Annotated in this window: 5 protein-coding genes (1 of these 5 running past the window's edge); 3 read left to right on the top strand and 2 right to left on the bottom strand. The window is 68.7% G+C overall.

Features of this window, described 5'->3' with window-relative positions:
* On the top strand, nucleotides 1–49,488 hold the 3' portion of the coding sequence (locus NF4_RS11675) for a LuxR C-terminal-related transcriptional regulator (protein WP_063127270.1). Its footprint begins 1,002 nt before the window's first position; only the last 49,488 of its 50,490 coding nucleotides appear in the window; its start codon lies off the left edge, out of view; it ends in the stop codon at nucleotides 49,486–49,488.
* A 95-nt stretch (nucleotides 49,489–49,583) separates the two neighbouring features.
* On the opposite strand, the gene NF4_RS11670 is transcribed toward NF4_RS11675, so the two are convergent.
* Nucleotides 49,584–49,868: a hypothetical protein gene (locus NF4_RS11670; protein ID WP_063127269.1), complete on the bottom strand. Its 285-nt coding sequence runs from the start codon at nucleotides 49,866–49,868 to the stop codon at nucleotides 49,584–49,586.
* A 64-nt stretch (nucleotides 49,869–49,932) separates the two neighbouring features.
* Nucleotides 49,933–54,561, bottom strand: coding sequence for a cation-translocating P-type ATPase (locus NF4_RS11665; protein ID WP_157120187.1), 4,629 nt, complete (start codon nucleotides 54,559–54,561; stop codon nucleotides 49,933–49,935).
* 305 nt (nucleotides 54,562–54,866) lie between these two features.
* Here NF4_RS11665 and NF4_RS11660 point away from each other — a divergent pair, with 305 nt between their 5' ends.
* Both NF4_RS11660 and NF4_RS11655 read left to right on the top strand, forming a co-directional pair.
* Entirely contained in the window at nucleotides 54,867–56,375 is a 1,509-nt protein-coding gene (locus tag NF4_RS11660; protein ID WP_063127267.1) for an SDR family oxidoreductase, read from the top strand.
* Nucleotides 56,376–56,460: 85 nt separating this feature from the next.
* Complete coding sequence (locus tag NF4_RS11655; protein WP_063814560.1) at nucleotides 56,461–57,531, top strand: DNA glycosylase AlkZ-like family protein; 1,071 nt, start codon at nucleotides 56,461–56,463, stop codon at nucleotides 57,529–57,531.
* The last annotated feature ends 140 nt before the right edge of the window (nucleotides 57,532–57,671 follow it).

Raw genomic sequence — 57,671 nt, 5'->3', positions numbered from 1 at the left:
GGCGTGGATCCGGACGCGGTGCCCAAGTCTCATCGGCAGAAGCTCAACGAGTTGTTGTCGGGGTTGTTGCGGGATGTCGATACCGATGTCCGGCAGGTCAATTCGGTGGATTGGCGGCCGGGTGGTATCTCGCTGCCGGAGAACGTGAGTCCGGTGAAGGTGGATTCGCTGGCGCCGCGTGCGGGCTCCTCCCCGGCGGCCGAGGGCCGTGACGCGGGCGCGGGAATCGAACCGGGACAGTCGGTACGTCCGGGTGCGGATCCCGAGCCTGCTCGCGTCGACAGCGGCGGGGGTCCGGTCGCGCAGCCGGCGGGAGAACTGCATGCTCGTCTGCTGCAGCGGCTGGCCCGGGAGGAATCGGTCGGCGAGTTGTCGGCGGTCGCACCGGGCGAGCCGGCGGTGTTGCCCGGTGGGCGTGGTGATATCGCCGAGGGATCGGTCGCGAAGCCGGAGAAGCCGACCGGTGTGGTGGCCGCTGAGGTGAACACCTCGGGTGGGCGTGATGTTCGCGCTGGGTCGCTGCAGCCCGAGGCTGGCGGCCGGCCTGTATCGGCGGGCGGGGACGACGCGGGGGTCGTGGCCGGTAGGTCTGCGGGCTCGCCGGAGAATCCGGTCACCGCAGGGAAACCCGAGGCCGGTTCCGTGCGTCCTGCCGCCGCCGGGGACGAAGCGGTTGTCGCTGCCGGTAGGTCTGCGGAGTCGCCGGAGGCTACGGCAACGCCGCGGCAGCCCGGGGTGGACGGTGTGGTGGCCAGGGAGCCTGCCGCGGGGGCGGTGAAGGCGCCCGGTGGGACCGATTCACCGGCGTCCGTGCGCTCCACTCCCGAAGCAACGCCGGCCAAGGCATCCGGGGAGACGAAGCCGCCGGTGAACAGGGCGGATGCGGTCGGTAAACCGCTGGGATATCCGGATAGAGCGGTTTCGGCCGATGCGTCCGGCGCGGCGTTCAAACCGCCGGTGGTGAAACCGGAACCGCAGGGAGGCGATATCGCGGGAGATGCCGCGGTGAAGCCGTCCGGGGAGACGCCGGCGAAATCGTCTGTATCTGCCGAGGAGTCCGCACGGGCCGCCGAAGACGGTGGTTCCGCGAGGTTGGACGCCGAGTCCGTCGATGATCCCGGTGTGGGGACGGGAGACCGGGATTCGTGGTCTGGTGAGGGGCAGGACGGGCCGGCGGCCGAGGAGGGCTCGATGGGGGCCGATCTCGCGGCGAAGTACTTGCGGGAGGCGCACGAGGTTCTTGCCCGGCATGCGGCGACGGATTGGAGTTTGGTGTCGCCGGAGGGTTTCGACTGGATGATCCGGCAGAGCAGGGATGGGCACGAGTCGGCGGCGGCGATGGTGGAGATCATCCGTCGGGGTGACCCGAAGCATCGGGTGTTGCGGTGGACCCAGGTGATGGCGGTGTTGGTCGCCCGGGACGGCGGCGTGGGGAATATGCAGGCGGGGGAGGGCAAGACTTTGGTGTTCCTGGCGGCGGCGGCGTTGAAGTCGGCTCAGGGGGGCCCGGTGAAGGTGATCACGACCCGGGATGTGCTGGCCAATGAGGCGTTCGCGGAGTACAACGCTATTTTGGGTGAGTACGGGTTCGATATCGTGCGGATGAATCCCGATTCCCCGTATCGCGATCCGGTGGAGGGCCGGCCGACGATTTATATCGGGACGATGAACGATGCGGGGTTCGGTGAGCTTCGAGGGAATGTGGCCCCGGCGCGCCGGAACGGAATCGATGAGATCGATGAGGCGTTGGTGTTCGCCGATACGACGTTCGTGTTGTCGGAAGGTTCGGGAAACCCGGCCGCGGTAGAGGTGGAGGCGGCGGTGGCGGATGCGCATGCTTTTCTCACCGATGCCCGGAAAGCGGGGTTGTTGACCGAGTTCGATTTCGGGCGTGAGCCGGGCAGGGTCGGTGGTGGCACCGAGTTGAGCGACGCCGGCCAGGCGAAGATCGAGGAGATACTCGGCCGGCCCCTCACCGACGAGGAAACGAATCGGTTGACAATGGCCGCGGCGGCGGAGTTCGAGTATGTCGAGAACGATCATTACGTCGTGTGGCACCATCCGGAGCTGGGGCCGGAGCATGTGGTCGGTGCGGACGGTGTGCGGATCGTGAATCCGGATTCGCACAAGATCTATATCATCGATCAGACGTCGCACAAGGTGATGTTCGATGCCGAGACCTCCACCGAGAGCCGTTGGAACGGTGGGCTGGCACAGGCGGTGGAGGCCAAGCACGGTATCCAGATCCGCGACGATCCGGCCAGTTCGGCCTCGATCACCGCGGGGGAGATGTTCTCGGCGGACAAGAGTGATGAGATGTTCGGCTTCTCCGGTACGGCCGACACTGTCGCGGGCGAGTTGTCGAGTAAATACGGTGCGCAGGTAGTCGATATTCCGCGGTTCAAGGAATTGCAGTTGAAGATCGCCGATGATTATGTCGCTGTCGGTCGAGAAGGCGTGATCAGCCACCAGGATGCGAAATTGTCGGCGATGGCGTCCAGTATCGCCGAGCGGCAACCTTCGGGTATTCCGCAGTTGGCGGTCTGTAACCGGAACAGTGAGGTGGCCCGGCTGTCGGCGTTACTGGACGAGGCGGGGGTGGAGCACATCGCGGTCGACGCGAAATTCTTTCTGCGTCACGGGGTGGACGCCGAAGCGAAGTTGCAGCAGATCTTCGAGGAGGCCGGTCAGCGGGGCAAGGTACTGGTGATCAACCGGCAGGGGGGCCGGGGGGTGGATATCCCGGTGGCTGCGGATGTAAACGCCGACGGAGGTCTGCACGTGTTGATCTCGGGGCGTTCGGCGGAGTCGCGGGCGGTGGATATCCAGGTCGAGAACCGTACTGCGCGTAGTGGCGGGAATGGAAGCGCGCAGTATTTCACCGCTGTCGATGACGCACTCTACGCCGATGCGCCCGAGGCGCAGATCTCGATCATCCGGTACGCCCAGCATCAGGATGCGCTGGCCGAGCATCGTGCCGCCCTGGCCGAGCACGCGACCGCGCCCAGCCGGGAGACACAGGAGAAACTCGCGCAGACCCTGAACAAGGTCGAGGTCACCGAACGCCATCTGGCGGCGGCCAACGCCGATATCCGGGCACTGGCCGAGAAATTGCAACCCGTCGGTGTCCGCACGGCCGACACCCACGACCCCGCGACCGCGCACCTGCCCAACGCGCCACCGGCCACCACCGACACCTTCGGCCCGGTGTCCCCCGCAACTGCCCAAACCGCGCAGCCCCCACCGGCCCCCACCACCGGCAACCAACCGGCCACCGGAGAGGCGGTCGGCACACCCCCCACCGACCCGAGCGTCACGCCTGCGTCCACACCGGGCGCGACGAACACGGTCGCGCCGCAAAACGCCGTCCCGCTCGTGCAAACCCCACCGGTCACCGTCCCCGGAACCTCCACGGAGACAACCGGACCAACGGACACGACGACCGCCACGGGTACGGCTGCTCCCACGGACACGTCCACTCCGACGGGTACAACCGCCGCCGCGGATACGCCTGCTGCCGTGGATACGACTACCGAGGACAGGGTCGCCGAGGATTCGACCACGCCGCCTGTGACGGGTCCACAGCGATCAGTTCACGAGTCCGCCGAGTACCCCGCCGAACTATCGGCGGCACGGCGCGGTGACCAGGCAGCCGCCAGATCGCTGGTCGACAACCACTGGTCCGAGACCCTCGACCACGCCATCACCACGCTCGGGTTGGACTCGACCACCGCCCCGTCGGGGGTGATGCGGCAACTGGCGCACGCTCTGACCTTCGCCGGGTTCCGGGCCGCGATACAGGACGGCTGGTCGGTTCCGCCCGAGCAGAGCCTCCAGGACTGGTTGCGGGAGAAGACCGATAACGCGTTGCTCGACGGGCTCGGACAGTTCGACGCGGCCGGACGCCGACTCGCGGCGAGCGCGCTCCAGGCTCCGCCCCAGCAACAGCTGACCGGTGAACAGCTCGACGCGCTGGAACAGCTCATCCGAGCGGTCCACGCCGGATATCGCGCGAACGCAGCCGAGGAAACCGGCGAGCCGACCGCAGACGTGCCGGAGCCGGCGCCGGCACCTGTCGCAGAAGCTGCTGCCACCCGCGCCCCTGCCGAAACCAGCGACCCGACCGGGATCAGCGCATCCGCCCGTTCGACGCCGGTCGATTCGGCCGCGCCCGGTGTCGTGGGGTCTGCAGCTGCCGCCGACAACCCGGTGCCCGGTGGAGCCGAGAATATCCCGGTGCCGGTGGGTACCGTCGCGGCGTCTCCCGATTCGGCCGCGCCGCCGAAGATGGATCCGAATACCGCACGGGATCTGCGGGCGTTGCAGCGGGGCGTTGTATCCGCCTACAAGAAGCTCGAAGGCGTCACCGACGCCGATCCTGTGGTCGCGGCGCTCGCCGCGGCCCCGGTGGAGCTTTTCGGGCGGTTCGTCGACGGCCTGTATCCGAGCCAGGCAACGGCACTCACACTCCGGCTCCGGCAGGGACTCAGCGAGGCGCAAACCGCCTACGTGCACAACGCTCGCACTCCCGGCGACCAGCACTGGACCGCCGCGACCGTCGCTGCCCTCGCCGCCGGTGGACTACGTCGCCTGGCCCGCTCGATCGCCACCGACCACGGCGTCCCCGGAATCGGCGCACCACTGACCGCCACCGAACTCGCGGTCCTCGATTCCACGGCTCAGGGTTTGTCCCGTGCGGCGATCGCCGAGCGCTCGAGTATGCCGCGGCGGACAGTGGCGGCGATCGACAGGCGGACAGCGCGGAAACTCGGCGTGGCCAACCGGGCCGCCGCTGTCGCCGAAGCGACTCGCCGCGGGGAACTCGATCCCGCCGCGTTTCCGATGCCGGAAAACCCTGCGACAGCCCAGTTGTCCGAGCGCGAGACCGCAGTGCTGGCACTCACCGCGAAAGGCTGCACACCCGCGGCCATCGCCGCGATCCTGTCGCTGGAGACGGCAGAGGTGCACACGCACCTCCGTGAAATCGGCCGCGTTCTCGGGACCTACATACCCGCCGCCATGGTCGCGGTGGGAATCCGGGCGGGGATGCTGCAGGTCGATGGAACCCAGTGGTCGAAGTGGGACCGGGCCGCCGGTGAGACCACAGCGGACGGTGTGGATTCGGATCCCCGCGCGGTGGTCACCGCGGACGGTGCCAGTGGTAGGGCGGCACCGGTCGACCCGGCCGCGCTCGGGCGGACCGCCGGCGACGATTCGACACTGTCCCGCGCCCGAGCAGGTGACAAGGCAGCGGAACAGGCACTGAACACGCGGTACGGGCGTGAGAACATCCAGCGCACGGTGGCCATGCTGGGGTGGGAGCCGGGACGGGGGACCCCGCCGGTCCAACTGACCCGGTTGGCGCATGCGATCCATTTCCGTGTCATGACATTCGCCGCCGGCAATCGGTGGCCGGTGCCGGCGGGGCGAGACGTGGCGGACTGGTTGTTCGAGGTAGCCCAGAACACATTGTTCGAATGCCTCGATCGCGCGAAGGTTCACGACCGCCGGCTGATCGGCGCCACGATCACCGAGTTACACCGCGGTGGCGGACCGACCCATGAGCAGCTCGCCGCGATCCAGCGGCTCACGGCGGTGGCGACGCAGGATGCCCACGCCACCGCAACCGACGCGCCGGATACCGCTGTCATATCCCCCGTGACGGCGGCGCCGGTTCGGCCGAGTCGATACTCGAGAGGGGACGGGGCATACCAAGAGCCTGGGGTCGGCGCGATGGTCGGCGGCTTCGACCCGGCGTTGGTCACCGCGATCAACCCCGACGACCCTATCGGCTCGCACACCGTCATCGGCCGCGGGAAGGTGGCACCGGAACGTGGCCCGGTCGAGGTGACCCTACCCAGACCCGTCGAGTTCGCCACCGTCAACGAATGGCTCGCGGAGTATCGCGATGCCGTGGGGCTGAGTCAGAGTGACTTCGGCGGAGAGGCGGTCAGCAAATCCGTCGTATCGCTCATCGAGAGCGGCCGGCGGAATCCGACCCGGAATACTCTACTGAAACTCATCGAAGCCAACCGTATTCCGGACCGGCTCGCTCGTGAGGCGCTGATACATTTCTACGATGGCGAGGGGCTCGCGCAGTTCGATCCCGGATACGAGTTCCGACCGCACCCGCGTGACTACGATCCGGCCGATCCGCATGCTGCGAACAAATGGCTGGCAGATCTACGGCATTATCTCGGTCGTGGCCGATCGGAGTTCGGCGGCGAGGTGGATCCGACGACGATCGGGAGGATCGAACTCGAGACGAGGAATGTGACACCCGGCGTTATTCGTGAGGTCTGTATCGCGAATGGGATACCGGCGTCACTCGCACGCGCGGCCCTGCTGCGGTTCTTCGACGGTGCAGGGCTCGCCTGGTTCGATCCCCAGGGAACACGCAGACCTCATCCCGGGGAATTCGATATCGAAGATCCGTACGCGGTGAACAAGTGGCTGGCGGCGCTCCGGCGCTATCTGGGCAAGACCTTGGAAGACTTCGCCGGACCGATCACTCCGAGCCTGGTCAAGCATTTCGAGCGCGAGCGGCGCAACCCGAGGGCTGTGACGCTGCGCGATCTGTGCGCGGCCAACGATATCCCGGACGAGTTCGTCCGATCGGCACTGCGTTCGTTCTACGACGGTGAGGGGCTCGCCCACTACGACCCCGGCGGGGAATACCTGCCCCGGCCGACGGCGATCGATCCCGCGGAACCCTTCGCGGTGAACAGGTGGCTGGCCGCGTTGCGCCGCTATCTCGGTGTCACCCAGGAGGAATTCGCGGGGCCGTTCAGCAATGTGACAATCCGTGCGTCGGAGTCTTTCCGGAGCAACCCGACGGCCGCCACTGTCCGGGATCTTTGCGCCGTTAACGGTATCGCCGACGATATCGCCCGTGAGGCGAACGTCTGGTTCTTCGACCGTAAGGGAATGGCGTGGTACGACCCCGATCGCGTCCATCCACCGAGTCCCACCTCGTACTCGGACGTCAATGCGTGGCTTCTGAGTTGGCGCCGCTACCTCGGGCGCAGCCAGGAGGAGTACTCCGGCCGTCTCAGCGTGGGGGCGGTCAAGCACTCCGAACGCGGCCGCACCGTGCGGCCGCGATTGACGTCGTTGCGGAAGCTGCGGGAAGCCAACGGTATTCCGCAACATTTCCTCGTCGCCGCTGTCGAACGCTTCTACCGGCGTGAAGGGGTGGAGGAGGCCGAACCCGAAGAGCAGGAACTGTTCTGGCGGTTCCACGCCACGCGTGTCGGATCAGCCGAAGAGAAGGCGCTGCGGGACCAGATCTTCGCCCGCTACGCCTGGGTCGCCGATGCGGTGGGCCGCAAGATGGCAAGGCGCACCGACGATGCGCATGCACGAGACGAGCTGGCCCAGGTGTGCCGGATCTCGATCATGTCGGCAATCGCCGAACACATACCCACCGGTGTATTCGCACCGCATGCCTGGGCAGCTGCTGTGCAGGGTGCCCTCTCCGCCCGGTACCTTGCCGCTTATCCGGGATTGAATCGTTCGGAGCGCGAACTCGTCGTCAGCGTACGTCGTGAGCTCGGTATCCAAGCATCGCGCCTGCAGATGGACGAGGACCGTCTGCCGAGTTCCGTTCTCGCCGAGGCCCTCGACGTTCCCGTTTCCGAGGTCGATTGGGCGCGGCAGATAATAAAGGGAACTGCCTCGATCGATCGGGAACTCGTCGACGGCGGCAGCACTCTGGCGGATCTCGTCGGCGACGACAATGCGCAGAGCGCCTTCGAAATCTTCGAACTTCGCGAGGATCTGAAGAACGCACTGGCCGGCGTAGCCGACAACACCACCGTGTGGAATCTGGTCCAGCTACATCTCGTCGATCGAGATCCGCTGGAGGAGGCCGCGGCGCATGTAGGTCTGTCCACAGCCGCTGCCGGTGAGATCCTCGCCCGCATCACTGCGGCTCTGCCGGATCTGCTCCCCGCAACGCCCGATGAGCGCCGCTCCGGAACGGCCGAGCCGGTGCTGCACGCGCCGGACGAGCGGTTGCTCCAGCGTACGTGGCTGAGCCGGTACTTCGATCGCACGCAACAAGAGCTGGCGGCATTGGCGGCGGCCCATGCGCCTCTCCGCGAAGCTGTGGTCATCCCGCTCGACGAGACACCTGCCGCGGCGATGCGTCGGTTCGAGTCGGCGTGGACGACCGCTCGCGACAGTGGCATCTCCGCCGCGCGTCTCGAGAACTTCCGGCGGGCGATGGAGAACTATGCAGCGACCTTCCGGCAGATCGACCGAGGTGATGTCACGGCAACCCGGGAGATGCGACGCGCACTCCACCGCGCGACCCGGCGGGATCACGACGCAGACACCGTGGCCCGCACTGCTCTATCCCGGCGAACCGATTGCGTAGGCCGGGTAGCCTTGCTGGTGAACGCCTACTACCGGGCCACCTCGGATGTCGCGCAGGCAATGGCGGTGCCCGAGGACACGCTCGAAGACGGCGCCCCCGGCCCGGCGCTCTCCTGGCTCGCGCGAGGACACTTCGAGGACTTCGGTGACGGCCGAGACGGGTTACAAGCTGTCGCTGCCCGGCTCGTGGAGCGCGGCTGGGGCGCGGGGATGATCGTCGAAGAGGTGTATGCGGATGGCCGGAGCGGCCATGCCCTGTTCGCCGTCAACGACCACGGGACGATCTGGCTGTTCGATCCCGACCTGCCCGACGTGGCTCCGGTACGGTTGCATCCGGATCGGCTCACCGTATCCGGTGACGTGGCGTACTACCGGGGCATCGAGCTGAGCGCGTCGGGTGCGGCCACCAACCGGATCAACACCGAACCGGACGAGCACGACACCGGCGGGTCCGGCGTGCGGCGCGGCGAATCCGTGACGCTGTACGGCCGCGAGCGGTCGTCCCGTCCGATCGCCGAGGGCCGGACCGACTCTCCTGGCTCGGCCGGGGACCCTACCTCGGGAATGAGGTCGGGCCTGCTGTCCCCGGGCGAGGCGCATATCGTGCGGCTGGTCGCCGGTCTGGCGAAGGGGACTCACAGGTCACCCGCACGCTCGCTGGCCGCGCTGCTCGGACTCACCCCGGAACAAGCCAACCGGATGCTGCTGCAACTCCACTCGAGGGTCGAGGGGGTCGCCGATGCGCGGGTCGTGTCCGCGACGGAGCCGGGCCGATCCTCGGAGCATCTCCGGCTCCTGCCCGCACAGGTAGATATCGCGGCGTTGCTGGCCGGGGAATTGCTCGGCGGTGCTCCCGAGGACATGACAGTGGTGTCGCCCGACACACTCCAGGCCTTCCGTGCTCAGGTCGAGAACCGGGCCGGCGCCGCCCTGCGGCCTCCCGAGGCAGAAGTCCTGCGCCTGTTCATGCTGGGCCACTCCGCGAAGACGGCCGCGGCGCACTTGGATCTTTCCACGAAGACGATCGGGCGACGATTCGCTCGTGCCGAACAGGAACTCGGCACCAGCGGGGTGATTCCCACGGTTCTGGCCGCGGTGCGTGCAGGTGTCCTCGCCGACGACGGTGAACGCCGGGGCGACGTGGAACTCTCCGAGATCGAAAGACGCGTTCTGGGGGCCGTCGCCGAGGGCTGGTCGAACGAGACGATCAGTACCCGACTGGAACTGGGGCACTGGCACCGGCGACGGCTCATGGCAGAGCTGTACGAGAAGTTCGATGTCGACAACAACCTGGATCTGGCACTGGCGGCCCAGCGGCAAGGCCTGTTCGGTCACACCGGGCCGGCGTTCGTGCACTCCCGCATCGACGCTCCTTCCGATAGGCCGGAGCGACTGGGGGAACGTCCGCTCTCCGCGAGCCAGCGGGCTGTCCTGGGCGGAATCGTCGAGGGCCTGACGAACGCGGAGATCGCCGACCGGCTGAAGATCTCCGAAGGCGCGGTCAAGGCTCAGGTCAAGCGAATCTACGACAAGCTCGGAGTCACCGATCGCGAGCAGCTGGTGGGAGCCGACAGTGCTGTGGTGGCCGGGCTGGCGGGGCAGGCGGATACACGCAGGCTGTCGACGGTCGAACTCGCTGTTCTCCGGCTCATCATCCAAGGGATGACGAATCCTGTTATCGCACACAGATTGGACATTCCGGGATCCACAGTCACGTTCTATGTGAAACGTATCTGCGACAAGCTGGGTGTGACCGAGCGTGACAGCCTGGTCGGCAATATCGGAGCTTTTCTCGCCGAAATGGTGCAGCGGGCCACCGGTCCACTCTCCGTGCGCCAGCTCACTGTGCTCCGCCTGATCGCCCAGGGCCGGACGAATACGGAAATCGCCCGGCTGTTCCACGTCGACGAGGAGACGATCAAGACCTACGTCCGCAGAATTCGCCAGAAACTCGATATGGCGCAGCGCGACGATCTGGTCGCCGCGTCCGTGCGCACTTCTCGGCCGAGTGCGGACACCGAGTTCACTGCCGCGATATCGGAGGTCGCCGACGACCAGTTCCTCGGCCTACGACGGGGGTTGGTGCTCAGCTATCTCGTCGGCAATCGTATGGTCGCTCCGGATTCGGCGGAAGCACTCGACCGGGCCACCGATGGTGAGTTGGTGGACCGAATCCTCGAGCACCACGACGACTCCGAACTGGTCGATATCGCGCTCGCCCTGGCGAGCGCGGACAAGTCCACCATTTTCCGCGCCGCGGTCGGGTTGGATTCGGTTCAACGACAGCGGGTGAACCGCGCTGTCGCGTCGGTCCGGGCAGGCGGGCGTCCGGACGCACTGAAACTCAGCGCGGTCAACAAGCTCGCCCAGGAAACGGTCGGTCTCTTGTTTCCGGTTCCGGTCGCCGTGGCTTCCGATGATGACCTCTCCACTTCGGAACTGGATGTCCTGGAGTTGCTCGCGGCGAGCAGGTCGAACGGCGAGATAGCGACAAGCCTCGACACGACCGAGGATGCCGTGAAACGGCATGTGTCGAGCATTCTGCAGAAGTTGGATGCCGTCGACAGGACCAGTGCAGTCGTTCAGGCATTGCGCGGTCGTATCCTCCGGTTGGAAGATCTGCCGGAATCGGATCCATCCCGCGCGCGACCGCTGAACGACCGGGAGGATCGCATCCTGGTCCTGCTGGCTGTATACGACACCTACGAGGACATCGCAACAGCCACAGGACTGTCGGTATCCACAGTCTCGGCAGCAGTCCAGAACATCGTTCGTGCTTTCGGCGCGCGCAATCAGACCGAGGCTTTGATCCGGGCCCTGCACGGCCGATATCTCCATCTGGACGAAATTCCGATGACGGAGGCCGTCGCCACCCGCGAACTGTCCCGGACCGAGCTCGCGGCCCTGGCGCGGGTCGCGGCCGGCGAGTCGGTCGACGGCGTCGGGGAAATCGTCCGCGCACTGGGTGCGGGCAGCCGGACCGAGGCGGTGGTCCGGGCGTTGCGGATGTCCCTTCTCGATCTCGACACCGTGCCGTTGTCGGACCATCCCGTCCGGCTCTCCGATCGCGAAACGGAGATACTGCCGCTGGTTGCCCTGGGGTGGGCGAACGGTGCTATAGCGGAGTCTCTCGGGATATCCGCCGAAACCGTCAAATCCACTCTGGCACTGCTTTACCGGAAGCTGGGGGTGGGCGACCGCACCGGCGCCGTCCTCGAGTCGCTGCGCCGTGGTGCCCTCGATCTGGACGGGATCCCGTTCGCCGCACAGAACACAACCGGAACACCTCGCTCCAGGACCGAATCGAAGCATCCGGGAGCCGGGGCCCCCGGCGGGATCCCGGGACCGGTGACAGGCTTCGACGGTGCGGGCGTGGTCGACGCGTTCGGCAATCGGAACCGCCGCGGGACGCGAGCCACTCATGTACCGGGGGACGCTCCGATGGGTGTGCCGGCATCGGGTGAAACGGACACCGATTCCGGTAGCAGCCGGGCCTCCACATCCGCGACCTCGCAGGGTACTCCGTGGAGCACCGCGGCGGTGCCGGACGACTCGGGGCCACCGAACCCGGCTTTCGATCCCCGCCTCGCAGCCTCACCGTGGACCCGCGACCCGGACCAGGAGAGCGCACCGCACCCGCAGGGCATGATCGCCGGGAACTCGGCCGAGCACGGTGGCGGGGAAGCCCCGCCGGTATCGGCCGGCGCACCCGCGCTCACACCCTGGAGCGGCGGCCGGTCCAGCTCCCGGAGCGATGAGCAGCAGCAGGCCCTGCCGGAAGTGCTCCTGCGCGACGTGCTGGCACGGCGCGGTATCGACAGCCTGGAATCGCTTCTGAACCCGGTGCCCGGCGCGGACCGGGTCGCGGCCGCGCGGCTGCGCGGGCAGGTGGTTGCCGAGCTGATCGAGGAGGCGGCTCGACGGGGCGTCCACGACGAACTGCGGGCGCGATACCCGAGTCTGTTCGGGGTGATCGGCGAGCTGGGGCACAATCTGCAGCAGCTTCGCGTCGAATGCCAGGTGGCCGGGGCGGCACCACACTCGACCCGGGCCGAGTTCGAGGCGGCGGGACGGCTGATCGACGGTATCCACGCCCTCGAAGTCGCCATGACGACTGCCCACAGGTACCGGTCGGCAGCCAGGGTGAAGTTCGCGGATCTCAATCGCGAACTCGGCTTCCCGGTAACCGGACCGGAGGCGGTGCAGCAGCTGCGTGATCGGCTCGCCGCGGTGGACGGTACCGATCCGCGGTCGGCCGCCGGACTACGGAAGCTGATCGAGTTGGCCGAAAACCATGCCCGGCGGCAGCAAGGGCTCGGCCGGCTGGATCTGCACGCAACGGGTCTCGAAGCGCTGGCCGCCGAGTGCCGTGCCGCGAGGAACGAACTCGCCCGGGACACCGCCCGTCGCGCCGAGCGACTCGACGCCGCCGCGGCGGCGATCGAGACCCGGACCGCCGAACTCCGCGAGCTCGAACAACGACTGCTCGCGGGATTGGCCGAAGCGTCCAGGATCGCCACCGGGACAGGCGCCGAGCTGTCCGAGGCGCCCGCCGGCGCGACCGACGGTATCCGGGTGGTGCGCAATGGTGCACCGGCCCGGGTCGTCACCACGATCGCCGACGCGGAGGGGATGGCCGGATACCAGCGGCCCCACTCACTGGAGGGACTCGACGATCAATGCGGGCGCGCCGCGTTGGCCGCCAACGCGGCACGGACCGGGCGCGATGCCGGGGAGATCGAGCCCGCGGTACCCGGTGAGGGGACGCTGTCCAGTTATATCGAAGCGCGTACGGAGCGACCGGGTCGGCCGGTCAAGGCACATCAGGTGCGCACTATGCGGGCGGCCTTCGACGAGCTGCACTCTTGGGCTGCCATGGCGGAGAGCCGGCAGCCCGGCGCCGGTCACGGCAAATCGATCTTCGTGCTGACCGCGGGCACCGAGGGACTCGGGCATATGGTCGAGCTGGTGTCGGTCGTGGACAACGGCACGATCCGCATCGATTGCTGGGATGCGGGGCACGACAGTATCCAGCAGAATTTCCGCCCCGCCGCCGAACCGGCCGGGCAGAAGATGATCGCGCTGTGGGTGGACGAGCACGGCTTCTCGGTCGACCCGCCGGAGGAGCTGGTACCACGGCCGGTGGAACGCGGCGAGGACATCGCCGTCGCCACATCCGATACCGGCGACGCGGCAGCGCGTGCGCGGCAGATAGCGCTGGCATTGGCGCGCGCGGGAATCGACGATATCGAACAGATGGTGCACCGCGACGGCGAGACGGCGGCGGACGCGCGTGCCCGAGGCCGGCGCAATGCCCAGCTGTGGGACTGGGCCGGCGATGGGCTACGCACGGTACTGGAAGAGGAGTATCCCGCGATCCTCGGTGAAGCCGCGGGTATTCCGCGCGCCAAGCGCAGCGAGTTGAACGAGCTCGAGTTGTGGCGTGAGTTCGATGACCTGCGGTCTCGTGAAGGCGCTCTCGACGAGGCCGATTACCAGCGGCTGCGGGAACTGGAGGCGATCGGCGCCCTGCGCGACGAGGGCAGGGCCCGGGCGAAGGCGATGGGCGTACCTTTCTACCTGCTGTCGTTCCCGCGTGGTACGGGGCTCGGTGGAGCCGTCGGCAGTCTCCTGTTCGCCTACGGCGACGACACCGTGCCCGAGAGTGAGATCTGGCACCCGATCGTCCGCAGCGGTGTCCCGGAGGAATGGACTGAACTGGTGCGCGCCGGCGCCGACTTCGCCGAGCTCGAGCACCGGCCCGGCCGTGTGACGACCACGCTCGTGTTGCACTCCTACGGCGACGGCGAATCGCGCAACGCCCGGGAGGCGCGGGCCGGAAACGACCTCGCGGCGTGGGTGGCCGCCGAAGCCGGGGCACGGGAGGTGTGGGCGTCCCACGGCGAATCGCCGCGGGTCGAACTGGTGTGCCGCAGCAATACGAACCGGGGCACGCAGATCTGGCAGGAGGTGGCGGACCGTCTCCAGGGCGACGGCCTGGATCTGGCGCAGGTCACCCGGGGCGAAACCGACGACGATATCGTGCGCCGCGCCCAGCACTGGGTCGCGGACCTGCCGGATACACCCGCGCTGCTCGCCCGTTCGGTCGCGCCCGCCCAGCATTTCGTCCTCGGTGCGGACCCGCGCACCGCGGACAAGGTAGTGGTCGTGGTCGGGGCGGAGGCCACCACGGCGTCGCTGCGGATGGGTTTGCGCCGAGCAGTGGATGCCTACGCGGGTGAACTCGGTGACGGTCGAACGGTCGCCGTGGTGTTGTGGCAGGGCGACATGGCGCGGTCGCTGGCCGCCGAGCTCGCCGAGCTGGCGGCGCATCGGGAGAACGCTACCGACCCGGAGCGCAGAATCCGGCTCGTCGCCGACCGGCCGGGCTGGGGCCTGATCCAGTCCATTGCCACCGATGCGCAGCTGAAACCGCACCGGAAGGCTTTCACGAACCTGCCCCGCACCAAACCGGCGCCGCAGGGTCGGCTGTTCACGCCCACGGGACGCTTCGCGGACTGGGCGGTGGCGAAAATCTCGGGTTCGTTGCCGGTCAGGCAACCCCGAGGCCGGAGGGACCGCGATCCGGCGACGGCAGCGGTCCCGGTAGCTGTCGAGCCCCGGCTGGGGGAGCTGGATACGGCGCGACGGTTGGCGCGTACGACGCGAGCAGACGTGCACGACAAGCTGAAGGAGATAGCTACTCACGAGGGCATGACGGTGGCGGACCTGTCGGCACGCCGAGATGAGCTGGTCGACGAGCGAGCGTACGCACAGCAGCGCCTGATCGAGAAGATCGTGGAGCACGAGAGATTTTCGCCGCCCGACGAGAGTGCCTTGCTGCGCGTTCATGCCGATGATGTGCTGGCGCGGGATGACGCACCCACCGATCTCCGGGATGAAGCAGAAAGATTCGCCTGGTACTACGACGCGATCGAACTGATCGACGCCGTGCCCTATCTCGACGATCGAATCGATCGAATCGATCGGCTGGAAGCCGCGCTCTTCCGCGCCCACGCGCTCGGTGCGCACGATGAATCGGCAGCCGGATATCTTGCGCGGTTGCAGTCGCACCTGTCGAAGCTCGAGCAGGCGGCTATCGCGATATACCGGAATGAGTTGGAGCGGGTCCGGGAGCACGACGGTCAGAACTCGATCGCCGCGCTTTTGGCCGACCCGCATCGGCAGTCGCTGGACGATTCATTCCGTAATGAGCTGGCCGAGGCACTGAGCGTCGTTGCCGCGATCCGGGCTCTCGACGGCGCCGCGGCGCCGCCGCTGATCGGCGAGGCGCTGCATGCTCTGGGCGACAGGGACGCCGACCGGCGCCGCGAGCTGCACACGATGCGGGACAGTGCCGCCGAATCGCCTGCCCTGATCACCCAGGCCCTGGCATCGCAACGGGAGCAACGCCGCCGGTCCGCGGAAGAACTGGCGGCGCAGATCGGTACGGCACCCGCGCTCCTCACCCCGGCTCGGGTCCGCCGGATCGCCGAGGTGCTCGAGCGCCAACGAGTCCAGGACGCGCGCGCCCGGGCGGCCGCGAAATGCCGGACCCTGGATGTCGAGATCGAGTCCTCGGAAGACGTGCTGGCGGTGACCACGCGGATGCTGGGGATCGATCGCCTGCGTGCGGCACTGTTCCAGGCACAAGCACACCTGTCCGTTCTGGCGGGCCGGCTCGTCGCCGCGCAGGATGAGCACCGGCAACTTCTCGACGATTACACGTTCGGATTCGGCGCCGGTCTCGTCGACACCGAACAGGTGCGTGAGCAGCTGCGCCGGGCGGAACAATGGCGGGGAGGCCGATACGAACACGAAGGGTATCTGAAGGTCCGCGCCGCGTTGCATGAGCTGCTCGGCCTGGCCGGGCAACGGGAACTGCGGCAATGGCAGATCGGGCGCCTGCAGGACCTCGGGTACCGGCTCGACACACTGGCGGCGGAGCGAACCCGCGTGCTGGACGAACGTGCGACGGTGGAAGAGCGAATCGAGGCGCAGACCGAGCTGGACTTCGGCTGGCTGAGTGACGACACCGGGCGCGGTGCTCAGTTGCGCAGATTCCAGGCGGGTCAGCGGGCAGCGCTGGCCGCGATGATCGGTCCGGATTCGCTGGCCGAGCACGAGCTGACCGCAGCGGAGCTGACCGCCGAACAGATCTCGATGATCACGCTCTCGCGCGCCGACCTTTTCGCCGATGCGGTGTTCCACGACCGGGTCGCCGAGCTCCGGCGGCTGGAGCAGCTGATCGCCGATGTCGCCGAATTCGATCTGCTGACAACACAGCTCGAGCGGATCGACGCGGGACTGGCGAAGGGCCTCGCCGCCGATGTCGACGCCGTGTTCGCGGCGACCGTCGCGCCCGATCGAGCCGAGGCCGGCGCCGAACCCGCGATCAGCACTGTCGAACATCTGTGGCAGCCGGCGCAGCGAAACTGTTTCGTGCAGTCCGGGCTGGGCGTGTACGAGGCCGCGGGCGGTGCCGCGCCGGCGAAACTACGCGGACATGTGACCGGGTCTGCCGGAGTCCTCGCCAGGAAGTCGTTCGATCTGCTCGGCGCCGACCCTCGCGAAGGCGGTTACCGCAACCTCGACGAGGTCGCCGAGCATGTGGAACAGACCGGCGACGCAGTACTGGTGGTACTGGGATTCCAGGGTTTCACCGACGCCTCCCGGCCCGGTTCGCATGCGGTACACGCATTCTGGGAGGGCGAGTTCGAGATCCGCGCGGACGGTACCAGGGTTCCGGTGCCCGGTGCCGGTGAAGTAGTGGTGATCGACAACGGTGAGCGCTTCGCGTTCACGGAGTGGGCCGCGGCGCAGACGGGGATACGCAGCGTATCCGGATGGGAGATCATGCAGGGCGGCACACCACGCCGCCCACTGGTCGACGGGAAGTCCCGGGCCGTAGCCGGATTGGATTACGACAATGTCGGCATCGCGGGCCGCCTGACATCGCGTGCGAACAACGCCGGCCGGGATCCGGGTTCCGGCGATGTCCCCGGGGCGGGAGCGAGATACGGCCCCGGCGCAGCGCTTCTCGGCGAGACACCCGGGAGCGCCGCAGCACAAGGTTTCGAGACATACCTGCTGAGAATGGTCGGGCTGGCGGCGGAAGCGCAGCCGCAGGGGAAAACGGGTGTCCCGGACGAGCGGAAGGCAGCAGCGGCGTCGTCGGAGGAGGACGGACGCGCCGGTAAGAGGGCGGATGCAGCGCGGCAAACAGCGCCCCGTAGCGAGAACCAGACCTTGTTGCTGGTGGAGGCGGTGGCGGCCCGGGAACGGGAGCTATTGGAGCAATGCCGGATTCCGCTGACGCGCATCGCTTCGCCGACGGATATGGAGGTTTTCGACCGCTACTTCCTGCGTGGTCAGCCGGTCGATCAGGTGGCCTCGGCGTTGCGGCGAAGCGAGACCACGGTCGGCCGGGCCCGCGATCGGCTGGCGCGTCTGGTCATGGAGCTTCTGCCCGCTGATCTTCCGGACCGGTACACGGCCGGTGGTGTACTGCGCCGGACCACCCACGACCATGTGGCCCGCGAAGCCGGTGTCACACGGCCGACCGTCGCGAGGATACTCGGCGGCAAGGAAACTCCGGCCGACCGCGGGGTGCGCGACAGAGTCCTGGCCGCGGCGCGGAAGCTGGGGCATCAGCCGGTTCGCTCCGGTGTGATCCTCGAATCCACCGGCGGCCGGACCGGCTCACCTGACGCACCGGTCCCGGTGGTGGGTGAGTCGCAGCAGGCCGCTGTTGCCACGCGGCGGCGCAGTGTCGCGCTACCGGTGGTGCGCGCCGCATCACGCACCCGGCTACAGCAGGTCGTTCCGAAACTTCCGGAAACGGATCGGGAAGTCGCCACCAGGCTGTTCGTGGAGAACTGGCCGGTTCGCGAAGTGGCTGAACTGCTGGGCCGCTCCCCGGGTTCGGTCGCTGAGCATCGGCACCGGATCGCGGTCCGGCTGGCTGCCTTGCTCACCGGCGGAGAGCTGCGTCTCGGTACCGAAGCAGTGGCAGTGATCCGGGAGATCGCGACCGAATGCCCCGAGGCGCTGGAACCGTTGACGTCACAACTGTCCGCGCCGATGCGCGATAGGTACACGCGGTACTTCGTGGACCGGCATGACGCCAGGGCAACAGCAGTATCGGAAGAGGGCGGCAACGAATCGGCCGTAGACCAATGGGCGCGTACGCTGGCCGAGGAATGGGTGGGCAGGCTTCCGGCCGATCTCGTCCGGAATCCGGCGCGGGTGGGGCCGAAGTGGCGCGCCCTCCCGTGGGAGCGGTTGCGCGAAGTGGCGCGGGCCCGGATAGCGGCTTCGGCAGTAACCGAATCGCTGGTGTCGATGCTGACCGCCGAGGCGGTGGGGCGCGCGCAGCGCGGCGTCGGAGTGCTGGCCGACGATGCCGATACCGAACACTGGATCGCCGCGCTGGCCGACGACGTGGTCCGGGACGCGCAGCGGTTCGCAGAACACAATCGCTTCCGGCGGGCTCTGCAGCAGGCGGCCGAGGCAGCGGACCGAGAAGTATTGGCACGTGCCAACGACCTCGAGTTCCGCCGGGCATTCGCCGAGCTTCCCGAGCACTGGCAGGAATCGGTCACCGCCCGGTACGTGGGCGAGGCCACGGCGCGGCCGGGTGGACGAACAACAGACGCGCCGAGCCGGACGTCCGCCGACGTCACCACCGGTGCCGTGCTCCGGCGGCTGGTCGTCGCGCTCGGCGGCTCGGAGGCGATCGCGACGCGTCTGGTGGCCGAAGCGGCGACCCGGGATCGAGCGCTGCTGGCGGATCATGCGTCTCGACTGCTCTCCCAGGCCGAGTACGACCTCTTCGAGCAGCACATCCTCGCGCCCGGAACCCGAGTTCCGGATCGCGTGCAGGACTCGGCTGTGCAGCGGATCAGTGTGCGGATCGCCCGTGAGCTCGCTCCCCGACTGTTGTCGGACTATCTACGCGCGGGAGTCTTCGACGAGGCCGTGCCGGTGGCGCCTGTCGATGCCGCCCATCGCAACGAGATCTGTGCGCGTCGTCTCGTACGCGTTCTGCAGGCGCTCGGTAACGCCTCCGAGCTCGATCTGGACGAGAACAATCCCGCCTGGCACGCCACCGACAACTGGCGAATCCTGGAGGACAAGATCGTCGCCGACCTCGTCGATCTGAATTCGCTACCCATCACGGATCACCCGCCGCATCCCGATGATCCGGACGATCCCCTGGCCCAGGTCGCCGCCACCCTGCGCGCCAGTGGCAAGGACGGCGATACCGCGGTGGTCGTGGTGGACGACGGGGACACGTCCCACGGATACCTCCTCACCGTGATCGCCGGAACGCTGTACGTGCACGACACGGCAATCGATACGCCCACCCCGGGCAGTATGCCGCGCATCCGCCTCTACCACCGAGATCATTGGCAGCCCGCCTACAGTCGCCGGCAGATCGAGCGCGGCACTGTGTTCGTCGCCTACTTCGACGACAAAGGCGGCGAACTGGGCGCCCGGGATGTCCGTGATCCGGCGCACGAGAACGCGGCACATCCCGGCCGGACGATCACCCGGACGGGTACCACCGGGCCGGAGTCCGGCGGAGTCTCGGCCGAGCAGGCCACGCGGGCCCAGCAGTTGTATGCCGAGTACAGCAAACCGGTCCTGGCTCAGGTGGTACCCCGGTCGCGCGGGGACCGGGAACTGGTCCGGACGGTGCTGCGGGATACCTTCCTGCGCTTGGCCGGTGAGACCGGTGAGCAGGACGGCCCAGCGGTGGATCTTCCCGGCCGGGCGGTGGACATCGCGCTGGAAGCACTCGAATACGAGCAGTTCCAGCGTGGTTTCGACGAGTTCCGGCAGCGGATGTGGTCGGCTGCGAAGACCGACAGGATCCGTACCGCGCTGGCGGCGGCCACCAAGGACCAGATGTGGCAGGCAGTCACCGAGCTACCTGTTGCCTGGCGGCAGGCGACCCTGCTGCGATACCTGACCGGAATGGACCTCCCCGCCGTCGTCGAAGTGATGGAACGCGACGGCCGCCTGGTCGAGGCAATGCTGCGCGACTCCCTGCGGCAGATGTCGGCGAGACTTGCCGAACAGATGGACGATGCGGCCGGCTCGCCGGTGCCGCAGCAGCGGCAACCGAAGGTGCGGCAGCCCACCTTGGCCGATATCGCTCGTGCGGCCGGGGTCAGCATCTCCACGGTTCACTTCGCGGTCAACGAGCGCAAAATCCCCAACATTTCGAAGGAGACCAGTGAGCGTGTCCGGCGGATAGCGGTGGAGATGGGTTATCCGGTCGGCAAGAAAGTCGACCGGGCGCCCGAGGTTCGCCGGGCGAATACGCTGGTGGACCAGTCCGAAGCGACCGGGGTGAATCTCAGCACACTGAGTCGTGCGCGCTCGGGCCTGCCGATCAGCGAGAAGACCCGGCAGCGGCTGGCAGAAACTCCGGGCGACGGCGCAGCCGACAAGCCACGGGTCACTCTGGCCGAGGTGGCGCAGCGGGCCGGTACCAGTGTGACCACCGCCAGCCGGGTGCTGCGTAACGAGCCCCAACCTGCGGGCGTGACGAAACGGGTGATGGCAGCGATTGCCGAACTCGGCTATGCGGCCAGTGTCTACACGCGTCGTGCGGCGGAGCCCGCACCGCCGGCCCGGTGGAGTCCGCCACGCCGCGGCGGTGGTCGCGACAGCAGCCCGGGTTTCCGCGGTGTCGACGCATTCGAGGAGCCCCGCGACTCGCGGGAAGATCTGGGGCTGCCGGCCCGTAGACGCCGCGTATCGGGTCCGAGGTACGGACCGGAAGTCTTCTTCGCCCGCGACCCGAGAATCCCCCGGGGCCTCGGTGCGCGCGCGGATGAGCAGGCGTCGGGGGCCGGCGGCGCGAGAACGACGCAGTCGGCCTGGCAGATTCGTTCGGGCACCGAGGATCCGGCGGGATCAGCAGTCGACGCGTCCGCGCCTACCGGGGGCAGTCCGGCGTCGCGGAACAAGCCCGGTCCGCGGAAGCCGACCGGCCGTGAGATCGAAGTGCTGACCCTGGTGGCAGAGGGCCGAACCGACCGGGAAATCGCCACGGAAATCGGTACTTCCACGAGCACCGTGCAGCGGCACCTGAGCAATATCCGGCGCAATTTCGGTCCCGGGACACCACGAGCGGAACTTCCGGCCCTCGTGGTTCGGGTCACCGGTCTCGCACCGGAGGAACTCACCCGGAAGTCACCGGCCGGTCCCATAACGCCGGGTCGGGACGGTTCGCCCGCGCCTCGACCGGCGCCCCGCTTATCGGCGCGTGAAGCCGCGATACTGCGAATGCTGTTGGGGGACAGGAACTCCACGGAGATTGCGGCCGAGCTGGGTAGTACACCGTCGACGGTCCGTACGCACACCCGCCGAATCCTGCGCAAACTGGGGGTTCGCGAACGCGCCGAGCTCGCGGCCGCCGCCGCGGCGACCGGTATCGATCCGACCGGGCCGGGCGAGCCGCGCGGCACCGTCTCCCCGCTCGCCGCGGTGGCGCCCTCGCACGACCGCGGACAGACACCGTCCGGCGCGGCCGGCCGGGCCGGGGTCGGTGCGCCGCCGGCACCACCCACCATCGGAGACGTAACGGGAGGCCGCGGCCGGTCGGCGACAGGAACAGTGGCGCCCGGCCGCTCGGTTTCCGGACAATCCGCCGGCGTCGCGGAAGTCCGGGGCGGAACATCCGGAGACCGGACGGCGGAGGAGCTGGCCGTCGCGCGCGCCGAGCTGAGCGCCTTGCTGGGAGTCGACCCGGCACACCTGCGCTGGCCGAATCTGGTGCGTGATGTCTTCGGCCAGGCCGAGATGATGCTGTCGTTCCTGCCTGCGGACGAGTGGCCCTCCGTTGCCACGCCGCGCCGGCTGGCCGAGCTGCGCAAAAGGCTCGCATCCGGTCTCGTGATCGGTTCGCGTATCAACGCGTTGCAGGAAGTATCGCGGCGCTTCGAGATCGGTGCCTGGCGTGCCGAGGCTCAGCAATGGCAGTCGGTCTGGGACGGATTGGCCGAATTGCTGAATTTCCATCAGGTGGTGGATGCCGACGATCTCGCACATCCGCTGCGCCGGCTGGGCGAGCTGGCCGGCGATTCCGAGCTCGTCGCGCTGGCCGATGCCGCCGACCGGGTGATACGGCTGACCGAATCGCTCGATGGCGCCGATCGAGCGGACCTCGATTCCGCTGCCCGGCGGCTCGATCGAGCTCTCGGCGAATTCACCGATTTCCGGGCCCGGGCCGCCGGCCTCACCCAGGAGGATCTGCGTTCGGCTCAACAGCTACCCGGTGTGGACCAGCGACAGGAGTCCGCACGGGCGCTGATATCGCTGGCCGGGGACATCGCGGCGGCCGGATCAGCGGATGCCGAGCTGGTGGCACCGCTGCGGGGCGTGACCGCGACGAATCTCACCGCGATGCACGCCTGGGCGGTGCTGGATCGGCTCGCTGCCCTCTCCGCGGAGCGCTGGGCCGAGCCGGGGCCGGCGCGACTGGAATCTCTGTGCGAGGCGTTCCTGTACATACACGAGGCGCTGGTGGATACCCAGGCCAACCTGTGGCTCGGCGGTGAGATCGGGCGACTGACCACGATCCTGGCCGACTCGGGCAAGCTCGCGGTGTCCGCGGAAACGTTCGCGGGCCTGTCCGCGACCGGAAAGCATGCCGTCGCACGAGCCGAGAACACTCGCGAGATCATGGCTTTCGGGAATGTGGCCGACGCCTACAACTATGCCGGGAGATCGCTCGCCGCCCCGGAAGGTGAGAGCCGAACCCTGTCGCGGCCGATCGTGGCGGCCGCCGTATTGCCCGCCGGCCTCGGTGCCGCGACCCGAGCACCCGGATCGGGAACTTCCACGGTCGTGGCCGAGGAAGGTCTGCGCTGGCAGCTGCTCACAGATCCGTCGGTCCGGTTCGCCGGGCAATCACTGCTGTACCTGGAGATACCCGCCGGAACCCGGGTTCGGTGGGACGACGGCCGACAGTACCTGGAAGTGCACGACACCCTCGAATGGGAGACCGTACGTTCGTTCACCGACGACGACGGCCGGCGACACACATACGGGACCGCGAGGCAGGTAGCCGGTCCCCTGGGACGCCGGGAGGAAACGCAGCCCCCGTCGGGCGGAAGCCGTGGATCGATACCGGGGCCGGAGACCGGCTTCTCCGAGGTGTCCGGGGGCGCTGAGCGGAGGTCGCGGCGCAGATACTCCGATTTGTCGGTTTGGTTTGCGCACGACAGGCGGCTCGGTCCGGACGCGTGGGCGGACGGGGAGCGCTACGCAGGCCGCTCGCTCGAAAATCCGGACACCGGAGCTGCCACGGATGCCGAGTTGGTGACGGGTGTGATCGCGGGTGACATGAGCGCCTACGAAGCGCTCTACGAGCGGTATCACCGGCAGGCCCGGCGAGTGGCGCTCGGAAACACCCGCAATCAGATGGATGCCGATGACGTTGTCTCGCTGGCTTTCTCGAGATTGCTGGGAACGCTACGGCGCGGCAACAGGCCGTCTGGACCGTTCGGTGCTTACCTGGGCGGCGTCGTACGACATCTCGCCGCATCCTTTTACAACGACGGTCGGCTCGTGTTCATCGACGAGCAGGAAGCGCTGGATCGGCTGCAGCAGGGCGGCACCGGTGTCGATGGTGCTGCCGTGGATTCGGACTGGCTCGCCTCCGATGTGGGCCGTGCATACCAGGCACTGCCCGATCGCCTTCGCACAGTGGTCCGGTGGGTTGATCTGGAGGGCGCCACTCCTGAGGAGGTGGCGGCTCTCACCGAGCTGCCCGTCGGCGCGGTGCGGGATCTGCTCGAGGACGCGCATCGGCTGATGCGGGGTGAGCTCGTGCAGTCGGGTCCGGGCAGTTCGGTCACCGCGCTCGGAGCGCACGGTGCGGAGCTCGCCGCCATGTTGGCCGGCGGGGGCGTGTACGTAGCGGAGGCGGGTGGCCTCGGCGCCCTGCTCCCGGCACTGTCGACGGCCCGGCGGACCCGGCCGGACGAACTGGCCGCGCTTGTCGACACGTTGAGCGAGTACCAGCGGGAACTTTTCATCCGCTGGTTCCTGGGGCAATGGCCGGACGAGATCGCCGGCACAGTGGGACGAGGGGAGTCCGCAGTGACCGCAGTACTGCGGTCACTGCGAGCAGCGGCCGGTACCGTGGTCGAAGGATTGGGCGGGCAGGCACAGGACCGTGCACCCGGGCGGCACCGAACGCGGCAGAATCCACTGCTGCTGTATATCAGTGCGGTCGTCGACGGCAGTGCGGAGCTGGTGACACCGGAGATTTTGTCGAACCTGACCGAAACGCAGCGCGAACAATTCGACCTCTACTTCGTACAACGTGCCTCGTTGGTGCGTGTCGCGGCGCACTTCCGGACGCCCAGACTGCAAATGCGCCGGCAACTCGTGGCGATCGCCTCGTTGGTCGCCGACCAACTGCCCAGCGAACTACGCGACCGGTTCGCGCGGGGCGTCGATCTGCATCCTGTCACGCGTCGAGATATCGCCCGAGAAGCCGGTGTATCGATCCATGCAGTGAAGCGGGCGTTGGACGGTCGCGCCGGCATCGACGCGGGCACCGCGGAATACATCCGGGCCGTGGCGGAGCGGTTGGGCCGGCGACCGGGTGGTCGCGGCAGGATCATCGCGGCCGCGGCTCCGCTGGGAGACGGTACAGCACCGCCGGTTCCGGTGGTCCGGGATGCCGGTCCGTGGCAGCGCACCGAACGGCGGAGTGCGGAGCTACAGACTGTGCAGGCGGCGCATCCCGACGATATCGCCCGTTGCATACCGAACCTGCGAGAGACCGACCGTGAACTGGCCTATCTGCTCGTCCGGCAACGAAAGACCGTTGCCGAGGTCGCATCTCTGCTGGGTCGTAGCCGGGCGTCGATCAATGTGGCGCAGCGTGCGATCGCCCGGAATCTGGCCGGGTTGCTGGCCGGTGGTGTTTCGCTGAACGGTAGGGCGGCCGTGGATTTCGTCGAGAGGGCCCAATCGGACCATCCTGAGGTGCTGGCGCCGTATCTGGGCGAGCTCTCCGGAACTCAGCGCAGGTATTTCGAGTGGTATTTCGTCCAGGGCCGCGGCGTCACCGAGATCACTGGTCTCAGTGGACGATCGAAGCGGGGAGTGCGTACCGCGCTGAGACTGATAGCCAACAGTCTTACGCTCCGGCTCGACCCGGATTTCGTCGAGCGGTCCGCGGACACTCCCGTTGCGGAGTGGGTACGCGCTGCCCGGGCCGGCGACGAGAATGCTTTCGATCGGCTGTCCGCGCGCTACGCCCACCGTATGTTCCTGCGAATCTTGCCGACCGCTCAGGACAGACCCGCGGCGGAGAAAATCCTTGAATCATCGCTGCGGCGCGCACGAAGCGAACTGCATCACCTGCAAGCCGGGCAGGATGTCGGGGCCTGGTTCACGGCGGTGGCGGTCGAGACCGCCGGCCGGAAGGCGGCCCACCATAACGCTGCCACGGTACAACCGGGCGGTTGGGAACTGCTCGTTGCCGAGGCGGTGCAGCGGTGGCAACCGACCGCGCTGGCCCCTCTGCGAACGTATCTGACCCCTGGTCAGCGGACCTGTTTCGACCTGTACTTCGCCGAGGGTAAGACCGTGGCGCAGATGGTGCAGGCCACCGGCCGGACGAAGTCCACGGTGACCTCGCAACTGCGACGGACAGCCGAGGTGCTGATGGAGCATCTGCCACTCGAGCTCCTCATCGAGTACACGACCGCAGGTCGTCTGAGCCGAGTCACAATGGCGGACGTCGGCGCGGAGGCGGGTGTGACGCGGGAAACCGCGCATCGGATCATGGCGGGGACTTCCAACGCGGCCAGCGCGGCTGTGGGACGAGTGCAGGCGGCCGCTGCCCGGGTCGGATGGTCGGTTGAGCGGCCGGGTGTGGTGATCACCGCGGGCCTCGAACGACCTTCACCGATCCCGGTCGTGCGGACCGCGGAAGGTGGTGGGTATCAGCATGGCCGCGGACAAGCCCTGCTGCGCATCCGAACAGCGGATCGAGCAGATGTCCGGGCAGTGATAGAACTTCTTCCGCATCGGCTCAGGACCAGTGCTGCCTCATTGTTCGTCGATCGCCTATCGCCCGGTCAGGTGGCATACAGGCTGCGGCGTCCACTTACCGAGATCGAGAATCAACAGAGTTGGCTCGCGCCTCGGGTGGCGGCGGCCCTGTCCAACGGTGTGCTGCTCACCGACGCGACGGCCCTGCTGCTGATCGAAGTTGTATGGTCCGGTGATCCCGACGCGATCTCGAGCAGCCTCGGATTCCTCTCGCCCGTGCAGCGATCCGATCTGGCACGCTTTCTGGCCGGTCGCACCATCGAACAGATTTCGCAGGCCCGCGGCCGGAACTTCCACACGGTCAAGGCGCAGCTGTATCACAGTGCCCATGTGCTTTCCGGCCTGCTCGATCCGGAGACGGTGCGCTACATCGCCGGCCGGGGCACGCTGCGCCGGGTGACGCTGCGCGACGTTGGCCTCGCCGCCGGGACCAGCGATGCGACTACGCAGCGAATACTGCAAGGCCGCGGTCACGGGGACTCCGATGCTGCGCAACGGGTCCGGGCCGAGGCCGAACGGCTCGGCTGGTCGGCCGAACGCCGTGGAATCGTGATCGAAACTGCCGCCGGAGTCGAGGCGGCCTACTGGCGGCGGCCGTCGTCTCCGGAGGAGGAGAATGCGCAAGCCTCGAAGGTTTCGGTCGAGGTGGCGGGCAGACCGCCCACGCGGGGTGCGGTTCACATCGTCGAATTGCGCACCGCCGCGGAAAAGGCTTCTGCGAAAGCAGACCCCGCCGCTACCGGCGGTGCGGAACTCAACCTGGTCCGCAATACCCCGCCCGACACGATACGACTCGCCGTCCGGAAGTTCACGACTCGCCATCGTGAGTTCATCCGACTGCGGTTCCTCGTCGATCGGCCGCTGTCCATCCCGGACATCGCGAAACAGATGGGCATGTCGGAGGCGGCCGCGGGAGCTCTGCAGGACCGGTTGGTCCCGAAGATCGCGACAGCGCTGACCACCGGCGAAGTCTCCACCGTCGGGGGACGGGCGCTGGCGCTGGTTACGTCGACGTGGCTGGATGCTCGACCCGCGTTCCGGCGTGCCTTGCGGAAACTGCCGACCGACGAGCGCAAGACCATCGAATCGCGGATCGTTCAGGAGAAGACCCGTGACCAGATGGTGGCCGCTCTCGCGGAAACCGGGCGCACCCCTCAGGGTCTCGCCCAGCTGTACAAGCTGGCGGTGCGTCATCTCGCCGAGGAGATCACCGGCTTCCGCCAGCGACTTCCCGGCGACGCGATGGAGCGGATCGAGGCGGCCGAACGCCACGACCGACCAGCGCTCGAGCGATTCGTCCGCGAACTGAGTGCAGAGGCGGTCAGCGACGACGAGCGGCGATATCTCGAATTGCGCTACCTTGAGCGCGCCGCGCCGGACGACATCGCGGTCGCATTGGGCAAGACCATGAACTCGGTCAACCAGCTGCGACGGCGCGCGGTGGTGAAGCTGGCGGATCTGCTGGTCGCCGATCTGCTTCCCGGTCCGGCCGCCGGCAAATACACGGTTCTCGATACCGTCCGCCCGGTAACGGCCGCCGATGTCGCGGCCCTCGCGGGCGTCAGTGTCAGCACTGTGCACCGCGTGTTCCGCGGTGTGGTCACTTCACCCGAGGTCAGCTCGGCGATAGACCGGCTCGGCTTCCGAGGACAGGCTCCCCGAACGCGATCGTGGTCGATGCCGGGCCCTGCCGCACCGCATACGACAGGTACGCGAGCCGAGGTGCCGGTCGTGGCGTCCGACGGGGACGGCGAGTACGCCGCACCCTCCGATTCGACCGGTGCGCGTGAGGCGGGGCATCTCGCCAATCTGTGTGGACAGCTGGTGCTGGCCCGGTTGCCCTGGGTGGACCCGAGCCGGATACCCGAAGCCGTCGGTACGCAGGGTTTGGGGGTCTCGCGAATCGTGGAGATCGCCGGCGCCGGTCCGGAGCATGTTCGCCGGCTCGCGGTGGACCCGGATCGACCGTACGCGGGGGTCGCGGAGGCACTGAGCGCACTCCCGGAGGCGGTGCGCGAGGGTGCATCGGCGCTGGTGTTCGTGGGCTCGGACGAGGCCGACGAGCACGGTGTGGCCGGGCACGTGTTCCGTGCGGTGTACCGGGACGGTGAGGTCCACCGAGAAGATCCGGGCCTGGAGATATTCGGTCTGCTCGACGGCACGGTCGGGCCGTGGGATCGGGAGGGCGTGAACGGTCTCTGGATGGTCGCGTTCGACGCTGCCGGAGAACCCGTTGCGCTCCCCGGCGCGCCGGCCGACCCGGCGGACCTCGAATTCGCGGTCGGCCTGTCGCACGATACGGTCGGTGACCAGGTGCTGTCGGTGCTCGACGAGGCCGGGGAGCAGTGGCGGAAGATGCTTCCGCGAACCGTCAAAGTACGGCATGTGTCCAGCATGCCCTCGGGTATGGCAGGTTCCTATTCGCTGACCGAACTGGTGAACCGTGTGCTCACCACCGACGCGAGCCTGCTGACGCAGGCCGTCACCCTGGTCCACGAAAACGAGCACGGCCGGGATGCCGAAGAACTGCCCATGCCGGACCCGTACACGATGCTGCGCGGCGAGTACGTGCACGCGACCCTGCGCTGGGAAGCGAGAGCGTTCGCACGGGAAGCGACTTTCGCGGACGTGCTGAAGTCATCCGGCTATGACCTCGAGGAAGACGATCGGCACATCGTCTACCACGAGGCGCACAGCAAGGCGATCCGGGACGCTCTGCGGGCCGACCCGCACCTCTCCGAGCCCGAACAGCTGGCGGTCGGCTACCGGGCCGGTGTCCGCGCTCTGGAAGTCTTCCTGGCGTTTCCCGACAAGGTGACGAAGTTGTTCGACTCGCCGGCGAAGCTGGCGGAGTTCTGCGCGGCGCCGGAAAAGCTGGACGAACTCGTCTCGGGCGAGGCCTTCGGTAACCACCCGCGAGAGGCGCGCGACAGGTTGGCGATGATGATCGCCTCGCCCGAGAATCTGCGGGCATACCTCGAGGCGCCGGAAGCGCCCGGCAGCCGTCTCTCCACCGCCGAATATCTTGGTGAACCCGGCGAATACGTGAAGGATGCCCGCCGGAATTGGCTCGCGGCGCGCACCGCGAACGGACTCGAAACCCGGCATACGCCCACCACACCCGAGAACGCAGAGGAGATCCGGCGGGCGGCTATGACCCGGACCGCTGCGGAACGAGACCTCGCGCTTCTCGATCGGGCGATCGGCCGAGATATCGAGCGTCGCAGTGTGCGCCCGGCCGGTCCGGAATCGCCCGCCGATCAGCGTCGGCGCACTCACGCCGACCTCCAGTTCCGCGATCTGGTCGCGTGGCGTGCGATCGTGGCCCGGGATGCGGCCGCAGCGCGGGCGACGGCCGACGCGACCGCTGCCCGCGACGTACTGTCCGCCATGTTGCGGCACGAGCCCGGGATGTTGCTGACCGACCACGTGGCCGTGATCGGCGGCAATTGGCCGCGCCTGGTCGTCATCGCCGGTGAGGCCGGCGATCACCGGCAGCGACGTGACGACGCGATCGCCGCACATCCGGAGTTCGGGGAGCTGACAGACCTCGACTGTGAATTCTGGTCCGCCTCCAGCGACTCGTACGGCAGGGTGTGGGTGGAGCGGGTCGGCAATCCGGAGGCCCGTCCGGAGCCGGCCCTGCCCGAGGTGCCCTGGCTGAACCTGGCCGATCGGGCCGGAAAACAGCGGATTCGCCGGGCCCGGCAAATGATGCGCGAGACCACGAACGGGCGCCGGGCCGATCGGATCCTCAGTGACAACGAGGTCGTGCTGCTGCTGGAAGCAGATGCCGACGACCGTTACTACCCGGCAAGAAACGTCCAGGTGCTCGATGCCGGCAACTCCGACGCCGAACTCGCCGCGGCCCTGACCGCCTGCGCGGTCCATGTTCTGGAGGCCCGGCGATCGCCGGGCAGCAGTGCGGCGCGGCAGCTGCTGGAATCGGACCGGCCGGGGTACGTGAAGTCACGGCTGGAAGAAGAGGCGCAGGCGCAGGCGGAACGTGCCGAGACCTTACGGCAACTGCGAGAACTGGGTTACGACACCGAGCCACCCGGTCCGCTCGAACGTGTCTACACTGCGGCATACCGTCACGTTCTCGGCGGAGTCGGGGCCGGTAGATCGCCGTCCGAGCCGGAGATGGCTCTTGCCCGGCAAGCCGGTACGACCGCGTTGCAACCGCTTTTGGAGCGCATGGGGCCCCGTCTGTCCGCCCCCACCTACGCCGAGTTCTACGGGTGGGCTTGGGACGACGCGAACGGTTACCAGCGCGCACAATCGGATCCGGAGGAGCAGGCCGCGGCGGAGAAACCGGAGGCCGAACCAGGCGTCGCCTTCGATTTCGAGGATCGGCTGCGGGAACTGGTCGCCGAGACGGAGCGGGCCGAAGAACTCCGCGACCGCGCGCGTGCGGAGCTGTCCGATCTGTCGGACGAAGAATTGGCGGCGCTCACCCCGGCGTCCGGTGCGCTGGAACTGCTCTACCGGGCCACTGATCCGCGTAGCCGCGCTCAGATCTCCCGTATCGAGGAGTACCACAAGTGGGACGGGCGGATCGATATGATCGCGGCCGCGGTCGACGCCTATGAGCGAGCCTCCTACCAGGGGGCCATTTGTGAGATGCTCGCCTTCGAACGAGCGCTCGATCCCGCGCGCCTGACGGCGGGATCGCCGCTGCTGAAAGAATTGTCTCGCGAGCAGAACGAAGCCTGGGACGAGCTGGCGCGGTTCCTGGACATCGAACGAGCGCGGCTGACCGCGGATCAGGTGCACAACCTGCTGGGGCAGGCACAACAACAGCAGCGTGCACCCTTGTCGCCGGACGATCCGCGAAGGTTCCTCTTCGCCGATCGCACGGCCGAGATGTGTGCACGGGTCCTGGCGGTGGATCCGATCGTCCGGGCCCTCGAGTCGCTGGCCGACCTGTGCACGCGGGCGCAGAAACTCGATGCCCGCGCCCACCCGGACGCCGGGCAGCCGGTCGATTCCGCGAGCCGGATCGATGCAGCGCTTTCCCAGGCGCCGGGACTCGACGATGACACCCGGGCCGCCCTGACCGAGCTGCTCGGTGCAGCGCTGAAACGCCCGGGTGCGCGCCTCTGGCCGGTCGAACCGCGGGGAGCGGAGCAGCTGATCCAGGTTCGCGACGCCGACGGCAGCAAACTGCTCGATATCCGGATGGCGCCGGGCACGACGACGGTCCACCTGGCCCTGCAACGTGACCGGCCGGACCGCGTCCTGTTCGCCCAGACCCTGGTTCCCCGGCTGTTGACCGGGTGGCCCGAACAGCAGATCGACACAGTATTCACCCAGGTCGTCGAACGGTTCGCCGGAATGAACCGGCCCGGTGGTGCCCGGCTGATCGGAGCCGACGCCACCTTCACCGCGGAGCTCTCCGGTGCGCGTGGCGCGCGCGCCCTCGATGTCACCGTCGCGGGCGGCGCCGGCAATCTCGCCTTGTACTTCGACGAAGAGTCCGGGGCCACTTCTTCCGCCGGTGCAGTCGTGTCCGGAGCTATGGAAGGCGCCGCCGAGTACATTCCCGCGGCGGATTCCGGGCGCGCCGCGTACCCCGGCTCACCGACTGCTGAACCTACTGCGCCGCAACAGGAATACGCAGATTCGGTCGCCGGGGATGCGCACGGGTGGATCGGCGATCGGGCGACTGCGGCCTGGGCGGATATCGACGCCCACACCGAGTTCAGCGGCCCCTTCAACTGTGGTCCGCTGGTGCAATGGTTCGTCCGGGATGCCGTCGGTGGCGACGCGGCGGCGGCCATGGAACCCGCAGCGGTGGACGATGAGTTGATCGCGCTGGCCGGTATGCACAAGCTCGACCTCGTCGGGGGGTTGCGCACCGGCTGGGCCGAGCGACCGATCGGCGCCGGTGCCGAGGGTCTCGCCGCCATGGTCGCGCAGGTGCACCGAGCCGGTGGCGTGCTGGTGGGTGGAGTGGACTCGGCGGGCGCAGGTCTCGGCCACTGCTTCGCCGTGGCCGCCGTGACGGCGGAATTCGCGGCGGTGTTGAACGCGTTGCCGGTGGCGCTGCGGGGAGAGGCCGAGGTCCAGGCCGGGGAATTGGTCGTCTTCGACAACGCGGCGGGCGGACTGCTGCGGGGGCAGGCGATCTACGACTGGGTCGTTTCCGGCTGGGCCGGTTCCGCGGACGTCCATGTGGCCGGGTTCGACGCCGCGGGTGTGGCGCACGAGGAATTCGATATCGAGGTGCAGTGGCAGCGCGGCCCGGCCGGCCGGCTCGGTGCACTGGAACGCGGTGTCCGCACGCAGCCGTGGGGGCAGCGCGCCGGCTCCCAGCAGGAACTCGACCGGGCCGGGGCGCGGTTGGCGGCCCTCCTGGGCCTCGGGCCGGCGGGTGTGGACCGGGAACATCTGCGCGTCGCCCTGGAAGCGATACGCCGGGAGCTCGACCGCCTCGACGAGGCCGGATGGAATCGGGTGGCCGCCGGCCGGGCGCCGCGCGTGCTGCCCCGCCTGCTCGGTCGTTTCCTGGCGGACCTGCAGATGCTGGAAACGATTTCCGATCCAGCGGTGCGGCAGTTCAAAGCGAGACCGATCCACGAGGATTTCGCCGACGATCTGGCCGATGTACTGGGTGGTCCGAGTGGCCGCGTCGTATTCGGTTCCGCACTGGATCGGCGGCCGGCCCTGGTACGGCTGGCGGAGCAGTCCGGGGATCGAGCGCTCGGTGAGCTGGCCGAAGCCATCGCCACGTACCAGGACCTCGCCGACGGTCTGTCCGCCGCCACCCCGGCCCACTTGCAGCGGCGTCATTCGACCAGGGTGGAAGGTTTCGGCGCACTGAGCGATTCGGCTGCCCGGACCATGATCGCCACAGTGCACGACCTGCTGGAGCGGTTCCCGATTCCGGTGGCCGGGATCGCGGTCACCCGGCGCAGCGACGAAGCAGCGCCGGAGGAGCAGCGCGTTTCCTCGGTCGCCGGCGCGAACGTCGACGGATACGCCATCCCATCGGCCCGATTGGAGGTGACGGTACCGTCCCGGCGAAGCCCCTCGGAGGAAGAGGTTCGCCGGGCAGCCATCGAAGGAATGGGAAAGGCGCTGGTCATCGCGGGCCGCTGGCGGGCCGAGCTGCAGGCCCCGCGCGCCCTGCGAGAGCACTTCCGCAACACACACGGCGACCCGGAGAGTGCGGATTTCACGGCCTGGCTTCGCCGGCAGTTCCCGGCGTCGTGCTTCGACGGTGACGCGTTCCTCCCCAACCCCGCACTCGCGCGATCCTTCGCCGGTGTGTATCGGGAGTTGGCCGATCTCCGTCCCGACCCGGACATCCCGGTGACCGAGGGAGTACGCGTTCTCTACGAGCTGCTGGTGCGGCTCGCCGAGGAAGTGAACTTCAGCAGGGACCGCGCCCTGCGTACTCCGGAGACGGATCAGGAGCGGGCCGACCATCGCGCGAAGCTGGAGGCCCTGCGGCAGCTCGAAGCGCGACTCGGGCGTTCGCTCCGCTATCAGGATCTCCTGATGGTCGAGGTCGATCTCGAGACGGTACTGGAACTCGTCGACGAAACACTGCGCCACTACGAAGAAGTAGGCGGTACCGACCTGGTGGAGTTCCGGGTGGCGCCGGACTCCTCGCCGTCCCATGCGTTCGTGACCACCGCACCCGACGGTGTGGTCGTCACACTGAACGAGCGATGGGCGATCAACAGGGAGTACCTCGAGACATCGCACAAGATCTCCGTCGACGACGGTTTCCGATCGCGGTCGCGTGGTTCGGCCTGGCGTGCCAATTTCGCGCATGAACTTGCCCATGTCGGTCAGCGGTACTCGGCCCGGGCGCTTGTGCCGGACAGCACCGAGCCGGTGGGCAGCGAAGTTCTGGCGCGGCACCAGGCCGAGGAATGGCGAAAGGTGCTTCCGCAACTGGTGGCGCTGTTCGTCGAAAGCGGTCGCTCCGAGGATCTCGGCCGGCTGCCGGCATGGCTGCGGGCAGTGCTCTCCGGATACAGTTTCAAGGCGGACGGCACCCCCAATTTCGGAGAAGCGTTCGCCGAAGCCCGCGGAGCGGTATTGCACGGCCTGCATCCCGAACAGGCCGAGCGGATCCTCCATTCGCACCAGGTGGAAACGGCACGCGCGGAGACAGAACGCCGGCTCCTTCGCGGCGAGCAGCCGGCGGCCGGTGCGCCGGACGGGGTTTCGCCGGTCGCCGGACAACGGCCGATGCCCTCCGGCGAACAGCCCGCGGCTCCCGAGGCGATGGGCGCCGCACGGGCGGAGACGGCAGCAGCAGCGGGGCGCCCGCTACGCGGGTCAACGAATACGCCGCTGCGGCCTCGATTCTCGGTCCACACCGCGTCGGTGTCCGATATCGAAACGGCGCTGGGCCTTCCGTACCGCCGCCACCGTGATGGGCGGCTATGGGCCCCGGGGCCGGGGCGCGGGGTCCCGGAACAAGCACTGGCCTTCCACCACGGACATGGTCACGACGGCGGCGCGGGTGGGCGGGCCAGGGCTTCCGGCGGGCCCGAGGTGCGGCGATGGATCTCCGGGGAGCAGCCCGAGATCCCGAAGCCCGGCTTCCTACAGGGACTGCGCGGACGGATGCGCCCGGAGAATTCGCAGATCGCCCGGTTGTACACCGGCGGGACGCTGTCGGCCATCGGCGGGTCGACCATGGCGAGCTCGATACCACTGCTCGTCACCGATATGGGCGGTTCGAATCAATTGACCGGCCTGACCGCCTCGGCGATCTTCGCCGGTGGCCTCCTCGCGCAGTTTCCGGCCGGGGTGCTGGCGGACCGGTCGGACAGCCGGCGGGTCATCCAGATCGCGGCCGGGACCGCGCTGACGGTCGGCGGCGCCGGCGGGCTGTGGGTTCTCGGCGACCTACCGGGCGCGCTGGGGGTGGTGATCGGATCGGCGGTCCTCATCAAGGCGGCGGACACCTTCGCCGGAGCCAGTAGGTTGGTGTACGGGCGAGAGCTGGCCGTGACGAAAGAGCAGCGCAACAGCGCGATAAAACTCTCGTATGTGGAGGGCCAGGCGTCGTCCACCGTGGGAAGCTTCCTGGGTCCCGTGCTGAGCCGGTTCTCACCCGGGCTGCCGTTCCTGACCAACTCCGCTTCGTACGGGGCGGACCTGGTGGCGCTCGCCGGTCTTCCCTCGGTGCCGCCGCGAGAGAAGCGTCCCCGGTTGCTCGACGGCGCACGCGCCATGTGGCAAGACCCCTATCTCCGGGGTTATACGGGGATATCGTTCGCCTGGGGGATGGGTGGCACGGCCAGCCTCGTGCACCTGGCGGATATCGTCACCAACGCAGGGTATTCGGCGACCACCACGGGGTTGGTGATGGCATCCGGTTCCGCGGGTGTGCTCGCCGCCGCGTTCGCTCCGGGAAGTTTCCTGAACCGGTTGAACGTCAAATGGACCCACCCCGTCACCCTCGCGTCCTGGGCGGCGCTGATGGCCGGATACGCGACCACGGCCGAACCGTTGATCCTGGGACCCGGTTCGGCACTGGTCGGCGCGGCCGTCATGCTGAACAACACCAGATACAGTGCCTACCAAGCCGATGCGGTGCCGGAGGCGGTCATCGGCGGTGCGGTGTCGACCGCCATCGTCGTGGGCGCTGTGGGCTCGATGATCGGCGGCGCGCTGGGCGGCGCGGTGCTCGAGTCGTTCGGGGGGACGGCGACAGGCCTCATGAATACAGGTATCTTCGGCACCGCGGCGATCCTCTCGACTGCCCTCGCACTCGCGACCCGGAAGAAGCAGGCCTCGGCGGAAGGCGATCCCGACGGACCACGATTGCCGCCGGAGCTCGTCGAGAAGTGCGCATACGAACTGTCCCGGGCCTTCTGGTACGTCGGGAACGCCGAGGGGCCCCGACCGGACGGCACTGATCCCGGTTGGGTGGCCGAGGACAACTGGCGGCTGATCGAGGCGACGTTGGGAGCCGAGTTGCGTCTGGTAGCCCATTCGGCGAAGAGCCACCCCGTCGACGAGGCCGCAAAAACGGTCCGCGCCCGGAAAGACGGTGTCGATTCGATGGTCGTCGTGGTCGAGGGCTCGACCGGAACATTCGGCTGGCTCGTCGCGAACGTCGACGGCAACGTCCTGGTTTTCGACACTTCGATCGACAAGTCCGACCCCGAGGTTCCGCGGGTGCGTGACTACGACGGTGACGAGAACGGTGCGCACAAGTGGCAGCCCACCTACCGGCCCGAAGATATCGACGCGGTCTATGCGGCGCGCTTCACTCGCGTAGAGGGGACGCTGGTGGCGAAACGTCCCGCTTCGCGGTATCCCGAACGCGCGTGGGCACATTCCGTGCATCCACGCTGGACCCAGGGAGCGGGGACACCTCATCCAGACAACCGAGCCGGGGGTTCGAGCCCGGTACCGGCGCAACCGCGGGCGGCCGCCCCGACTGTGGAATCGATCGGCGATGCGCCTCGGGAGCCGGAAGCGGTGAAGGGCCAGGTTGATGCGCTGGGGACGCCGCAGAACGTGCGGCCTCCGGAAGCCGGGGATCCTGCGTCACCGAAACCGGGCGGCACGGAAAAGCGCCCGGCGGGCGGAGATGACACGGCACCTGGTGAACGGGGGGTGCTGCGCCTGCCGGATCGCGGCCTGCGCGACCAGGACGGCATACCGGTGTCCGAGCTCGACGAACCGGAGCGGGCCGAGCGGCTGACCGGGGAGACGGAGTCGGCTGCGGCGGTCAGCAAGCGGGGCTCGGCCCACGACCGCAACGAGGACGCCCTAGTCGTCGTGGAGTTCACCCATAACGGGAAACCGGTGCAGATCGCCGCCGTGTTCGACGGCGTGGGCGGCGCGCCGGACGGCCATCGCGCGGCGCAGGAGGCGGCGACCGAACTCGGCGCGTATCTGCAGGAGCGCTGGTCGAGCACGCGGTTCGGGCGGAAGGTGACCCGGGAGATGGTGCTGCGCGATGCGCTGCACCAGGTGCAGCAGCGGGTGCAGGAGCTGGGCCGGCTGCCGGAATACTCGGGTCATCCGGATAAACCTCAGTGCACGGCGGCGGCCGTGATCATGGAGGCGGATCGGTTCACGGTCGGGTGGGTCGGGGACAGCCGGATCGGGTGGACCTCCGCGGACGGCCGGCACGCGATGTGGTGGACCGGGGATCATTCGTCGGTCCGGATGTTCGCGCGGGAGAACGGGGTGAGTGAGCGCGAAGCGCTCGACCGGGAACCGTGGCTGGAGAACTATCGGCACGCCATCGAATACGCGCTCGGCCGCGAGGGCAGGATTCCGGCCGCACCCGGTGAGGACGTCACCCCGGGGGAGTATCTGTGCACGGTTCTGGTGTCCGATGACATCGACGCGCCCGTGGTCGCCGAGGACGGCACGATCACGGTGCCACGCGGCGGCGTCGTGCTGGCGATGACCGACGGAGCGATCAAGACCATGCCCGGTACCGGTGTGCTGGGTGACGCCGCCGCACGGCATGCCGGGGAGCCGCGCGCAATAGCGGCCGAGCTGGTTCAGCGGGCGGTGGACGAGGGAGAAACCGACGACGTCAGCGTCGTCGCGGTGGGGCACCGATCCGCGGAATCCCGGCGTGCCGGTGCGACGGCTGCCGCGCGGAATACGCTGAAGCGGTGGTGGCGCAGGGCGGGCAGTCGCCAGGACGGCACTGCCCCGGTCCCCGCCGTCACCGGACACCGGCGTACCTCCGAGCCTCGCGCCGCCGGTACCGCTCGTGCGACACCGGACGAACGGCCCGGGCCAGAGCCGGATGAACACACCTCACGTTCCGCTCCGGCGGCGCTGCCGACACGAGAGACCGAACCCGGGCGGGTGGTGGGTACCGGGAACGGATCCGGGCCGCGGGCGGATTGCGTGGCGCGGGCCTCGGAGGACTACTGGGCGACACTGGGGGTCGCACCACCGGTGGGTGTGCCCGAGCCGGGTCTGGGCGGGGTGCTGTTGAAGGATATGGCCGGGGTGGTCGGTGCGGGCTGGGACCCCGGCATCACCTCGTTGCAGCAGGCGAGGGATCGGGTGGCCCGGACCGGCAAGCCGATGATCGTCGTGGTCGTGTACGAGGGCGCGGAGGGGGAGGCACCGCGATGGGGGCACGCGGTGAATGTGAAGCGGGCTGCCGATGGTTCGGTGGTCGTGCACGAATCCGGCGTGGACGAGACCGAATGGTCGCCCGCGGCTCCGGTGGCCGCGGTTCTGGGTATGCGGGTCGCGGAGGGGGCGCAGGATCGGGTCCTGACGGAACTTCCGGAGCATGCCCGGGGGTTCGAGGAGGTACGGGTCGGGCTCCGGCCGGGGCTGGCCGCGCTCGGGCCGGAAACCTTCGCGCGAGTGGATGCCGCTAAAAAGGAACTCGCCGCGCTACCCGGCTATTGGTACATCTCCGACCTGCCGATGCCCGAACCCGGAGACACCTTCGGCGCCGATTGGGTCAGTAAGCGGGGGGAATGGCTGAGCGCGCTGTTCGACGGGAGATTCGATGAACTGCGCGATATCGAACTCACGGAGAAGGACTTCCTCGAACTCGGCCGGATCGTCGAGCGCTTTCCGGTTTACACGACGCTCGCGTTGATCGTCGCGGCCGGACTGTCGGCCGATCAGCTGCTGCATATTCGCAAGATGGGCTGGGGGCAGCTGTTCATCCAGCAGACGAAGATTACGCAGAAGGGGGAGACGACCAGCGTCTGGAAACTGCGGACGATGCGGAAGGGCAACCCGCTGGAACCGAGCAGCCGGAAGAACAAGGACAAGACCACCCCGGTATCGCGATTCGCGCGCGATACCTCGCTCGACGAATTGCCGCAGCTGCTGGCGATCGCGGCCGGAACGATGCAGTACTTCTCCGGCCGCCCGCTCCTGGAGCAGGACCACGAAAGGATGAAAAACGTACTCACTGCCGAAGAGTACGAATTCTGGGACGGCCATCTGAAGAACGACCTGTGGTCGGCGCTGCATTTCCCGGGTTGCCGGGAGCACGAACCCGAGGGCGAAACGTATCTGCGGGCACGGTATCTCGCTGCCTATATCTGGTCGAATATCGGCAGTAGAGCCGCCCAGGAATACATGATGAGGATCGTCGACCGCTATCTGGCCGCCGTCGTCGCGCGGGAAGCGCCGAACTTGCTGATCGGCACGGTCGAGGACATTCTCCGGGGCATGGCCGGCCTCCTGCCCGGCAGCTCGGGACACCAGCTGCTGGACGCTGCGGATCGCGTGGCCGGTGGTCCGTTCAGGCAGATCGCACAGACGATGCGAGGCACCGCGAACCGTATTTCGAACCTGGTGTATCCGATGCCCGGTGAACCCGAAGCGGCCGGTTTCGAGCAGAAGAAGATGCTCGCGGCGATCGACTTCGTCGAGGGCGAGATCGCGGAAACCGACGGTCCACCGCCGGATCCGGGCAACGGAACCGGAAGGACGAGAACCGAACCTGTCGCGGATTCGAACGCCGAACGCCGACCGGTACCGAATCCCGGGCAAGGCACAGCTGAAAAGGGCGGAACCGCCGCGGATAACGCGATAACACCGTGGTCGGCAAGGCAACATGCCGCGAGCGCCCCGGCACCCATCGAGCCTTCGGCGGCAACGGACCCGGTGCCCAGCGCGTCGACTGTGCCTGCGCCCTGGCGGAAAGGTACGACTCGCCCTTCCGGCGAGGAGGCCGTGCCCGGCGCAACCGGTTCCGGGATCGCCACCGACCAGGGGACGGAATCATCCGGGCGCCCGCCCGCGCCGGAGTCACGAATCGACGAATGCCTCGACCGCACAGCGGAAGTTATCACCCTTCAGGCACGCAAGGAGGGTGACGGCCGCCGCAACGACTGGCGAAAGCTGAAAGAGAGAATCGCCGCCCGGCTCATCGAGGTCTCCGGCGAAGCGGACCCGCTGCAGAGCATCGTCGACAGCGTCAAGAATCCGGACAACGACAACCACACCACCGTCGTTCTCGTAGACAACGGCGAGACCATGCACGCCTTCGCCGTGACCGCCGTCGGTGACACCGCCATCTTCTTCGATACCAATATCGACCACCACGCCAACCCGGACCTCACCGCGGCAGACCGCGAACTGCTCGCACAAGACGCGCGCGTGCCCCGAGTCCAGACCGAACACGAATTCCGGAACCTATTCACCGAGATCAGGCGCGTCTTCAAAGCCGAATTCGCCGAGGACCCCGCAACCTGGGCACTGGTAGACCTGCACCAGAACGAACCCGAAGACCCCGACGCACCGACCCCCCGCGAGGGCGAAATCACCGGCCCGCCCAGAGCGGACGAGCATTCCCGGGCCGGCCACGGCGAACCCGCGCTGACCGATGCGCAGGCCGATACGCTCCGGGCACTGACCGACACCGAGGACTCGAGCGGTACCGACCGCGAACACCGGCTGTGGCTGCTGCCGGATCCGCGTCCCGAGCACGCGGGTGAGCGGGTGGTCGTTCGGAGAGTGGCGGCTACGGACGACGCCGACCCGCTCGCGAGCGTCGGCGATCTACGGCACGTCGTACCGAGCACAGACGATGGCACCCGAACAGCCGCCGGTGTACGCGGGCCTCGAATCCTGTACGAGGGCGATGATTTCGTCGTCCACGAACAGATATCGGGAAACCCGCTGACGGTGGCCGACCTGGTGAGCGAGGACATGTCGTTCCGTGGCGATGTCGCCGAGCAGCTGTTCGCGCAGCAGGCACCGGTCGAGGAACGACCTGCGACACTGGCACGGGCGGAGTGGGAGAGCGGTTTGCGCCGCGCCCTGCGCCGTGCGGAGGCGAAGATCGCCGGTCTGCATCCCGGATCGATGCTGGGATCGGGAACAGGATTGCTCGGGCTGCCCGCGTTGTCCGATGTGTTCGTGCCGAAACCACCGGCAGCCGCGGGAGAGCCACAGGTGCATCTGCGCGGCACCGTAACCCTCGCCGACCTGGTGTCGGCGCCCGACGGCACGCTCGCGCGGTCGGGCCCGGGGCGCTTTGATCTCGGACCGCCCGTGTGGGCATACGCCGCCTTCGTTGTCCGCAACCCATGGCCGCCCGAGGTACGGCCGCAGGTGGACGACTGGTGCAGGCAGCAGATCCGGCAGCGGCACACCGAGGCTGCGATGATCGACTTCGATCGCTACCTTGCGGTCGAGGCGCGTATCGCGGCCGTCGGCCGGGCGCTGCAGGCGCCGCGGAATCCTGCGGCGCACACCGTGCCGCACACCGATCTCCTGTCGGCGTTCACCGCGGATGTGGCGCTGGTACGGCGGGCGGCGGGCAAGGAACCGGTATCCGAATCCGAATGCCAGGCAGTCCTCGACGCCCTCGCCGACCGGATCGCTCGGGGCTGGCCATCGATGCGGCGGCGCTACCTCACACCCGAACTCGATGAGCCGCTGCCCCCGCGGCTCGAGATCTCCATTCGCCAGGTGGCGGAAAATGCCCGGGGGGAGGGCGAAGCGACCCGTACGCTCCGGCAGCAGAACGGAGCACATCGGCTGGAAGTGACCCGAATCGATCGTAAGGTGGATCGCATCAGCGGTGGGGTGCATTTGGCCGTGCACGCGGTGGTGATGATCGGCCAGGCCGAATTCGGCGATGTGACAGTGTCTTTCGACGTGGCTGGAAACGGCACCGTCATCGCGTCCGTCGACCCCGGCCCGGCCGCCGATTTCGTTGCGGAGTATCTGTCCCACCGCGGCGGCGCCGAGCGCGGCTCGTTCCTCGACATGGTGCGGCATTTCGTGCGCGGGGCGGGCGCGGATGTGCTGCGGATCAGGGTTGCCGACGACCCGGCGGGCGAGGTGCTGCACGGTCAGGACCTGCTGCGACAGGCGGGCCTCGAACCGGTCGAGAACGCCCCGCAGTGGCTGAGCGAACGCTGCGAGTGGGTACCGGGTGTGGTCGAACCCGTCACCCCGCGGCTGGATCGACGGCTCACCCGGGACCAGGTGCTACAGGTGATGGAGCAGGTGCGGATCACCTCGCCGCACGAATCCGAAAACCAGTGCGGCGTATGGCATCTCCCGCTGTCTGCGGCGCCGGGCACGGATTCCGAGACGATGGTGACGGTCCGGGTGTATCTCGACGAGGCGCAGCAGCTGGGCTTCGACCTGGACGCGTTGGCCCTGCCGGCGGCTGCGGCGTCGGACCTGTTCCACCAGGCCGGGGTGCGGGGGCCGCGGCTGCTCTACGATTCCGAATCCTCACCGACCGCGCCCGATTTCCGGACGCGCGTGACGATTCACGAGTACGTTCCGGGTATCGAGGTCGGGCAGCACGAGGGCTGGGAACGCACTACCGAGGACACCTTCCGCGAGCTGTACCGGCTGCACAGCATGTCGACCCCACTGTTGCAATTCGACTGGGATCGGCAGCAGCAGAACCGGATGCTCGAGCTGGAGCGCGACGACGTCGACCACCGGCTGGACCGGCTGACCGGTGGCGCGCCGTTGTTCGTCATGTGGATGCCGGTCCTCGTCTTCGAGGCCCAAGGCCGGATGGGGTTCACGCACGGAAACCCGATCCGCCGCAAGATGCGGCGCGGTGCGGACGGCCGGGTGGGTTTCACCGATGCGAAACTCGCCCAATATGCTCCGATCGCCTGGGATTGGGCCAGGTACTACCTCGTGAACGAGTGGGCCGACGACGCCGAACGAGAGGCCGTCGCCACCGAGATTCGAACCATCCTGCACCGGTACGGTGCCGATATCGCGGCCGACCTGGTGGCGGATTTCGACCGGTACGTGCTGCTCGAGGCCCGCAAGTCGATCATCGGCGATGCCTATCGGCTGCCGCGCAAGATCGCCACCGGGTTCCTGACCGTCGAGGAGGCGCTGCCGGCCTTCCACCGCAATATCAACCTCGTTCGCCGCGCCGCCGGCCTGGACCTCATATCCGAAGACGAGGTTCGCGCTCTCTTGATGGAATGGTCGCTGCGCGCGTTGACGCAGGATGTGCCCGTCAAGCCCCCCGCCGAGATTTCGCCCGCGTCGGCGGCGGCACCGCGCCGGTGGATTCAACAGTTGTTCGCCACCGCCGGTACGCCGGCCGGTCCGGAGTTCACGGACGTGGACGCTGCGGCATTGCGGTTCCTGCAGCGCTGGGACGGGCCGCGGCGGCTGGAACCGATCAGGGTGCGGATCAAGGACTCCATGGCCAGCGTAACCGCCGTGCTCATGGACGGGACGCGGATGTCCGATGAAGTGGTTTTCACGTTCGCGCTGGACAATTCCAGCCGGATGGTTGCACACTGCGCCGGTACCCACCACTCCCTGAAGGCCGATGGTCTCGTGCTCGATTTCGTCCGGGACGCGGGCGCGGACCGGCTCCTGACGTTGATCAACGACTGGCCCGCTGCCGCTCGGGCCGGATACGAATTGAACAGAGATCATCCCGGTGAGATGGGCGCTGTCCACGAGGCGCTTTCCGAGGGACTGGACGAACTCGAGCGACGCGAGCCGTCGCTTCCCGACAGCATCGCGGAGGTAATGCGTCAGGTGCGGTCGGGTAGTGTCCCGACACTGCGGGAGCTGTTCGACGCCGGCCTGACCGACCTCGGTGTACCACTCGAACAGATCCTCGCACCATGGTACGGATGCATCGACGTGGCCGCGGCTGCCGGGAATATTGTGTGGAGCGAGCCCGACGCCCCGCCGGTCCGGGTCGCTCCGCTGGACCCGGCGCCACAGGAAAAGCTGTTCGCCAAGATCAAGCGTGAGGGCGCCGGCACCATGGATTGGCAGGTCGCCGCCAGGCAATTCCTGCGGGCCCGGCTCCGCGCACCCGACCGGCAGGGTAACAACAAACGTGCGTGGTTCTTCCGCGACGACAACGGCAATCGGATCGTCGTGCATCAGGTGATGCGGGCGGCCGCGGACGATAAAGATCTGACGCGCAACCCCACCGCGTCGCAGGGGGATGTCCGCTGGTATCACCGGCTGCCGTTCGATGTCCCCGATGCTGTGCAGCTCGCCGGCTCGGTGACCGATGTCCCGGCACGGGTGTACCGATGGCGAAATTTCTACGTGGAGGAATTCGCCGAAGGGCGTACCCCGGCGGCCACCGACCCGGACTTGAATGCCGTCCTGGACAAGATGTTCCAGGTGAAACGGCGGCTGCTGACCGTGCCGCTACCCGCCCATCTGCAAGTGCGTCCGGTGACCGAACATCTGCATCTCTACCTGGATCACCAGCGCCGAAACCATCGTGGCCGCGCACCCTGGCTGGACGGGCTTTTCCAGCTCGCGCCGCATCAGGCGTGGTCACCGGAGACCGATGACGCGGCCTGGCCACCGAGCCTCAACCACAACGATATGACCCTCGACAATGTCCGGATCGCCGACGACGGCACGATCACCATGATCGACTGGGACAACGCCGCGATCACGCATCCGCTGTGGGATTACGTGACGATGCTGTGGTCCAACTGGCCGCCCGAGATGGTCGACGCCATCGAAGCCAGGATTCGGAACGAGGTCCGGGATCTGTTCGGGTCGCGCGGCGAGGCGGAGCTGGAGCGGTTGCTGACGATGGGGTGCCTCGACTCGCTCTACGCCGATTCCGTGACCTTCGTGGAGCAGATCGCGGAGGATCCCGGCCGGGCCGATACCCTGATCGCGCGATTCCACTCCGACTATCGGCGGTTGTGCCGGCTTCGCGGCTGGGAACCGGAGCAGCCGGAGGTGGTGCGCACCATGATGCTGACGGCGGCGAACGGGCTGCGTGCCGAGCGGGGACTGTCGCTGCTGCCCGATTCGCCTGTGGTACAGCCGAGCCGGCCGGCGGCCTCCACGACCGATCCGCGAGTGACGCTGCCGATGGCCGAACATCCCGGCGACCCGCTACTCGCCGTCGCGAACGGTCTGCTCCAGCAGGAGTACGGCCCGCACGGTTACGTCGTGGCCCCGACCGATGTGCGGTACACCGACGAACCGGGTGGCCGCCGCCTGACCGTGTCGGCCACGGTCGTCGTCGACGGTGCGCGCGGCCTGGACGAACTGGGCGACCTGCGATTCCATGTCCGGGCTGCCGACAACGGTGGGATTGTCCTGTCATTCGACCACCTGGAGCTCGGCACCACGTTTGCCGGTGCCCGTTTCGTGCAGTACTTCATCCCACGGTTGCGCGAATGCGTCGGTGCGGACGGGCGGATCATCCTGCCCGTCCACGGCCCGGCGGGTTTCCGGATGGCCGCGCGGCACGGTCTGCGGCTGGATGCGGATCCGGAGCATCTGGCCGAGTCCCGGAAGAGTACTACGCAACTGTTGAGCGCCGATCCCCGCGGGACAGTCGCCGACCCGATGCTGGACAGGTTCGACCGCCCCGTCGAGGCGCGCCCCACATTCGCCGAGCTGGTGAGGTATGTCGATCGGTTGCCGCACGACTGGCCGGAGAACAGCCGGTGGTGGGGCGTGCTCGACGGTGCGCCCGCCCACGGCGGCCCGCCCGCATCCGGTGCCCGTCCCCGGCCGATGACCCGGATGGCTCGCCGGTATTTCACCGTCGACGATCCCGCATTGACCGAACACGAGATCGACCTGCTGACCACGCTGGTCCGCGACCGAGCCGACTTCGCCGGGAATCATCACGGGGTCTGGGTGGTCCCGCTGCCGGACGGCCGCCCGGTCGTCGTCCGGGTGTCTATCGATACGCCCAATCCCAACTTCGATCCGCGCATCGGGCTGGTCTTCGGGGAGGAGGCCGCGGTGTCGCTGTGCCGCAAGGCGGGGGTCCGGGTACCGCAGCTGCTGCACAGCGGTGCGCAGGACTCCTATCCGGAGCGCTACATGATCCACGAGTTCCTCGACGGCCCTCACCCGACGCCGCAGGACCCGCTCCTGCAGACGGCCGAGTCCGTGTTCGGGGCGCTCGATCGGCTTCACTCCTTGCACGCAACCGACTGGGCCGATATCGAACTCGAGCAGGTACCGCCCACGAATCGTGTCGAATGGGAGCGTCGGATGGCACGCGAGGTGGCGCGGATCCGCCTGGAGTTCGACGAGTACGATCGGCTGCACGGTGAACTCGGGTTGCCCGGTCTCTACGAGGTGTTCGAGGTACGGGCCGCCGCCGATGACGACGTACCGCTCGGTGCGTTGCACGGCGATCCGACCTTCGGCAACCTCATCTTCCTGGGGCCCGGGGAAGCGGAACAGCCGGCACTGCTCGATCTGGAACTGTCCCAGCCGGGCCCGGCGGTGTGGGATTACGTGGCCTACGCAATGCGCAACTCGTGGGCTTCGGACGACGACTGGAACACGGTCATGAACTGGTGCCGAGAGCGGCTGCGGCGCTTCTACGGCGACGCCGCGGCCGCCGACTTCGACCGCTATGTCGTGATGGAGGCGTGGAAGTCCGTCGCGGGCGACAGTTTCCGGTTGCCGCTGCTGGTCGCTCGCGAACCGGATTTCCTCGGCAGGGCGGCCCGAGCGCTGCACCGCAACCTCGGCATCGTGTTCGCGGCGGCACACCGGGATGGGCAAGGGCCGTCATTGTCACAGGTGCGGGATCTGCTGTTGCGATGGTCGCGCCACTCCGTGCCGGACGGGCACGAACAGCCGTCCATCCGGCCGCGACCCGTGCCGGCCGCACCGGCCGAATTGTCGCGTCTGGCGATACGAGAGCAGCTCCGGGCGGGTATCGGCCGACCCGGCACCGACGCCGAACAGACCCTGCAGGCAGCCGTTGCGGCGCTGAGATGTGCCGATGGTCCCGCTCGCCTCGAACCGGTGACGGCCGAGTACGAACCGCTCGGCGACGTGGACGGGGACGTCCGCAGCCGGATCCGGATACTCGCCGTGCTGATGGACGGGACCCGCGAATACGGCGAGACGACAGTTCGTTTCGAGCTGAACCGGGCAGGCCGGATCACCGCGAGCCTCGACACCGCCAACCCCGACCTGGATCGCCTCGCCGACGACTACGGTGGCCCTCGCCTGCTCGGACCGGCCGAGGACCTGGCCCGCCGGATGGGTGCCGATGCATTCGCGACCGAGGTCTCGGGTGCGGCGGCGGTCCGGGCGGTGCGGCACGGCTTCGCGCGGGCCACCGGACCGGGAGAGCCGTCGCCATCCACCACCTCCGTGCCAGTGGACACCGATACGGGCGCGGTCGGCTTGTTCGGCCGGCGCTGGGTGGCCAAGGACCTCGCCGACCCCTCGACACCACCGACCCCGATCGAGCATCGCAACCCGGCGCGCCGACCGCGGGGCACAACCCTGCTCCGGGAGCTGCTCCGCGACCTCACCAAGCCGCTGGACGGCCGCCGCATACAACTCAGCGAGGCCACCCGGATTCTGATCCGCGCCGAGCTGCGTCCCCCCGACACCACTGGTTACCACGTGCTGGTCTGGTGCGAGGTCGACACCGACGGAAACCCGGTCAAGGTGCGGCGCGTCGTTACCAAACCCGGTGAGAAGGATTTGGCGGCCAACCCCACCCATCCGAAACTGCTCAGCGACGACCGGCGTTTCCACCGCATCGAGCTGGACGAAGAACGTGCGGAGGAACTGGCCCGGGAGGCGGGTGTCCTGGTGCCGACGACGCTGGCCCGCGCGGGCGAACGCTCGTTCCGCGGCATGGGTGACGGCCGCGTCCCCACCACCGGCGATCCGGATTGGGAGCAGACGTTGCGTGGTCTGTTCCGGCAGCTGCGGCGGCTGCAGACCGTCGTGCTGCCCGACGACCTGGCCGCCCGGTCCGTGGCCGAATACGAGAAGCTGTACCTGAGCATGCAACGGATCAAGTACGAAGATCGGCAAACCGTCCTGGATGCGCTGTGGCCGATGCCGCACGAGATCTGGGTTCCGGGCGAGGGCGCCCCGAAGGCGCGCCTGAGCCACGGCAACCTGACCTTCCGCAATCTGTGGGTCCGGCCGGACGGTGAGGTGCTGCTGGACAATTGGAACCTCGCGGGCGTTCGTCACCAGCTGTGGGATTACGTCGAGATCTTCTGGAATCCGTGGCCACCGGAGGTCCTGGATCATGTCGAAACGATGGTCGAGGACGAAATCCTCGACCAGCATGGTGATTCCGGTGTTCGTGAGTTCCGCCGGCTGCGCGCGATGGCCGTACTCGACTCCCTATACGGCGACTCCAGCCATTTTGTGGCGAAGATCCGCCGCGATCCGCGCACGGCCGAAACTCTCATCCGCCGCTTCTATTCCGATTACCGCTGGCTGTGGGACTACGCCCACACCAACGGGCTGTGGCCTGCGCGCGGTACGCGGCCCCTGAGCTACCCGCAGGTGTACGAGCTCATGATGTACGCCGCCGACCCGAGCCTGCCTCGGCCCGACCTGCTCGACCACGGTCGCGATGCGGCCCCGCGGGCGCGCACCGCCCCGCGTCCGGACCTGTCCGGAGTTCCCACCATTCCGGATCTGCTCGCCGAGCCCCCCGCCGAGCACGAACTGCTGTCCGAACTGTCGGGCCTGCAACAGCAGTACGGCCTCGATCTCGACCTGAAACTGACCCGCGTCGAATACCTGCGCGCCGGCCCCGGGGCGCCCGAGTCCGGGATCCGGATCCGCGGCGTCTTCATTCTGCGACGCGCGGCGCCGGTGGAGGCGGGCGGTCTGGACCTGAGTATCGAATTCGACGAGAACGGCAGTTTCACCGCGCGTTTCGACGAGCTGTGGACCGAGCCGTGGCACGGGCCCACCGGATGCGGCCGCGACGTCGTTCCGCCGTTGCTGTCCTACCTCCGCGTATCGGACGTGGAGGATTACACCGTCACGGTCCGGGGCCGTCGCGGGGTCGCGACCGCCATTCGTCACGACCTCGACTGGGACTACTCCGATCGGCACCGCCTCGCCAAAAGCATGCGCGCGTTGAGCGGCCAAATCCGTTCCCGCCTCGCGCTGACCCAGGATTCGGCGCCGATCCCTCCGGCCCTGGAGCGGCTTCTCGACGATCTCGACCACGAACTGACCCGCCGCTATCCCACTCCCGCCGAGATCGCCCGCCACCTGCCGGAAGGCGTGGATCCCACCGACTTCTTCGAAGGATTCCACTGGCAGGGCCGCGCTACCCCGTGAATGCGCCCGGCCCTCGAGGTCCCCGGCCGAAACGCGGCGGCCGAAGCGGTACGGCGGGTGCCGATAGATATCGCCCCAGACGCGACCGCCCAGGATCACCAGCGCGAGCACCGGAATCCCACCAGGAACACCGAGAGGTAGAGGCCGCCGCCGATTCCGATGAACAGGTAGCACACGGCGGCGCAGCCGAGTACGAACACCACGACCAGGTACAGCAACTGCTTCCACGTCCGGGCCTCTACCGGAGCGCGCAGGACGGCCCGGAGCAGAGTCTGCGGCGGCTCGTCCGGGGTGTCGAGCACCAACGTGGGGTGGGGTTGCGTCTGCGTTATACGCTCATACTTCTCGCCGGCGATACCGCGTTCGAGGGAGCAGGCCACCGGATCTCCGGTGGGGGTGGCCCCACCGGAGATCCGGGACCGCAGGGTCCGGCGCCGCGAACTCTCAAGCGTACTGCGGCGTCTCCGCTCGCGTCGGGGACTCCTCGAGTTCGCGGGAAGCCGGGACCGCGTCGGCCTGCCCGTCCTGTTCCATCCCGGGCAGCAGCCGCGGCAGTACCGTCGCTCCCGCGGTCGCGGCGAGCGCCGAGGTGTTCGCGATCGTCCACCCGACCGGCCCCAGCGGAGTGCAGCCGAAGTACGTTCCCAGACCGGGGGTCATCACGATCACCCCCAGCACCGCGCCACTGGCGGCGGTGGTGAGCCAGACCAGCGGGCTGCGGTAACCCGCCACCAGAGTCTGACCCAACTGGGTGCCGATCAGCGCCACCAGACCGATGGTGTCCGCACGGCGCCGGGTGCCGGTGTAGCGACCGGCCATCCAGGCGACCGAGGCGCCGGTGGCCGTCGCGACCCCGCGAACCCCGATGGTGCGCAGCAGGTCGGCGCCGAGACTGGCCGGGGGAATCGCGGCCAGCTGGCCCGCGCGCTGCTCGACCCAGTGCGGATCGTTGTCGGGCTCGGGGGTCTCCTGATCGCCGGCCAGGGCGAGCGCCAGCGCGGGGAACATATCGGTCAGCAGATTCACCAGCAGGAACTGCCGGGTCCCCAGCGGAGCGCGGCCGCCGACGGCGGTACCGAACAGCGTGAACGCGACCTCGCCCGCGTTACCGCCCACGAGGACGGCCACCGCGTCGGCCACCCGCTGCCACATACTGCGGCCCTCGACCAGCGCGTGCAGCAGCGCCCGCGGATCCGGTTCGGTGAGAACCAGATCGGCGGCGTTGCGGGCGGCGGCCGAACCGTGCGCGGCGATCCCGATCCCGATATCGGCGGTGCGGATCGCCGCGGCGTCGTTGCTGCCGTCGCCGGTCATACCCACCACATGCCCGGTCCGGCGCAGCGCGGACACGATACGCACCTTCTGCTCGGGATCGACGCGGGCGAACACGGTGCTGCGCTCGATGAGTTCGGTCTGCGCGGAGTCGTCGAGTTCGTCGAGGTCGGCGCCGGTGGTGACGGTGTCGACGGTGATACCCAGCCGACGCGCCACGGCCGCCGCCGTGACCGGATGATCGCCGGTGATCATCCGGACCCCGACACCGTTGTCCTCGAGCGCGCGGACCAGATACGGAGTCTGTGGCCGGGGCGTATCGGCGATCCCGAGGAATCCCATCAGGGTCAGTCCCTCGACCACGTCCTCGACATCGTCGGGTGGATCGGACAGGTCGCGCCGGGCGACCACCAGCACCCGCAGACCCTGTTCCGCGAGATCGTGCACGGCGGCCTCGGCCCGCTCGCGCTGACCGTCGGTGAACGCCCGGTCCGTCTTACCGGACGCGCCACCGCGGAGCCGGGTGCACCGGGGCAGGACGACCTCCGGCGCCCCCTTGACCACCAGGCGCAGTTTGTGCGCGGTCCGGCCGAACGCCGCCGCGTACCCCCGGTTGGATTCGAACGGTATCTCGTCGATCGGGTCCCACCGGTGCGCGTCCTCGCCCAGGATCTCGGCGGCCGCCTCCAGCACGGCCCGGTCCGTGGCATGCAGGACCGGCCCGTTGTCCGGGTCGGGGCAGGCGCGTGCCGCGGCCCGCAGCAGCCGCCGGGCGGCATCGCTGTCGCTGCCGGGCTCCCACTGCTCGTCCAGGTCGGCGAGCGCGGTCAGCCGCAACCGGCCCTCGGTGAGGGTGCCGGTTTTGTCGAAGCACAGGGTGTCCACCCGGCCCAGGGCCTCGACCGCGCGGTTGGCGCGGACCAGCACGCCGTAGCGGGACAGCCGCCGTGCCGCGGCGAGCTGCGCCACGGTGGCGACCAGGGGCAGCCCTTCGGGTACCGCCGCGACCGCGACACCCACCCCGTCGGCGATCGCCGCCCGTAGGGCGCGGCCGCGGAGACCGCCGAGCGCGGTCACGATCGCGCCGCCGGAGAGGGTGAGCGGCAGCGCGCGATCGGTCAGGGCCCGCAGCTGCGCCTGGACGCCGCCCTTCTCCGGCGGCACCGCGCCCGCGGTGGCGCGGCCCGCCTGGGTATCGGCGCCGACCGCGACGACCACGGCCACCGCGGACCCGCTCACCACCGTCGTGCCCTCGAAGACAAGGCAGGCGCGGTCGCCGAGCGCCGCACCCGGCGTGGCCTCGACCTGTTTGGGCACCGTCACCGATTCGCCGGTGAGCCCGGACTCGTCCATTTCCAGATCCTCTGCGCGCAACAGCCGGGCGTCGGCGGGCACCACCTCACCGGCACGGATCGTGAACACATCGCCGACCAGCAGGCAGTCGGCGGGAAGATCCGCGACGGCCGGGTTCTCGGCGTCGATATCGGCGCGGTCGATCACCCGCCCGGACAATCGCTCGCCCTCGATGAGGTCGAACAACTCGTTCTCGGCGGCCTGGCGCTGGCGTGCGGAGATCATCGCGTTCACGGTGAGTACCGACGACAGCAGTACCGCGTCGGAGGGTGAGCCGAGAATCGCGGTCGCCGCGGCGCCGACACCCAGGATCGGAGTCAGCGGATCGGCCAGCTCCCGGCGCATATGGCCGAGGAAATCGGTCAGTGACGACAGCCGGGCCGCTACCGCGCCGCGGTTCGCGGGTTCGTCGGTGGCGCGGTCGGCCGGTGGTGCCGGTTCGGGTAGCCGGGCCAGCACCTCGTCCGGTTCCAGCGCGTGCCAGGGCAGCTGCGGCGCGTGCTCGGCGGACGGTCGGGGGCGGACCGCGCGCGCACCGGCCACCGCGCCGTTGAACAGGCCGGCGAAATTCGCGGCGATCATGGGCGCGGTCCGCGAGCGGGAGGCGGGTGAGGCCGCGAGCAGCAGCCCGGTCAGGCTGCACGCCGACAGCGCCAGCGTGCGGCCGCGTTCGCTGACCTGCCGGGCGGGCCCCACCACGGCGAGGGTGCGCTGCACCTGGCCCAGGTCCCGGCACAGCAGATCGGCCGACCAGGGCACATGGATACCGCCGCCTTCGCAGCCGACGATGCCGACCGCGACATCGGCGTGGTCGAGCGCCTTGTGCGCGCGAGTGGCCAGCACCGCGACCACATGCCCCTGCTTCTGGAGCCGGTGGACATGGGAGCTGAGGGAGCCCTGGGCGTTCACGAATTCATCGGCGAGGCTGCGGAGCTCGCCGGCGTCCCGGTGGCCGGCGAGCACCACCCGCAGCCCGGCCCGCCGGGCTGTGCCCAGTACATCATGCGCCCGCGGGTCGAGCTCCCGCCCGACCAGTACGCGGCCGAGTACTCGCTCACCCTCGCGCAGTTCGCGCCAGACCGGGCGGGTGGTGGCGCCGCGGTCGGGAGCCCCCGAATCGGGGCGCACCAGTCGCACCGCCTTCCGGTCCGCCGGTGCCACCTCGTCGGTGGTGGCCCACAGCAGCCGCTGCGCGGTGCTCCAGACCCGCGCCGCCGGCCAGCCCTCGCCGGTCGTCTCCACCTCGAGCACCATCCGCCCGGACGTGGCCAGCGCTTCGCCGTCGACCACCAGAGCGGTGAGTCTGTCGAGCCGCCGCCACGCCGCCGGATGCAGAGTGAGCACGCCGGCACCGGCGAGCGCGGTGGACACCGTCGCGGCGAACACTTCCCGTCCGGCGCGCGCGGTCTTCGGTGCACCCAGCATGAGTGCGTCCGGAACGTCACCTATCCGGCCCAGACCGGCCAGGGTGGCCGCACCCGCCAGCGAGGCGGCCGCCGTCTCGTCGGCGACCCGTTCCACCGGGCCCCGCGGCATATCGGCGGGCCGGGTATAGGGCGGTAACGGCTCGGCAACCCCGAAATGCTCGGCGTCGACGATATCGGTCTCCCACACCTGCCACTGCCCGCGACGGGCCAGTGCCTCGGTGAGGATGAATCCGCGCTGGACGGTATCGGCCAGCAGGTTGGTGACGCCGCCGGCCGCGCCCTCACCCAGCGCGGCCCCCGCGGCATTGGCGATGGCGAGGACCATGTCGGTGCGGGCGCTGCCCAGCCGCTGCTCCAGATGCGCGCGCAGCCGGGGCTGGGCGTCGGTGAACGCCGCCACCGCGCGCACGCTTCGCATCAGTCCGCGCAGCGGCGGCACCGCGCCCGCGGCCGACACCGCGATGGCGCACACATCACCGGCCACCTCGATGGCCGCGGCCAGGACGGGTTCGCGGTCGGCCGGGAATTCGGCGGCGCGGCTCCAGCCGGTATCGGCGACATCGGACTCCTCTTCGACCTCCTCCACCGCCTCCAGCAACTTCTCCAGATCGGCGCCGCTGGACAGCGCGGTGACGATCCGGCCGGTGACCGCGTTGACCCGCCACCACTCCACTCCGCGCAGCCGGCCGAGGTGCTGTTCCAGCGAGCGGGTCACCGCCGATCCCTGACCGTTGTCCAGGCCGCGCACCTCGATGGTCGCGTGGTCCTCGGTCACCTCGATCCGGCGCTGGGCGCGGCGGTCGCGGGGGTCGATCAGTGCCGCCAGATCGTCGCGCAGACTCGCCGACTCGTCGGATTCGAGCGTGGAGAGACCGGATGCGACCGTTGTGACGACCTTCTCCGCCGCCCACCACGGCGCCTCGACCGCCCGGACGCCAGTGCCGACGGCACGGCCGGTTCCGGCGCGCACCACCGCGGCCGCGGTGGAAACCGGAGCGGTCAACAAGCGGGGAGACAGCATGCTTCGCACAGAGGGACCCATAGGTGGCGCCTACCCTGCGCAGGCCCGGTCAAACGCTGCCGACCGGGCATATCCGCCGCTCGGAGCACCGTCGCGGCGGCAGGTATCGAGTGTGAGTCGGTGTCCGGGTGCGGCGGTGTCGCCCTGCCCGCGGCGCCGCTCCCGGGCTAGCCTGCAAGAGTGCGGTGGGCAGGACCCACGTACTCGGCAGGGCACGGCGCGGGCCGCGAGACGGCGGTCGCGGTGAGCGCCCAGCAGCGGTTCTCGACCCGGCCGTGGTCACCGGCAACCGACGGAGGAGTCCCATGCGCTGTGTGGTGTTCGGGGCCACCGGCTACCTCGGTGGTCGCCTGGTACCGGAACTCCTGCGCGCCGGTCATACCGTGCGGGTGCTCGCGCGGACTCCGGGCAAGCTCACCGACGCGCCGTGGCGCGACCGGGTGGAGATCGTACGCGGTGATGTCACGGTCGCCGCGGATGTGCGTACGGCGCTGGCAGGCCAGGAGGTCCTGTACTACCTGGTCCATTCGCTGACCCGCTCGGATTTCGACACCGTGGACCGCGAGGCGGCGACCATCGTCGCCCGGGAGGCCGCGGCCGCCGGGCTCGGCCGGATGGTCTACCTCGGTGGGATAGCGCCCGCCGGACAGGACCTGTCCCGGCATCTGTCCTCGCGCGCGGAGGTCGGCCGGATCCTGCTCGACGGTGCCGTGCCCGCGCTGGTGTTCCGGGCGGCGGTGGTGATCGGTTCGGGTTCGGCCAGTTTCGAGATGCTGCGCTACCTCACCGAACGCCTGCCCGCCATGGTCACCCCCCGCTGGGTACGGTCGCGGATCCAGCCGATCGCCGTCCGGGATGTGCTGTACTACCTGGCCCGGGCGGCGGAACTCCCGGCCACCGTGACCGGCGCCTTCGATATCGGGGGGCCGGATGTCCTCACCTACGAACAGATGATGCGGGTGTACGCGCAGGTGGCCGGGTTGCCGCGGCGGGTGATCGTGCCGGTGCCGGTGCTGACGCCGTGGCTGTCGGCACAGTGGGTGAACCTGGTGACGCCGGTGCCCCGGGCGATCGCGGTTCCCCTGATGGAATCCCTGGTCAACGATGTCGTATGCGCCGAGCACGAGATCGCCGCGCACATCCCCGACCCCGATGGAGGTCTCACCGGGGTCCGGCGCGCCGTGGAACTGGCGTTGACCCGCATCCGGGATTCGGATGTGCCGACCCGCTGGTCGGATGCCGGGCCCGCGCCCGCCGAGCCGTTGCCCACGGATCCGGCGTGGTCGGGCGGATCTCTCTATCAGGACCTCCGGGAACGTCCGACGAGCGCGGACCCGGCCGTGCTGTGGACGGTGATCGAGTCGATCGGCGGCGAACACGGCTGGTATTCGTACCCGCTGGCCTGGTCGCTACGCGGCTGGCTGGACCGCCTCGCCGGCGGGGTCGGACTGCGCCGGGGCCGGCGTGACCCGCACCGGCTCCACGAGGGGGAGGCGCTGGACTGGTGGCGGGTGGAGCGGATCGAACGGCCCACCCTGCTGCGCCTGCGCGCGGAGATGCGGGTGCCGGGCCGGGCCTGGCTCGAGCTGGAAGTGCGGCCCGGCAACGGAGATGCCGGCGCGCTCTACCGGCAACGTGCCGTATTCGAGCCGCACGGGCTGGCCGGGCATCTGTACTGGAAGTCGATCGTGCCCTTCCACGCCGTGGTCTTCGGCGGGATGACCCGCAACATCACCGGCGCGGCCGAGAAGGCGGCCGGTGGTCGCGGCGGCGTGCCGAGTCCGCGGCACCGCCCGGGCCGGGGAGAGCATTGAATCCTGCCTTTTCACGACCTGTTTCGAGGCGGGTGGGCGCGGGCGGCGCGGCACGATGTCGGAGGGCGCCGATACCCTCGGCCCCATGTCACTGGCATGGTTGCGTTCCCACGCCGTCGCCTGGTCACTGCCGCGCAGTCCGGGCTCACTCGCCGAGGCCCTGGCCGAACTGGAGTTCGTGCAGGCCGACCCCATCCGTTCGCCCGCCCGGGCGCAGGACCTGATCCTGCGGCATCGGGTGCGCGGCTACCGGGCCGGCGATCTCGACCGTGACTACCGCGCACTCGGAATCGACGAGGATCTCCTCTACGCCTACGGCTACACCGTCCCCCGGCTGCGCCCCTACCTGCATCCCCGCCACCACCCGCGGGGTACCGACGGCGAGTTCCCGCACACCGGGCAGTCGGTGGCGGTACTGGATTTCGTCCGGGAACGCGGCGTGGTGCACCCGCGCGAGCTGCAAGCGCATTTCGGGCACCGCGGCGTGGTCAACGCATGGGGCGGCACCTCGTCGGCCACCACCGTCGCGCTCGAGGAGCTCCATCGCTACGGGCTGCTACGAGTGGCCGACCGCGTTTCCGGTATCCGCCGCTACGAGATCGCCGAGCTCCCGGAGATCACCCTGGACCCGGCCGAGCGCCGGCGGGTCCTCGCGCTGCGGGTGGCGCGTACGCTCGCCCCTGCCACCGAATCGACCCTCGCCGCTACGGTCAATCGCATCGTCCGGCCGATCGGCGGCGCGACCGGTTCGGCGACCATCCGCGAACTCCTGGCCACCGGTGAACTGTCCGCCCTGACCGTCGACGGGGTCCGCTACCTGTGGCCGTCGGATCTGGAGCCCGCCGAGCGCGCGCCGCAGGCACGGGTCCGCTTCCTGGCGCCCTTCGATCCCCTCGTCTGGGACCGGAAACGTTTCGGCCGGATCTGGGGCTGGGACTACCGGTTCGAGGCCTACACCCCCGTCGCCCAGCGGGTCCGCGGGTACTACGCGATGCCCATGCTGTGGCGCGACCGCGTGATCGGCTGGGCGAACTGTGCGGGTCCGGGCAGCGCGGTCGAGGTCGGATTTGTGGACGGCGCTCCGAAGGGCCGGGCCTTCGCCACCGCCCTGGACGCGGAAATCCAACGCCTGCACACCTTCCTGGGCCCGAACTGATTCGGCGGCGACTTTCCTCACCAGCGTGACCTCCTCGGTCGACGACTTCTACGGAAAAGTCGTAGAGCCGCTTCGGGAGTGGACCCCCGATGCCCCGAAACAGGCCGAGCCGCTGCTGCCCGCGGCGGCCGGAGCGGCCG

Origin of the sequence: Nocardia fusca NBRC 14340, assembly GCF_001618425.1 — a bacterium.
Classification (GTDB): domain Bacteria; phylum Actinomycetota; class Actinomycetes; order Mycobacteriales; family Mycobacteriaceae; genus Nocardia; species Nocardia fusca.
This window is presented reverse-complemented; position numbering and strand designations above follow the sequence as displayed.

Coding starts and splice junctions, on each gene's coding strand:
- NF4_RS11660 (WP_063127267.1), top strand. CDS start 54,867: ATGCGCTGTGTGGTGTTCGGGGCCACCGGCTACCTCGGTGGTCGCCTG.
- NF4_RS11665 (WP_157120187.1), bottom strand. CDS start 54,561: ATGCTGTCTCCCCGCTTGTTGACCGCTCCGGTTTCCACCGCGGCCGCG.
- NF4_RS11655 (WP_063814560.1), top strand. CDS start 56,461: ATGTCACTGGCATGGTTGCGTTCCCACGCCGTCGCCTGGTCACTGCCG.